At 43.4% G+C, this 52338-nt stretch carries 44 protein-coding genes, 1 tRNA gene and 1 pseudogene; 27 read left to right on the top strand and 19 right to left on the bottom strand.

The genetic code is table 11. The annotated features are described in order from the left end of the window. Together FOR85_RS01790 and FOR85_RS01785 are read left to right on the top strand one after the other, a co-directional pair. Positions 1 to 1891 (top strand): transferrin-binding protein-like solute binding protein (locus tag FOR85_RS01790; protein WP_190295472.1); only part of this gene is annotated, 1891 nt, incomplete at its 5' end. Positions 1892 to 2034: 143 nt separating this feature from the next. Next, on the top strand, positions 2035 to 3588 hold the full coding sequence (locus tag FOR85_RS01785; protein WP_144296457.1) for a porin family protein: 1554 nt from the start codon (positions 2035 to 2037) through the stop codon (positions 3586 to 3588). 94 nt (positions 3589 to 3682) lie between these two features. Here FOR85_RS01785 and putP read toward each other — a convergent pair whose 3' ends face one another. Continuing rightward, positions 3683 to 5182, bottom strand: coding sequence for a sodium/proline symporter PutP (putP, locus tag FOR85_RS01780; RefSeq protein WP_144296456.1), 1500 nt, complete (start codon positions 5180 to 5182; stop codon positions 3683 to 3685). A gap of 519 nt (positions 5183 to 5701) precedes the next feature. Beyond that, positions 5702 to 6574: a LysR family transcriptional regulator gene (locus FOR85_RS01775; RefSeq protein ID WP_144296455.1), complete on the bottom strand. Its 873-nt coding sequence runs from the start codon at positions 6572 to 6574 to the stop codon at positions 5702 to 5704. A 380-nt stretch (positions 6575 to 6954) separates the two neighbouring features. On the opposite strand from FOR85_RS01775, the gene leuC reads away from it, so the two are divergent. The 6 genes from leuC to FOR85_RS01745 all read left to right on the top strand — a co-directional run bounded on the left by leuC (position 6955) and on the right by FOR85_RS01745 (position 13297). Then, a complete protein-coding gene (gene leuC / locus FOR85_RS01770; RefSeq protein WP_144296454.1) occupies positions 6955 to 8373 on the top strand; it encodes a 3-isopropylmalate dehydratase large subunit in 1419 nt (472 codons plus the stop codon). Between the two features lie 25 nt (positions 8374 to 8398). Continuing rightward, complete coding sequence (locus FOR85_RS01765) at positions 8399 to 8863, top strand: hypothetical protein (protein WP_144296453.1); 465 nt, start codon at positions 8399 to 8401, stop codon at positions 8861 to 8863. Between the two features lie 47 nt (positions 8864 to 8910). Continuing rightward, a complete protein-coding gene (gene leuD / locus FOR85_RS01760; protein ID WP_144296452.1) occupies positions 8911 to 9561 on the top strand; it encodes a 3-isopropylmalate dehydratase small subunit in 651 nt (216 codons plus the stop codon). Between the two features lie 157 nt (positions 9562 to 9718). Then, positions 9719 to 10477: a hypothetical protein gene (locus tag FOR85_RS01755; RefSeq protein ID WP_144296451.1), complete on the top strand. Its 759-nt coding sequence runs from the start codon at positions 9719 to 9721 to the stop codon at positions 10475 to 10477. Between the two features lie 156 nt (positions 10478 to 10633). Beyond that, positions 10634 to 11737, top strand: coding sequence for a 3-isopropylmalate dehydrogenase (gene leuB / locus FOR85_RS01750; protein ID WP_144296450.1), 1104 nt, complete (start codon positions 10634 to 10636; stop codon positions 11735 to 11737). 294 nt (positions 11738 to 12031) lie between these two features. Continuing rightward, the gene (locus FOR85_RS01745; protein ID WP_144296449.1) at positions 12032 to 13297 is read left to right on the top strand and encodes a L,D-transpeptidase family protein; all 1266 of its coding nucleotides are present in this window, start codon (positions 12032 to 12034) and stop codon (positions 13295 to 13297) included. A gap of 230 nt (positions 13298 to 13527) precedes the next feature. Here the strand turns inward: FOR85_RS01745 and infA are convergent, their stop codons facing one another. The 7 genes from infA to dinB form a co-directional block, all read right to left on the bottom strand. Next, entirely contained in the window at positions 13528 to 13749 is a 222-nt protein-coding gene (infA, locus tag FOR85_RS01740; protein ID WP_021814850.1) for a translation initiation factor IF-1, read from the bottom strand. Between the two features lie 143 nt (positions 13750 to 13892). Next, positions 13893 to 14765 carry a tRNA pseudouridine(38-40) synthase TruA gene (truA, locus tag FOR85_RS01735; RefSeq protein ID WP_223808462.1) on the bottom strand — a complete coding sequence of 291 codons (873 nt, stop codon included), beginning with the start codon at positions 14763 to 14765 and terminating at the stop codon, positions 13893 to 13895. Between the two features lie 37 nt (positions 14766 to 14802). Beyond that, positions 14803 to 15888: an asparaginase gene (locus tag FOR85_RS01730; RefSeq protein WP_144296448.1), complete on the bottom strand. Its 1086-nt coding sequence runs from the start codon at positions 15886 to 15888 to the stop codon at positions 14803 to 14805. Between the two features lie 160 nt (positions 15889 to 16048). Beyond that, entirely contained in the window at positions 16049 to 17713 is a 1665-nt protein-coding gene (locus tag FOR85_RS01725; protein WP_144296447.1) for a FimV/HubP family polar landmark protein, read from the bottom strand. A gap of 57 nt (positions 17714 to 17770) precedes the next feature. Beyond that, the gene (locus FOR85_RS01720; protein WP_144296446.1) at positions 17771 to 19585 is read right to left on the bottom strand and encodes a FimV family protein; all 1815 of its coding nucleotides are present in this window, start codon (positions 19583 to 19585) and stop codon (positions 17771 to 17773) included. Between the two features lie 118 nt (positions 19586 to 19703). Beyond that, complete coding sequence (gene queA / locus FOR85_RS01715) at positions 19704 to 20867, bottom strand: tRNA preQ1(34) S-adenosylmethionine ribosyltransferase-isomerase QueA (protein ID WP_144296462.1); 1164 nt, start codon at positions 20865 to 20867, stop codon at positions 19704 to 19706. A gap of 267 nt (positions 20868 to 21134) precedes the next feature. Continuing rightward, a complete protein-coding gene (dinB, locus tag FOR85_RS01710) occupies positions 21135 to 22220 on the bottom strand; it encodes a DNA polymerase IV (RefSeq protein ID WP_144296445.1) in 1086 nt (361 codons plus the stop codon). A 359-nt stretch (positions 22221 to 22579) separates the two neighbouring features. Here dinB and FOR85_RS01705 point away from each other — a divergent pair, with 359 nt between their 5' ends. Further along, positions 22580 to 22825 carry a hypothetical protein gene (locus FOR85_RS01705; protein WP_144296444.1) on the top strand — a complete coding sequence of 82 codons (246 nt, stop codon included), beginning with the start codon at positions 22580 to 22582 and terminating at the stop codon, positions 22823 to 22825. Between the two features lie 83 nt (positions 22826 to 22908). Here FOR85_RS01705 and maiA read toward each other — a convergent pair whose 3' ends face one another. Further along, complete coding sequence (maiA, locus tag FOR85_RS01700) at positions 22909 to 23550, bottom strand: maleylacetoacetate isomerase (RefSeq protein ID WP_223808463.1); 642 nt, start codon at positions 23548 to 23550, stop codon at positions 22909 to 22911. A gap of 87 nt (positions 23551 to 23637) precedes the next feature. On the opposite strand from maiA, the gene FOR85_RS01695 reads away from it, so the two are divergent. Then, positions 23638 to 24507 carry an IclR family transcriptional regulator gene (locus tag FOR85_RS01695; RefSeq protein WP_144296442.1) on the top strand — a complete coding sequence of 290 codons (870 nt, stop codon included), beginning with the start codon at positions 23638 to 23640 and terminating at the stop codon, positions 24505 to 24507. Between the two features lie 67 nt (positions 24508 to 24574). On the opposite strand, the gene FOR85_RS01690 is transcribed toward FOR85_RS01695, so the two are convergent. From FOR85_RS01690 to FOR85_RS01675, 4 genes are all read right to left on the bottom strand, one after another. After that, entirely contained in the window at positions 24575 to 25150 is a 576-nt protein-coding gene (locus FOR85_RS01690) for a VOC family protein (protein WP_068405592.1), read from the bottom strand. Between the two features lie 134 nt (positions 25151 to 25284). Beyond that, positions 25285 to 26586: a fumarylacetoacetase gene (gene fahA, locus FOR85_RS01685; protein WP_144296441.1), complete on the bottom strand. Its 1302-nt coding sequence runs from the start codon at positions 26584 to 26586 to the stop codon at positions 25285 to 25287. 201 nt (positions 26587 to 26787) lie between these two features. After that, positions 26788 to 27984, bottom strand: coding sequence for an amino acid aminotransferase (locus FOR85_RS01680; protein WP_144296440.1), 1197 nt, complete (start codon positions 27982 to 27984; stop codon positions 26788 to 26790). 177 nt (positions 27985 to 28161) lie between these two features. Beyond that, positions 28162 to 29091 carry a LysR family transcriptional regulator gene (locus tag FOR85_RS01675; RefSeq protein ID WP_144296439.1) on the bottom strand — a complete coding sequence of 310 codons (930 nt, stop codon included), beginning with the start codon at positions 29089 to 29091 and terminating at the stop codon, positions 28162 to 28164. 154 nt (positions 29092 to 29245) lie between these two features. Here FOR85_RS01675 and hppD point away from each other — a divergent pair, with 154 nt between their 5' ends. The 5 genes from hppD (at position 29246) to FOR85_RS01650 (ending at position 34342) form a co-directional block, all read left to right on the top strand. Beyond that, positions 29246 to 30358: a 4-hydroxyphenylpyruvate dioxygenase gene (hppD, locus tag FOR85_RS01670; RefSeq protein WP_144296438.1), complete on the top strand. Its 1113-nt coding sequence runs from the start codon at positions 29246 to 29248 to the stop codon at positions 30356 to 30358. Positions 30359 to 30522: 164 nt separating this feature from the next. Next, positions 30523 to 31467, top strand: coding sequence for a phenylalanine 4-monooxygenase (gene phhA / locus FOR85_RS01665; RefSeq protein WP_144296437.1), 945 nt, complete (start codon positions 30523 to 30525; stop codon positions 31465 to 31467). Positions 31468 to 31602: 135 nt separating this feature from the next. Then, positions 31603 to 31947, top strand: coding sequence for a 4a-hydroxytetrahydrobiopterin dehydratase (locus FOR85_RS01660; protein WP_144296436.1), 345 nt, complete (start codon positions 31603 to 31605; stop codon positions 31945 to 31947). Positions 31948 to 32040: 93 nt separating this feature from the next. Continuing rightward, complete coding sequence (nhaC, locus tag FOR85_RS01655; protein ID WP_068405572.1) at positions 32041 to 33465, top strand: Na+/H+ antiporter NhaC; 1425 nt, start codon at positions 32041 to 32043, stop codon at positions 33463 to 33465. 178 nt (positions 33466 to 33643) lie between these two features. Then, a complete protein-coding gene (locus FOR85_RS01650; protein WP_144296435.1) occupies positions 33644 to 34342 on the top strand; it encodes a hypothetical protein in 699 nt (232 codons plus the stop codon). Between the two features lie 147 nt (positions 34343 to 34489). Here the strand turns inward: FOR85_RS01650 and FOR85_RS01645 are convergent. Together FOR85_RS01645 and FOR85_RS01640 are read right to left on the bottom strand one after the other, a co-directional pair. Continuing rightward, positions 34490 to 34576, bottom strand: a tRNA-Leu gene (locus tag FOR85_RS01645). A 137-nt stretch (positions 34577 to 34713) separates the two neighbouring features. Then, positions 34714 to 35487, bottom strand: a complete 774-nt coding sequence (locus FOR85_RS01640) for a ferredoxin--NADP reductase (protein WP_144296434.1) — start codon at positions 35485 to 35487, stop codon at positions 34714 to 34716. 445 nt (positions 35488 to 35932) lie between these two features. Between FOR85_RS01640 and FOR85_RS01635 the strand changes: the two genes are divergently transcribed. The 8 genes from FOR85_RS01635 to gspK all read left to right on the top strand — a co-directional run bounded on the left by FOR85_RS01635 (position 35933) and on the right by gspK (position 44011). Next, positions 35933 to 36808, top strand: coding sequence for a tRNA (N6-threonylcarbamoyladenosine(37)-N6)-methyltransferase TrmO (locus FOR85_RS01635; protein ID WP_068405557.1), 876 nt, complete (start codon positions 35933 to 35935; stop codon positions 36806 to 36808). Positions 36809 to 36878: 70 nt separating this feature from the next. Then, positions 36879 to 38666 (top strand): GspE/PulE family protein, encoded by a 1788-nt coding sequence (locus FOR85_RS01630; RefSeq protein WP_144296433.1) that lies wholly within the window; start codon positions 36879 to 36881, stop codon positions 38664 to 38666. 193 nt (positions 38667 to 38859) lie between these two features. Then, positions 38860 to 39648, top strand: coding sequence for a TatD family hydrolase (locus tag FOR85_RS01625; RefSeq protein WP_144296432.1), 789 nt, complete (start codon positions 38860 to 38862; stop codon positions 39646 to 39648). Between the two features lie 232 nt (positions 39649 to 39880). Beyond that, positions 39881 to 40564 carry a TetR/AcrR family transcriptional regulator gene (locus FOR85_RS01620; protein ID WP_068405549.1) on the top strand — a complete coding sequence of 228 codons (684 nt, stop codon included), beginning with the start codon at positions 39881 to 39883 and terminating at the stop codon, positions 40562 to 40564. Positions 40565 to 40766: 202 nt separating this feature from the next. Beyond that, complete coding sequence (locus tag FOR85_RS01615; RefSeq protein ID WP_144296431.1) at positions 40767 to 41474, top strand: prepilin-type N-terminal cleavage/methylation domain-containing protein; 708 nt, start codon at positions 40767 to 40769, stop codon at positions 41472 to 41474. A 3-nt stretch (positions 41475 to 41477) separates the two neighbouring features. Beyond that, entirely contained in the window at positions 41478 to 41957 is a 480-nt protein-coding gene (gene gspI, locus FOR85_RS01610; RefSeq protein WP_144296430.1) for a type II secretion system minor pseudopilin GspI, read from the top strand. Next, positions 41954 to 42883, top strand: a complete 930-nt coding sequence (locus tag FOR85_RS01605) for a prepilin-type N-terminal cleavage/methylation domain-containing protein (RefSeq protein WP_144296429.1) — start codon at positions 41954 to 41956, stop codon at positions 42881 to 42883. The genes gspI and FOR85_RS01605 overlap by 4 nt, the downstream gene beginning before the upstream one ends. A 33-nt stretch (positions 42884 to 42916) precedes the next feature. Continuing rightward, positions 42917 to 44011: a type II secretion system minor pseudopilin GspK gene (gspK, locus tag FOR85_RS01600; protein ID WP_223808461.1), complete on the top strand. Its 1095-nt coding sequence runs from the start codon at positions 42917 to 42919 to the stop codon at positions 44009 to 44011. A 47-nt stretch (positions 44012 to 44058) separates the two neighbouring features. Here the strand turns inward: gspK and FOR85_RS01595 are convergent, their stop codons facing one another. The 3 genes from FOR85_RS01595 to ychF all read right to left on the bottom strand — a co-directional run bounded on the left by FOR85_RS01595 (position 44059) and on the right by ychF (position 47649). Then, entirely contained in the window at positions 44059 to 44739 is a 681-nt protein-coding gene (locus tag FOR85_RS01595) for a TetR family transcriptional regulator (protein WP_068405534.1), read from the bottom strand. Between the two features lie 161 nt (positions 44740 to 44900). Next, a complete protein-coding gene (locus FOR85_RS01590) occupies positions 44901 to 46373 on the bottom strand; it encodes a deoxyguanosinetriphosphate triphosphohydrolase (protein WP_144296460.1) in 1473 nt (490 codons plus the stop codon). 184 nt (positions 46374 to 46557) lie between these two features. Then, positions 46558 to 47649 carry a redox-regulated ATPase YchF gene (gene ychF / locus FOR85_RS01585; RefSeq protein ID WP_144296428.1) on the bottom strand — a complete coding sequence of 364 codons (1092 nt, stop codon included), beginning with the start codon at positions 47647 to 47649 and terminating at the stop codon, positions 46558 to 46560. A gap of 346 nt (positions 47650 to 47995) precedes the next feature. Here ychF and FOR85_RS01580 point away from each other — a divergent pair, with 346 nt between their 5' ends. From FOR85_RS01580 to FOR85_RS01565, 4 genes and pseudogenes are all read left to right on the top strand, one after another. Then, a complete protein-coding gene (locus FOR85_RS01580; RefSeq protein ID WP_223808460.1) occupies positions 47996 to 50179 on the top strand; it encodes a UvrD-helicase domain-containing protein in 2184 nt (727 codons plus the stop codon). 232 nt (positions 50180 to 50411) lie between these two features. Further along, the gene (locus FOR85_RS01575; RefSeq protein ID WP_144296427.1) at positions 50412 to 51659 is read left to right on the top strand and encodes an FAD-binding oxidoreductase; all 1248 of its coding nucleotides are present in this window, start codon (positions 50412 to 50414) and stop codon (positions 51657 to 51659) included. Between the two features lie 101 nt (positions 51660 to 51760). After that, positions 51761 to 52099 (top strand): RidA family protein, encoded by a 339-nt coding sequence (locus tag FOR85_RS01570; protein WP_068405525.1) that lies wholly within the window; start codon positions 51761 to 51763, stop codon positions 52097 to 52099. Positions 52100 to 52207: 108 nt separating this feature from the next. Continuing rightward, a pseudogene (locus tag FOR85_RS01565) lies at positions 52208 to 52338 on the top strand (IS3 family transposase); the annotation flags it as partial.

Genomic DNA, 52338 nt, shown 5'->3' with positions numbered 1-52338 from the left:
GGATACTGGCGGTGACACAGGTGGCGATACTGGCGGTGACACAGGTGGCGATACTGGCGGTGACACAGGTGGCGATACTGGCGGTGACACAGGTGGCGATACAGGTGGCGATACAGGCGGTGATACTGGCGGTGATACAGGTGGTGACACAGGTGGCGATACAGGTGGCGATACTGGCGGTGACACAGGTGCAATATACGAGTCTGATATCGAAACAAAGCAATCAGGTGTGCAGCATTTATCTGTTGATGCAAGTGCATTGGAGATGGGCGTCAAAACAACCACAACTCGTGAATTTGATATCCGTAGCACCTCAGATGTCGATGCTCGTGCTGATTTGGCGCTTACAGGTGTTCTCCCAGGGCCTATAACCATTCAGGTATCAGGTGACAATGATGCTGAAACGGAAAATGGCTTCAAAGCTTATGAAGGTACTGGAAACGTAACTGGTGAAGGTGATTTGGCTTACATTGCAACCTATAAAGACTTTGGTGCTAACGGTGAGATGCGCATTGCACATATAGATGGCACAGCAGCCAATGGCGCTGTACCTGTAGATGGTGTAGCTGTAGTGGGTAATAAGACAGCGACGCTACCGACAGAAGGTACGTTTGAGTATGCTGGTGATGCCACCAATCGTAAAGTAGGTGTAGACAATGCGATTGAATATGGCAGTTCTGAGTTCACGGCTGACTTCGTCAATAGTAAAGTTGAAGGTAAGCTTAACTTTATTAAAGCTGGTGAAATTGGGCTATCGGCAGATATTAACGGCAATAAGTTCTCTGGTGCGGCAGCTGATGAGAGTGGCTACAATACCGAAGGCGCATTCTACGGTAAAGATGCTAACTTCATTGGTGGTATCTATGAAGGTAATGGCTCACAAGGTACCTTTGGTGCAGAGAAGGATGGTACAGCAGCTAATCCAGTTGAGCCAACTGAGCCACTTCCAGAAGTGCCTACTAACCCAGATGTAGCAGCAGATGCTGAACTTACTGGCTTCCAAAGCAACACGCTCAGTAGTAAAAAGTTCGTAAGTGTTACGAAAGATGCGATTGGTTATGCAGAGATACGTGATGATAAGTCTGACTTTACAAAGACTGTGACTGTAGATGGTTCTAAAGTTCCTGTAGACAACCGTGCTGGTGATAACTTTACTAATTATGACAGCTTCTTAGCTCGTGCTGATATGACTAAGCCTGAATCTGTAAAACAGAAGGTTCTTGTTAATATAAGTGGAACTGACGATTCAGATTATGGTAATGGATTTAATCTGCATACTGAAAACACAAAAGTTCAAGGTCCTTCAGAATTAGATCTAAACTATTCATCTGTTTATAAAAACTTTGATTCACAAATGCAAATTGGACATGTATATGGAGATCCAAAGTTAGTTGCAAAAGACTTAGCACGTGTATCTACTGTTTATGTACAAGGCAATGGTACTAGTCTTGACGACATGCAGTATATGAAAGACTTGGCACAGTACAACATTGATAACAACATCAATGATGGTATGGTAGCCTATGCTGGTGTTGCTACCTATATGGAGAACCTGCATCTAAAAGAAGGCGCTCGCGGTGGTCCGGTAGTTGATGGTACCTCTAAGTTCGATGTTGATTTTGTGAACAGCAAGCTTGAAGGAACATTAACGTTTGCAGATGGTGACTATAAATATATGCCAGCTAATAAACAAATCAGTATTAATGCAGATATTGATGGTAATACCTTTGCTGGCAATGTAAATAATATCGATACTGCCGGTGGATTCTACGGCGAGGATGCCAACTTCTTAGGCGGTGTCTATCAACAAGCATTAGAAAAAGGCGGTAAAGGTGCACAACCAGGAGAAGGTACAACCTTCCAAGGTACCTTTGGTGCCGAAAAGCAATAAATTAATCAGATAAATACATAATCTTAAATAAAAAAGCGCCTTAGGGCGCTTTTTTTCTCGCTTAAACGATTAAAATGCCTTAGGATAATTGAGGTTGAAAAAATGTTTAGGAAATTAGTGATCGTACTTAGGTAAGGATACCCATGAATAATCAATATATGCGCAAACCTATCACCGCTTCTATTTTGCTATCAATGATGGCGTTTTCTCTACCATCACTGGCTGCGCCAGATGATTTACCAGACATAGAGCCCGAGCTTAGCCAAGCTGATGAACTCTTAAAACGTGAAAGTCAAACTACTGTAGCAGACCCTACTGCGCCTTCCACTACTGTCACTGACACAGAAGCACAACGCGCCATCAAAAGTCGTCAACAACTCGCTGCAGCAACTGCTTATAATTTAGAAGCGTTAAAAGCCAATCCAGCCGCGTTTAGCAAGTTCTTAAATGATGCTTTAGCTGCGCAAGATATGGTGACAGTTAAACAGATATTGCCGCACTATAAAGCGTTGGAAACCAATGATCCTATGCTCATTAAGTTTGCTGACGCCTTAATATATCGCAGTGAAGCTAAAAACAAACAAGCCATTGAAATCTATCGTGAGATGTTAGCAGCAGATCCAGATTTCCATCCCGTACGTTTAAATATGGCAATTGCCATGCAAGCAGATAAGCAGTATGCCGCTGCAAAAGAGCAATTTCTAAAACTTCAGTCGGTTGATTTACCAGCCCCTGTCATGGCGAGAGTTCAAAACTCGTTAGCTCAAATTAATAGTTCAGAGAAATGGCAGTTTAATGCCTCTGCCAGCTATGTGAGAGATAGTAATATTAATGATGCACCCTCTAAATCTATCCAATCTAACTTAGGACGCTCGATAGAGCAAAAGTCAGCCAATGGTGTTCAGGTATCAGGCAGCGCAAACAAACGCTTTAATTTACCAGAAAACTTTTATGCAACTGTGGGCGGCAATGCCTCCTTAAAAGCCTTCTGGGACGAAACTGATTATAACGACTATTTATTTACCGCTTCTGCTGGGGTCGGTTATGACGATGCCAAAAACGATATATCACTCACGCCGTTTGTCACTAAGCGATATTACGATGAAGATCCCTATAGCTTACGTAAAGGCGTGACCGTGAGTGGCTCGCGTTGGGTTAAACCGAAGCTCAAGCTATCTGCAACAGGTATCTTATCCAATGAAACCTTTGAAGACGATGACAATAAGAACCGTGAAACAGATGGTCGATTTCTTGGCCTAAATGCGTTTTATATTAAAGACGCAAAAGAATACTTTTATGGCGGTTTAGGTAATTATCAAAATGATGTGCCTAAATCAAGCATTATCAGTTACGACCGTAACTCAATTAATGGTGGCTGGGGGCGTGAGTGGAAACGCGGTATCTCAACCCTCGCGTCAGTAGGTTACGGCATTAAAAAGTATGGGGATCCTGCTGATGCCTATCCAGCAGGTAGTGGTGCTTGGAAAGGCTATTATAATGCAGTAGGCGGAGAGCCTGGCTCAAGAAGAAAAGACAAAACCACCTCGCTAGGTCTGCAAGTATGGAAGCGCGATTTTACCGTACTTGGCTTAACACCAAGACTGGTATTTGATTATGAGACCACATCTAGTAACTTCGCTTATTATGATGATCGTGATGAAAAGTCAGCAACGGTACTACTAACCAAAACTTTTTAATAATATATAAAACGTTGATACTAAAAGACCTCGCTACGATTAGCGAGGTCTTTTTATTAACAGCATTATTAACAGAACCGTAAACAATAATTACTTATTTATCTAAGTTCATTTCCATCTCTTTATACTTAGCAGATACTGACGGTCTTGGACCACCAGTCATGATACTGACAGCAAAGATGGCGATGGTACTCAAGATAAAGCCTGGAACGATAGCGTATAACCAACTGTTTAGTGCCACTCCATTCATCTCGAACGGGCCATAGACCCACAGGATAACGGTCAATGCACCAACCACCATACCGGCGACCGCGCCATTGCGGTTCATGCCGCGCCATGTCAGACTGAAAATAACCAAAGGTCCAAATGCCGCACCAAACCCTGCCCAAGCATTAGAAACTAAGTTCAATACCGAGCTTTCTGGATTAGACGCCAGCAAAATAGCGACAACGGCCACCACAATCACTGAGATACGGCCGACCAATACTTGACGCGCTTCTGGAGCGTCTCTATCAAAGAAAAGCTTATATACGTCTTTGGTCAATGAGCTTGATACCACGAGTAGTTGTGATGATATGGTACTCATAATTGCGGCTAAAATGGCCGCTAATAAGAAACCTGAAACAAGGGGGTGGAACAAAAATTGCGTGAATACCAAAAAGATGGTTTCAGGGTCATCTAGCGTCATTGCCGTTTTTTGTACGTAGGCGCGGCCCGCGATACCCGTAACACAAGCACCGATCAGGCTGATAATCATCCAGCTCATACCGATATTACGTGCTGTTGGCACATCTTTCACTGAACGAATCGCCATAAAACGTACGATAATATGCGGCTGACCAAAATAACCAAGGCCCCAAGCGAGTAAGGAGATAATACCTAAAGCTGTCATGCCACTCGTGATATCGAGCATGCTTGGATCGATGGCTCTGATAGCATTGGTCGTTGCGCTTACGCCACCAAGGTCAGTCAAAGCAACGATAGGGACAATCACCATGGCAAAGAGCATGATAATACCTTGCACAAAGTCGGTCATTGATACGGCTAGGAAACCACCAAATAGCGTGTAAGCGACGACGACGCCAGCGGTCACCCACAGACCTGTACTGTAAGAAAGGTTGAGCGAGCTTTCAAAGAGCTTACCGCCACCGACCAAGCTTGCGGCGGTATAGACGGTAAAGAATAAGATAATAACCACGGCTGAGATAACCCGCAGTAAATGTGATTTGTCCTCAAAGCGGTTGGCAAAATAATCAGGTAAAGTGATGGCGTTGTCAGCGACTTCGGTATAAACGCGAAGCCGCGGTGCCACGATGATATAGTTTAAAAAAGCACCCAAGGTCAAACCAATGGCAATCCAAGCGCTGACCACACCGTCAGCGTACATCGCACCGGGCAACCCAAGGAGTAACCAACCTGACATATCTGATGCGCCTGCTGATAAAGCGGTCACGGCAGGGCCTAGGCTACGACCACCGAGCATATAGCCTTCAGTATCATTGGCTTGCTTAAAATAAGCATACACGCCAATCCCAATCATCACTAAGAAATAGGCGCCAAGTGATATCAGCACGCCACTAGAAACTCCGTTCATATAAACTGTCCTTAACCAACATAGTTGGCTGTCATTATTTTTAACGAGAAAAATTGAGTCTTATAAGACGCTGCTTAAAAACCATATCTCAATGTATCTCAAGATAAAAAATCTAAAGACGAAAAAAGCCATTAAGTAGGACATAATGGCTTTTATTCGAAATCTGCTGTTAGTTTTATATGATTGGTGTGGTTATGGGTTGATACCTACAAAGTCGTGATGAAATGCAAACGGCAAACTTGTAACGCAATCTTATCTTCTCACTCGCTCGCATCAAATCATCATTTATAAACATCAGCCGCTTATATAACCAATCATTTAAAACCACCAAACCTACTGCTTACTATCATATATTACTAGAAGTCTTCAATATATGATTATCAGTGAGTTTCAGGTAAAATTATGTTATCTAAACAACGTCAGACGTATTATAACGTATGAGTCGCACAAATGCGAACGCGCCTATTTATCAAATAAATATCTTGATTAGCGAATAATATATAATCGCTTGCCAAAGCTTTAGTCAATTGGCGCAAGCAAATCTAGTAAAGCCGTTACGCTACTAGATTGGGTGAGTTTTGGATTAATGACCACGCCCAAATAACGCTGTAATTCGATATTATCGGCCATATCGATACGTTCCAAATCCTGACTGACCATAGTTTGCGGCAATACTGACCAACCAAGTCCGACAGAAACCAGCATGCGGATTGATTCTAAAGGATTAGTGCTCATAGTGGCATAAGGTTTTAAATTATGCTTGGCAAATTCCGCTAACGTAATCTGGCTGGTAAAAGTATTGGCAGACGGTAAGATAGCAGGGTAGCGCGCCAATTGCTCGAGCGTCACATTGGACTTGGTCGCCAAAGGCGATAACGTACCGGTCATAAAGTAAAGAGGATCTGACCACAAGGTATGATAGGTTAAGCGTTTATCATAGACGGGCGGCAAGGTTAAAAATGCGAGTGACAAATCGCCATCGAGCACGGCTTTATGAGCCGTTTCTGAATCGACAAAATGCACTTCTAACTGCACGGCAGGATAGGCTTGGATAAAATGCTTGAGCACAGGGGCTAGATGGTGCAAGCCAATATGGTGGCTGGTGCCGATAACGAGTTTGCCCGAGACAATATGCTGCGAATGCTGGAGATTGATTTTAAAGTTTTCATAATCTTCAAGCCAGCGTTTGGCATGAGGCAACATCTCACTTGCCGCTTGCGTCGGGACAATACCGCGCCCGACGGTATCAAATAGGGTGATGTTAAATTCGTCTTCTAAGTTTTTAATACGTTTACTGACCGCAGGCTGAGTGATAAACAGCTTTTCTGCGGCACCTGAAATACTGCCTGTTTGCATAACCGTGACAAATGTCGTCAAATTTGTGGTATTCACACCGATGTCCTTAGCTAGTAGCGAGCTATAATTAAAAGTTGGGTGGCCTAATCAAAATGAATTAGAAATAAAAGTTTGTGAGTATGTAAAAATCATCAATTATTATTATAGGATTAGCCTGCTATAATCACAAGACATCAAGACGTATTGTGACATATTTATTCTGTTAAGCGCATTTTTGACGGCGTATTACTTGTTTTACCAGGCGTTTAGCATCATAAATAGTCATTATTATAAAATATTTGCTTTTATAAAATCTCTGGTTAATTAAATATTAGATGTAAACAGCAACTTAAAGTGCGCCAGCAAATAGATTAAGTCATACTTTCATTAATAAAGTAATAAGCCATTTAGTCATTAGTAAATAAAAGGATAGCAACATGGCCGGTCAAACGTTATATGACAAACTTTGGAATGCTCACGAAGTCACCAAGCGCGACGATGGTTCGAGCCTAATTTATATCGACCGCCATTTGCTGCACGAAGTGACAAGTCCGCAAGCCTTTGAAGGTTTAGAGCTTGCCAATCGGGAGCCGTGGCGTCTGTCGGCTAATATCGCAAGCCCCGACCACAACGTGCCAACAGTGACCAAAGAGCGCTTAGAGGGTGTGTTTGGTATTAAAGACAAAGTATCGCGTCTGCAAGTGCTGACCTTGGATGAAAACTGTAGCAAGTTTGATATTGCTGAATTTACCATTAATGATGCGCGTCAAGGTATCTTGCACGTAGTCGGTCCTGAGCAAGGCTTGGTCTTGCCTGGTATGACGGTGGTTTGCGGTGATTCGCATACCGCTACCCATGGCGCTCTTGGCTGTTTAGCGCATGGTATCGGAACCTCAGAAGTTGAGCATGTACTAGCCACTCAGTGTTTGATTCAAAAGAAATCAAAAAACATGCAAATCCGAGTCTCCGGTAAGCTTGGCGCTGGCGTGACCTCAAAAGATGTGGTACTTGCTATCATTGCCAAAATTGGCACCGCAGGCGGGACAGGGTACGCCATTGAGTTTGCAGGGCAAGTATTTGAAGACATGAGCATGGAAGGTCGTATGACCGTCTGTAATATGGCGATTGAAGCGGGTGCACGCGTCGGCATGGTTGCTGTCGATGATACGACGATTGAGTATGTCAAAGGTCGTCCTTATGCGCCAACCGAGGAGCAGTGGGAGCAAGCCGAAGCTTATTGGCGCACCCTGTATTCAGATAATGATGCGGTATTTGATAGCGTGATTGAGTTGGATGGTAGTGAGATAGCGCCGCAGGTTTCTTGGGGCACCTCACCTGAGATGGTTGTAGATATTACCCAGTCGGTGCCAACGCCTGACCAAGCGGCTGATGAAGCGCAAGAAGAAGGCTGGTTACGCGCTTATACTTATATGGGTTTAGACGCTGGGCAAAAAATTACTGATATTCAGCTTGATCGTATTTTTATTGGTTCATGTACCAACTCACGTATCGAAGATTTACGGGATGCTGCAGCAGTGATTAAAGGCCGTAAGGTTTCTGATAATATTAAAGAAGCGATCGTGGTAGCAGGTTCTGGGCAAGTGAAATTGCAGGCAGAAGCAGAAGGCTTGGATACTTTGTTCACGGATGCAGGTTTTGAATGGCGTGAGCCGGGCTGTTCGATGTGTTTGGCCATGAATGCCGATAAGCTAGAGCCAGGGGAGCATTGTGCCTCAACCTCTAACCGTAACTTTGAGGGTCGTCAGGGCAATGGCGGTCGTACGCATTTGGTCAGCCCAGCAATGGCAGCAGCAGCAGCATTGGCCGGTCACTTTGTCGATGTGCGTACGTTTTAACTTTGCATTTCTATAGAGCATAAAAATGAAAATGCTGTTTGTTTTATTTTGCTTATTGGGTAGCTCTCAGCTAGCGATGGCTCGTGATTACTGTAATGGAAGATTTGCTTATTGTGTCGATGTGCCAAATCAATTGACATGGTTGCCTGAGGCAGATAATGGTGATGGTCGTCATTTTAAGTTACCCAATTCTAATGCCACTATTTTGGTCTTTGGGAGTAATACACCAATTGTCTTCTTTTATACAGATAGTGATTATCTAAAAGAGAAGCAGCATAGATATAAAACAGGCACGACAGTTACTTACGAGCTGTTAAAAGATAAAACCTATACAGTAAGCGGCTATAGAAAAGACGGTCAAGTTTTTTATCATGTTATTAAAGTTAAGGATGGTCAGGAAGCAGTATTACATCTGAACTATCCTGAGAGCGAAAAAACTAAAATGACAAGTATTGTTAAACAAATGGCACGCTCTTTTAAGATTCATTAGACCGTCAAAAAAATTTACGTTAGTAATCGATATTTTAAGGAAATCTTATGCAAGCTTATAACACTCAAACGGGTATCGTTTGCCCATTAGATCGCGCAAACGTCGATACCGACCAAATTATCGCCAAACAATTTTTAAAATCCATTAAACGTACCGGTTTTGGCGTCAATCTATTTGACGACTGGCGTTATCTTGACGAAGGCTATCCGGGTCAAGACAGTAGCACTCGCGTGATTAATCCAGATTTCGTTCTAAATCAGCCGCGTTATCAAGGCGCTACCATATTGCTGGCACGCAGAAACTTTGGCTGTGGCTCAAGCCGTGAGCATGCGCCTTGGGCACTTTCAGAATATGGCTTTCGTACGATTATTGCACCAAGTTTTGCCGATATTTTTTATAATAACTGTTTTAAAAACGGCATGCTCCCAATCGTTTTAGATGAAGCCATCGTCGATACTTTGATGAAAGCGACGCTCGCCAATGAAGGCTATGAATTAACTGCCGATCTTGAGCGCCAAGTGGTCATCACCCCAACCGGAGAAGAGTACGCTTTTGAGGTCGATGAGTTTCGTAAGCATTGTTTGCTCAATGGTCTTGATGATATCGGACTGACTTTGCAACAAAGCGATGCCATCAAAGAATATGAGCATAAGATGATGCAAAAAACACCTTGGATATTCAATGAGGTTAGAGCTTAGTCTTTGATAAAAACGCTTCATTCAAACATCTTAATCAATATAAAAAAGAGCTCAGCGCTAATACAGCGTTGAGTTATGGGCATTAAGTGGCTAAAATGAATGGCAATCTATTTTTTACCTTATTGTATTTTCTTCCTTATAAATAGTAGACGCCATTATGAATAAAACACGTTTTGCTGTATGGACAGGCACGGCTCTTGCCGCAAGCTTATTATTATCTGGCTGTCAATTGTTGACGGGCTATCAGCAGATAGACTCGGCAGAGAATGCTAAAGCGTGGACAGGCAAAATAAAACCCATCGCTGGTGAAGTAAATATCGCTTGCGTGGGAACATATCATTGTGAAATAGCGCGCATTGATCAGACACGCATTATAAACAGTGAGACTCATGAGCCGATCAATCCCACTATGCTAGTCAAGACACAAGAGGCAAATGGCAAAAGTCGTGCCGGCAATAAGCAGGTCTCCGCGCCCGTTGCGATGGATATGACGCCGCTGAGCCATAAAAACGCCATTAAAATTGTCCCCTTATCCGCGTCTGCTATGCCTGGGCTTACCAATTATTATGCGCGAGTCACACCTGCGAAGCGCGAAGTACAGATTAATTTTTATCCAGAAAATAATTTGGGCTACGTTGAGCGTTTTGCGATGATTCACGACTTTATGGAAGAAGGTACGTATCAGCTGCGTGCTTACCAAAAAAAATCTGGCGCAAATTCAGGTAGCTTGTTAGAAACGGCTTCTCCAGAGCCATTATGTGTCGATCTTTATCAAGGCAACAGCGTAAAGCGCCGTTTTTGTAAAGAGATGGGGGCTGAGCACCAAGGAGAGTTTGTGGAAACGCGTGTGGTTAAGGTTGCGCCTGCTCAAACGCCATCAGCAGCGAAAAATAAAGTGAAAACCAAAGCAGGCTAGATAAAATTGAATAGAAAACGGTACTAACTATCGACGATAGACTCTGACTTCTTGCGCAGCGCATTGCCCAAGAAGTCGTTTTTTAACAGGCTATATAAGCCTGCTAGCAATACCATAAACAACAACTTACTTCCCCATTTACCCACAAGGATTAGTATGGCAACGATTTTAACATTAGCAGGCGATGGCATCGGCCCTGAAATCATGACTCAAGCCATTGATGTGCTAAATGCTGTCAATGATAAGTTCGCTTTAGGTTTGACCCTAGAATCTGGATTAATTGGCGGTGTGGCGGTTGATGCAACGGGTGAACCGTTACCAGAAGAAACGCTCCAACGTGCGCGCGCAGCAGATGCCGTGTTATTGGGTGCGGTTGGTGGTCCTAAGTGGGATGGTATCGAACGTAGCAAACGTCCTGAACGTGGTCTGCTGAAAATTCGTAGCGAGCTTGGTTTGTTTGCCAATCTGCGTGTGGCTAAACTCTATCCGCAGCTTGCTAATGCTTCAAGCATCAAGCCTGAAATTATCTCAGGTTTGGACTTGTTAATCGTTCGTGAATTGACTGGCGGTATTTATTTTGGCGAGCCGCGCGGTATTCGTACCCTAGAAAATGGCGAGCAGCAAGGCTATAACACCATGGTTTATAGCACCAGTGAAATTCAACGTATCGGTAAAGTTGCTTTTGAGTTGGCAAAAACCCGCGCACAAGCAGCCGGTACGCCCGCCAAGGTTTGTTCAATCGATAAAGCCAATGTTTTAGAAGTCACCGAGCTGTGGAAACAGACGATGATTGAGATGCAGCAAGCGGATTATAATGACGTAGCGTTATCGCATATGTATGCGGACAATGCTTGTATGCAGCTGATCAAAGACCCTAAGCAGTTTGATGTCATGGTCACGGGCAACATGTTTGGTGATATTTTATCTGATGAAGCGGCGATGCTGACCGGCTCTATCGGCATGCTACCATCGGCGAGTCTAGATGAGGCGGGCAAAGGGATGTATGAGCCATGTCATGGTTCTGCGCCTGATATCGCTGGGCAAGATAAAGCCAATCCATTGGCGACTATTTTGTCTGTCGCTATGATGCTGCGTTATACCTTTAAACAAGAGGAAGCCGCACAAGCGATCGAGCAAGCAGTCAGTGATGTGCTTGATGATGGTCTGCGTACGCTTGATATTTTAGACAGCAATGAAGCTGGACTCAAGCAAGTGGGCTGTCAAGAGATGGGGCAAGCGGTATTGGCTAAACTGGTATAAGTCAGCTAATCTAATGTAGACCATTTTAAGGTAGTTTTTACAGTTTAATCTCGTTCATTTTATACCCATAAGTTGCTGAGCAATTTATGGGTTTTTTCTGTTATATGGTATTGAGTCATGCCTTATTGTAAACGGATCAGTGTGTTTGTTCACCCTATTAACAAATGCACAGTAGGAAGAGTCAGTTATTAACATAAAGCTGTTAGGGAATAGTGGCAAGACTATGGCAATATATTTCTATAATAAATTTTTCGATATTTTTTGATATATGGTAATTATTTAGGGAGTTTTTTTATGTCTCAATTACTTAAGGTTAGCAGCCTTGTTATAGCGATGGGTACAGCGTCCGCATTATTAGTAGGTTGTAGTAGCAATGCTAATAATAGCGCACAAACGGCTAATGAGAGTAAGTCGTCTAATAGTGGTATGACAGACACTACAACAGATAATAATAACAATGCAGGAACCGAAGCAAAGATGAGTACTAGTAGCAACCAATCTACTAGTAACCAAACTAATAGCAACAGTATCGATGCTGATACGATGGACAGCACGATGGCTGATAGTAACGATATTAGTCCAGTAACCAACGGTGTTAGTCAGCAAATAGATGGTAATAGCAAAGCCGCAAATTCGCTAAATGAATTACTAACCAAAATTGAATACAGTACAGAAAATCTATCAGAAACTGCTAAAAAGGTAAATGAAGCAACATGGAAAGCTGATACCAAAATTGATCGTAATGTTGGTACCAAATTACAAGCGCTACTGAACTGGAATCATAGTGGTGTGGGAGCAGTGGATGGCTATTGGGGCAAAAACACGCGTAAAGCCATGCAAGCTTTTCAAAAGGCTCAAGGATTACCAGTAACTGAAGCGGTCAATGAAGAGACGTGGCAAGCATTGACTAAGAACTCTACGCTTACTTCACAGCCTGTATTGGTCAGTTATCAGCTGACAGATGCTGATGTGAATGTCAAAACTACCCAAATTCCTGCTAGTGCTGAAGCCAAAGCCAAGCTAGATGGTATGTATTATGAAAGCGTCCTTGAAGCCTTGGGCGAAAAATTTCATATCAGTCGTGATTATCTCAAATCGCTTAACCCAAATGCCAGCTTTAAAAGTGGCGAAACCATCATTGTCTATAACCCAGGAAACCCTAATACAACACCAGTGAGCCGAGTGGTCGCTGATAAAGACACGCAAACCCTATATGCATACGATGACAGTGACAATCTGGTTGCCAGCTATCCAACCACAGTAGGTAGCACAGCAACACCTTCGCCAACGGGTACGCATAAAGTCAAAGTCAAAATTCACGAGCCAAATTACACCTATACTAGCGATAATGGCAAAAAATCTATTATCCCGCCAGGCCCTAACAATCCCGTTGGTGTGGTATGGATTGGCCTTAGCAAACCATCGTATGGCATTCATGGATCACCCGATCCTGAACGTATCAGCCGTCAAGCATCAGCTGGCTGTATCCGCCTGACCAACTGGGATGCTTTAGCGCTGCTAGGTGTGATTCAAGATGGTGCTACGGTCGAGTTTAAATAAGAAGTTGTTATGTATAGAGTAATAGGGCTTTAAATCTCAAAGCTTGAAATGAAGACAAAAAAATACCGCTACAATAGCGGTATTTTTTATGGTAAAAGCAAAAAACTGATATTAGAACACTAAAATTCGCTAGGTAATAATGAGTAGGTTAGCAATATCATTATTATTATCAGTTAAACCACTCAAACATTGATATCAATGCAGTTATAACCACTTTAGGTAATAAAAATTTAGTTTTTACCACGGTAAGTAATGCGACCTTTTGATAGGTCGTAAGGCGTCATCTCAACCTTAACTTTATCGCCAGTTAAAATGCGAATATAGTGTTTACGCATCTTACCTGAAATGTGCGCAATGATTTCGTGTCCGTTTTCTAGGCGAACTTTAAATAACGTATTTGGAAGGGTGTCGATGACTTCGCCTTCAAATTCAATAATATCGTCTTTTGCCATAATTTTTTATCTATCAATCAATTAAAAAATAAGACCATATTATACGCAAGTTAGCGGATTAAAGCAATACAGAACCTGATTTTTACTTGACAGCTTGTAAGTGATATGTATGTCTGTTTGTATTAACGATGTTCGCTCATTATTTAATCAGGCAGGTTAAGCCAAACAGGCGTCAAAGGCGCGTGTGGCAATAACTGTTGAAAGCGTTCAGGATAGTAGGCATTGATAAAATACAGGCCATCACCAGAAGCGGTCGGCGGAGCAATGGTACGGTCTTTTTTAGCTAAAATATCTAAAAAGGCGGCTGGCGGCAACTCATGTCGGCCGATAGCGTAGAGTGTGCCCATCAGATTGCGTACCATATGATGTAAAAACCCATCCGCTTGGATATCAAAAACGATAAACTGCCCATGCGCAAATAGTCTGGCGTGACTCACATGGCGAATAGGCTGATTAGATTGACAAGCGGCCGCACGATAGCTACTAAAATCATGAGTACCGGCAATATCAGCCGCTGCCAATTGCATCGCCGCTAAATCCAGTGGCTCATAAATGTGAGTCACTTGATGATTTAAAATAGCAGGGCGCTGGGCTTGATTGAGGGTGATATAGCGATAACGGCGGGCAATAGCGCCAAAGCGCGCATGAAAGTCAGCGGGCATCGGTTGAACCCAACGTAGAGCAATATCATCCGGTAATAAGCTATTGATGCCGCGTAGCCAGTTATGGGTAGGACGATAAGCATGAGTGACAAAATGCGCAATCATGTTGCTGGCATGGACGCTTGAATCCGTACGCCCCGCTGCTACCACTTCTACTGGCTCATTGGCGACCTTACTGATAGCGGTTTCTAACGCTTCTTGGACGCCAAGCACTTCTCGTTGTCGTTGCCAACCATGATAATTTGTACCTAAAAACTCGATGGCAATGGCTAAGGTATAAGTTGCTCGGTTTTCAGTTGCGGTTTGAGTTTTAATGTTGTCATTTTTGATGTTTTCGATCTCAGGTATTGTCATGTTAAAGCTTATAGAGTGATAAACAGTGAATAGTTATTTAGCGCTTCTTGATAGTAGTACCGGCCTGATTGACATTATTTAACCAACGTTGACGCCGTCTGGCCGGAGTATCATAACGCAGCAATAGCCATAGCAAGCGCGCATAAATTGCGGGAATGGTTAAGCGGCCACCGGCAATCACGTGATAATCGTATTGCCAACTGCCCGCCGCATAAGTGTCACTAACGCCGCCAAACGGGCATTGACTGGCACATATCACCATGTGACCTTTTTCATAAGCCAGTTGCAATGTTTCTGCTAAAGCTGGCGAGTAAGGTACATTACCAGCGCCAAAACCTAATAAAATAATGCCACAAGGCGGCTGTGATAATAAGGCACGCAACTGATTGTTTAAAACGTCCGTATCATTTGGCAAACAATATAAAGCGTGAACGCGTGCTTGCTCCGCCCGAGCTTCGATAGTGCTGAGCAGTGCTTGCTGATCATCTAGCCAATGCTGGCGGAAGGTATCTGATAAGCTTTTGATATAACTATTGGCCGGATATGCCGCTCGTGAGTGACCGGTAAACGCCATAAAGTCATGGCTATGAATTTTTTGCACGGTTTGCGCCGGCCATGATTCGCCACTAAAGCTAATCTTCACGCCTGACTCACCAGCTGCCGCCAGTTTTAATGCGTCGGTGAGGTTGTCCCAAGCGTCGCTATGGGCGTCAATCGTATAAGCATCCAGCACCTCACTATCGAGTAAGGGGCGCATGCTACCTGTAACGACAACACAAACATCGCTGCCAGCAAAAGCTTCAGCCAAAAAAGCCCCTAAGTAACTCAAGGTGTCTGTACCGGTAATTAAAACAAAGCGTTTATGGCCTTGTGCATAAGCCGATAATAACAGCCGATAAAAATGAATAAAATCGTGAGGGGTAAGTTGGCTGCTGTCCTTAATCAGACCGTTATTTAACCAAGATACGGGCGCTAGGTGCGTAGCTGCATTGTGTTCAGCCAATAATTGTTGCAGCGTTGGCAAAAAAACGTCTGCTGATAATGGCGCTAATGGACGTCCATAACTGCCAAAAGTGCCGCCAGCATAAATGAGTTGAATAGGGGTAGAAAGTGTTTTTATCATAGCGGAAGAGGGCATAGTAGGGGTACAATCAAGGAGTGGTGGAAAAGGCGATGATACGAGTAATTTAGCACGTTAAATAGTAGAAAAGCTAACTGCAAAAAAAATCAGCAAGTATTCTTATGCTAATAGAATACTTGCTGATAGAAGAAAATGCTACTTTTTATGCCGTGCGATCTAGTAGTGCTTGCGCTTGGCTCTGCTGCTCGCTATTACCTTGGTTAATGACCTCAGTCAGTAAACGTTTGGCGCTATCATATTCGCCCAATTGCACATACTGACTGGCTAAGTCTAAGGTGACTTGATTGCTATCTAAGGTTTTAACAAAATCAAAGTCCGCGGCAAAACGTGATGAAAAGTCCTCTGTGGTTTCAACTTCAGTCTCAATAGTAACGTTATCTAGCATATTAGTGCTATTGACATCACTACTGACATCATAATCGTTTTTAACCTCGACTGGCGTCGTCGCTGTTGGAGCGCTTGCTAAAGAGTCAAAGTCAAAACTATCATCGATCAAAGTATTGTCATCGAATCTGCCAGTAGTTGGCGCGTTACTAGAAGCTACTGTTTCGTTCGTTTGATTGTCTGTCGTATCCACATCTGCGAAACTAAGCTCATCGATGCTATTGCTTTCCAAAACATGGTTATTCTCTGATGGATGGTCTTCAAGAACAAAGTTGTCAAATTCAAGATCATTCAAGCTATCATCAATAACGGTTGAAGTTTCATTTGATAACGTTTCTGTTTCAACAGGTGTGTCGTTATTATCATCTATACTATAGAGAGATAAAGTAAGATCATCTTCTAATGAGCTGACGTCTGTCATAGGCTCATCATTAAGATTCACATTAGTTTCGCTCGTATCTAGCTCTAAGTCTGCTAAATCTAAGACAAAATCTTCATCATCTAATGTTATTTCATCATCAGCGTTGTTTAAATCATTTTTAGACAAAGACGCATTGGTTTCTGACGCAGTATTATCCTGTTCTGCTAAGTCGAAGTCAAAATCCAGCTCACTATCGCTATTGTTGTCATTTGCGCCGCTGACCGTCGACGTTGATAAGCTTTCCTCATCGGCAATATCTAGCTCAATGACAGGTGCGGCACTAGTAGCAGCTGGCTCATCAATATCTTGTTCTAAGTCATCTAAACTTAGGTCAAAATCTTGCGCGCTATTATCAAAATCATTAGAATTTACTAATGCGCTGTCTGAGCTAGCGGTTAAATCGTTTTTATATTCTTGACGATTAGCTGCTTGTTCATTAAGACTAGGATCGATGATTGGATCAGTATTCTCGATTTTGTTCGCGGGTAAATCAAAATCGATACTTTCAAAGCCAGCGTCTTGATTATTATCAGCAGGCAAGGCACGTTCAGCCGCTTGGTTTTGTTCTTCAGTCAGCAATGCTTTTAAGTCATCAGCCTGAGCGATGCTTTTGGCATCACCATGCGTTTTAATGGAATCATAGACTTTATTAAAGTTATCAGACTCGTCTATTGTTGCGTATACTGCTAGAAGCTTTAGAGTTAGCTGGCTATCATTTGGCTTTTCAGCGAGACCACGATTGAGAGTTTCAATGGCTTTATCATAGCGCTGTTGCTCCATAAAACGCTGTGCTATCTCAATATGATCAAATCGCTTATCACTATTGACATTAGCTTGAGTATTAGTACCTTTAACGGCAGTATGTTTCGGTAAAGTTGCAGCTTTATCTGCTTTGATACTTTGCTGTGCTGGTGGTTTTTGCGCTTTGTTCTTGCGCATTACCAAGACTGCTATTAGTACAATACATACCAATCCAGCGATAATATATAGCATATTGTCCATAGTTACTCCTATACCTACGATCATGGTTGCAGCATACGGCACTGATCGGCTAGGTAATTATTGATTGCGTAATTTTTCGAGACGAGCTTGTAGCTCCGCCAGTTTTTGGTTTTGTAATTGCAGTTTTTTAGTATAACTGCCAAGTGTAGCGTTGGTCTTTGATAAACGTTGTGCTTGGTCTGCGGTACTTTGTCTTGATGACTTAAGAATATCTAATACGTCTGTACTAAGGCCATTGCCCGTTGCCATACCTGCCTTAGCCTTAGTGCCATCGGCGCTACCGTCGTGACCAGGAGCGAGCACAGAAAACTGGGCGGTTGGTAGCTTCTGCGTTTTCTTTATAGCGGGCGTCTCATTGCGTTTTGCTGCTTGAGCTTTCTCAGTTTGTGCTTTGGATGCAGCTTTCGAAATAGTATCCTTTTTGATGACAGGCGTATTTGCTTTTCTACTATGCTTTCTTTGTTCGCTGATGGCTGTCTGTATCTTTTTTTGCGACGGCACGACATCGTATTTAGGTAGGCTTAACTGCGCATCGGCCTTGAGCCGATTGGCATTTTTATTAATAAAAGCTTTCGGATTTTGCGCTTGAATCTCACTCATCACGGTTTGAACGTCAAGATTGTTTTTTTCTGCGATTTGCTGGGCAATAACCCATAAGTTATCGTTGCGTTGTACCGTATAGGTAATCTTGGAGTTATTATCATTATTCGCTGCGGTATTTACTAAGCCTAAAGAGCCCGTTTTTATAGAAGGCTCAGTTGTCAGGATATTAGGTTTTGATGCGATTTGGTTTGTGGAAGCATTACTGTAAGAAACGTCCCTAGACGGTGCTTTATTTAAAAGAGTAGTCGTAGTCATTATATTATCAGTATTGTTTTTATCGGTTGCTACATTGCTATAAGGCGTGGCTGTAGTAGGTGCAGTGACCATGACGGCATTATTACTAATATCGTTGTTTTTATTATTCTTAAGCTGTATTTGACGAGTAATTTTTACATTTAGAATATCAAATATTTGCTCATTCATTGGCGCAGTTTTATGGTTGTCTAAAGCACCAGTTGGGTTTGGCGTGGTGTTTGTCTGCATAGCTATATTTTTGTTTGTAAGCGCTTTATTTATATCGGCATGATTATTCAAACGATTGACAGGAGAAGTCGTTGCGTTATTTTGCGTCATCGTTCTGACTGGCGATAAACTGGTTGCTGTAAGCGCCTGACTATTGCTAACTTGAGATGCCGAGGCTTGGCTGCTCGGTAGTTGAATGCTAGGGACAGAGGTTTCTATAGCTCTTGGCTTTGAAGCCAGCAATTGAGTGGGTGGAGTCTTAGAGACGGGTAATAATGGAGGCGGATTGCCTTTTCTCACTGTTAATGGTTGCGCGTTAGTAGGAGAAACAGTCGGTAGATTAAGTTTGCTTGCTGCTGTCACACTATTTTTTGAAGGATTGATGGACAAGCTGCCATCGAGCGGCATAAGCAATGTTTTAGGGATAACGCTACGCTGCGCACCATCATTAATGGTTAGCACTATATCGGCAAAAGGTTTAGAGACAGGTTTTGTGGTCGTAATAAAGACCTGCCCACTGGTAGCTGAAGTAGGCTGAAAACGAACCGTCATTGAATCTGTTGGAGTCAAACCCATTTGCTGATAAAGGGTAGGGTCAGCTAAACTCGCGGAGAAATCAGGGGTTTGAATGTCATTAACAACAATACTGGCTGATAAAGGTTCATGCTGAGCTGAGGTAATGACAGTCTTACCCATGGTAGCCGCTTGGGCGTTAGATATAAGGGCGGCATAACTGATTGAATAAAGCAGCGCCATTGATACTGAGCGATGTATCGTAGTCAGGCGATGAGGTAAATGACAAGACATATGCAGCCCTTTAAAAATAAGTATTAACTATGTTGTTATAACAAAATAGCGTTTAGTTTACCAGTTTATTTCGCCGCCGTTATAAACAATATATTTATTGTTTGTTTAGTGTTTGCGCTTACGCTTTTATTTTTTTATCAAGTAACATGGCGTCGCCGTAGCTAAAAAATCGATAGTAGTTATTAATGGCATGTTGGTAAGCTTGTTCAATCGGGGCTTTACCTGCAAATGCAGACACTAACATGAGTAACGTAGACTTTGGCAAATGAAAATTCGTAAGCAGTTTATCTATCACACCAAATCTGAACCCAGGATAAATAAAGATATCAGTATCGCCCGCCCAGCTAGAAAGCGCTTGTCCATTAACCGCTGTTTTTTGATAAGCGGTCTCAAGGACGCGCGTCACTGTCGTGCCTATTGCAATCACCTGTTTGCCATTAGCATGGGTTTGGTTGATGAGGTCGGCAGTAACTTGAGGCAGATGAGCGTATTCGCTATGCATGGTGTGATTGAGTAAGTTGTCGGTTTTGACTGGCGCAAACGTACCAGCCCCTACATGCAAGGTAACAAAAGCAGTATGAATGCCTTTAGCAGCCAGCTTATCTAGGACGAATTTATCAAAATGCAAGCTGGCCGTCGGTGCAGCAACGCTGGCAAGTTTGGCTGGATCATGAAAAACGGTCTGATAACGGGTATTGTCAGTCGCATCGGCGTGGCGCTCAAAGTAGGGCGGAATAGGCAGCTCACCATAACGCTCTAAATCTGGCAAAATCGGCGCTTCAAAAGCTAAGATAAATAAGTTTTCTTGACGACCTATGACCACAGCCTGCATATGACCATCAGCAATCTCTAGCCGTTGCCCAAGCTTAGGTGCTTTACTGGCTTTAACATGACAAAGGGCGATATGCTCTTGGTCAATGCTTTTGCCATCTGTCGTTTCTAGCTGTAAGACTGTGCTATCTAAATCTGAAATGTTAACCAAACGCTCAATCAGCACTTCGATCTTACCGCCCGTGTCTTTTTGCCCGAACAAGCGCGCTTTCATGACTTTGGTGTCGTTAAAGACAATTAGGTCGCCCGCATTTAGCAGATCGGGCAGCTCAGAGAATTGTTTGTCTATAATCTGGCTGTCGCTATCTTTCTGCTGATTGGTGGCTAAATATAGTAATTTTGACGCCGAACGCTGCGCTAAAGGATAACGGGCAATTAAGCTGTCCGGCAGTTCATAATCATAATCATCAACACTTAGATATTCTAAAGTTTCAGCATTTTTATCTAGCATCTTATTAGTGTTTTTAACGCTGCTTTTGTCAAGATCTTTTTCAGCAGTATCGGTGCAAGTCGTATCTAAGTTTACAGGTTGAGAATCAGTCATAGTCAGTCTTTCAGTAGATGGAGATTTTGACGTAATTGTAGCAGAAATGCAGATATGAAAGAACGTTTTCCTCAGCTGCTACCGTTCATATTAAAGCTGAAAATAAATTAAATAGCCTAAGCAGTAATTATTAAATACTTAAAATTTATCTTTATCTCTGCAAGTAAAGTGCCATTATTCAAACAAATCTAACTGTGGCAAAATTTGGGTAGCAGGCATCAATGAAGAAAACGTCACCCCGACAAGCCTAATAGGTAGTAAGCGCGGAATATCTGAAAACAACTTATCAAGCCAGTAATGGGCAGATTCGGCACTATCAAAAGCGGTAGATAAGGTATGTGAGCGCGTAACCTGAGTAAAGTCAGCATATTTTATTTTAAGGGTAATGGTATAGGCGATGAGCTGTTTTTTGCGTAACTGATTAAAGGCGTCGGTATTTTGCTCATAGATTTGTCTGCGTAGCTCGTCATCGTGATTCAAATTATCCCTAAAAGTCGTCTCAGAGCCAACCGACTTGTGCGTACGCTGTGATTTAACGGGGCGTTCGTCACGGCCATGAGCGATGTCGTGATAAAACTGACCGCGCTTGCCAAATTCATTGACCAATAGTGCCGCGGGCGTGCGTCGTAGATCAGCGCCATTACTGATACCCATCGCATGCAAGCGCCGAGCAGTCGCTTTACCAATACCGTGAAAACGCTCAATGGGCAACGCGCTAATAAAGGCGTCGGCCTCCGCTGGCGTGATAACTGCCGTACCATTAGGTTTGTTAATATCAGAGGCAATCTTGGCGAGCATTTTATTAAATGACACGCCTGCAGATGCATTAAGCCCCGTCTGCACTAAAATCTGTGCCCGTAGCCAATTTGCCATTAGCGTGGCTGAGCCGTGATGTACGTTCAATCCTGTCACATCAAGATAGGCCTCATCTAACGATAATGGCTCAACTTGCGGCGTTAAACGGTGCATAATACGGCGAATATCTTGACTGACCGCGCGGTAGACATCAAAACGCGGCTGCACAAATATGACATCTGGGCAACGTTTACGCGCCTCATAACACGACATGGCGGAGCGTACACCAAACTGACGCACCTCATAGCTTGCCGCCGCAACCACGCCGCGACCATTTGGATCTCCGCCAACGACTAAGGGCTTGCCGCGTAGTTCAGGAAAGTCGCGTTGTTCCACACTGGCATAAAAAGCATCCATATCGATATGAATAATTTTACGAGGGGTAGGTTGAATAAGAGCGGTCATAACCACTATTTTACCTGATTTTATTATAGGTTTTAGCCTCTATTGCTAATAGAAATTATAAAAGACTGAGCTTAATTTTGGGCTCATTATTTTACTTATCCTTGCATAAGGCGCATCTTGTAAAAATTACAAATTTATACCGCTTGTCCTTAAATACCTACCGTCTGTCGGGAGTATTGTTTTTTTATGTTACAGTTTTGCTACTAAAGTTTTACACTAGAGTTTCTAACAAAATAATGAGTTGTTAATTAATTTAACGACATATGTTGTATTGTTTTTAATAAAATAGGAAGTTGTTAGAGCTCGCGTCATTCTTATGGATTAAGTAATGCTAAAGCAGGATAGCTGAGGGGCTTGGTATGAATAATGAGCTAAAAGGGAGCGATTTAACCCGCGCGCTACTTAAACGAGGTTATAAGCGCGTATGGTGTACGGTCGATGATGAAAGTGATGAGCAGGCGATAAAGGATCAATGTGGTAATGATTTTACCGCCTATATTGTGTCATTTAAAAATGGCTGCTTTTATTGTAGTGGCGGCATGTCATGGCTATGTGCGGTACCTATTAAGATAGTGGCGGTCACGCAAAAAGAGATGAAGATTTGAGCAGCGAAATAAATAGAAAGCTATCCCTATTTAATAACCTCTAAATTAAGGGCAGTCCTTTTTTAGAGGCTGTTTCTCTAAGGCTAAGCGTTTGATGCATCAGGTTGCTGCATAGGGTCGGCGTCAGCAAAGGCTTTTAGCGTACGGCAATGGGCGTCGATTTGGACAATATTTGGATAAGGATTTAAGTCCACTTCAAAACGCCGCGCCGAAGAAACTTGCGGGATTAAATAACAATCTGCAAAGCTCGGGCTGTCGCCGTAGCAAAATTTCCCGCGAGTTTTGTCAGCGACCAAGCGTTTTTCTAACGCAGCAAAACCCTCACTTATCCAGCGATTACACCATTTTATGACCTCAGCCTCTACCGACAGCTCATTGCGTAAATATTGTAAAACACGGCGGTTATTAAGCGGATGAATATCACAACCAATCATTGCGCTTAACGCCCGTACTTGCATGCGCCCCGCAGCGTCTTTAGGCAATAATGGATTTTTAGGATAAACCTCTTCCAACCACTCTAAAATAGCGGGACTTTGAAATAACAGTAAATCATCGGCTTGTAAAACAGGCACCAACCCTTGAGGATTAAGTGCTAAAAATTCGCTTTTTAATTGTTCATCTTGTGCCAAATTAACCGCAATATAGTCATAATCTAAGCCTTTTAGGTTCATCGCGATACGCGTACGGTAAGACGTACTGCTGCGAAAATAGCCATAAAGTGTCATCATTATTTATTCCTTTTATTATGTTGTCTTGTTGGTTATATAAATGGGTATAATTATTGATAAAGTAAATAATTAATTGAGCAAAACATGCCCGTATCTGAAAACCTGACAGACAATCCTACTAGCAATAAAAACCAAGGTGGCGTGCAGTCACTTGAAATTGGATTGTCAGTATTAGACGTTCTAATCAATCACAACGAACCTATGATGCTAAAAGACATCGCTCAAGCTGTACAGATGCATCCGGCAAAGTGTCATCGCTACTTGGTCAGTCTTATTCGTAAAAATTATGCACGTAAGCTCAGTGATGGGCGTTATGGGCTTGGCGCTCGAGGAAATTCGCTTGGGCATGCGGACTTCAATCAACACAACCTATTAGAGCGCCTGACGCATGTGGCAACAGAGATTAAAGACACGGTAAACTGTGCGGTTCAAATTGCCAAATGGTTTAGCGAAGGTCCGATTATCATTCAATCGGTTGAGCCAGACAGCCCGATTAGTATCATCACTCGTATTGGCTCGCGTATGCCATTGACGACATCAGCGACAGGGCAGCTGTTTGCCAGTTATCAGCCAGAAACGATTATTAAGCCATTGGTTATCGCTGAATGGCAGACAAATGATAAAGACACTATCGTAGAGCAATGGCAGAATTTTAACCAGTTGCGCGCCAACATTCGTACCCAAGGCTATGCTACGGTCACTGGCGATATGTTAATGGGGATTAATGCCATTACCATTCCAGTGCTTGTGCCGCAACTAGAAATCAAAACCTCGACCACTAATCAGCCGCTTAGCAATAATCAGCTAACGGCTAATGACAAACCATCTGCTGAAAGCTTGCCATTAGAATATGCTATTACTATCATTGGTACCACCGAGCAGTTACCAATGAATGAGCAACATAACGTGGTTGAGCAAATACTAGCCATTGCACGACGCTATCAAATAGCCTAGTCAAAACTTGCTATTTAACTTAACTACTGAATAAAGTAAGTTTTAACTATTGCATAAATTGACGCTGTTACTCACCAACGGGCGCCACTTCTCTTGCTTCAGCGAGTTCTTCTGCATGTAAAAACTGCGTATGAACGGGCGCACGTTTGGTGCGCGACCATTCATCTAGCATCTCGTGTTTCATCTCTTCTGTAATCATCGAGACTTTTTCTTCTGAGGTACTATCATCGTAGGTAAGTTCCATACGATGGCCATTAGGATCAAAGAAATAGATAGAATGAAAAATACCGTGATTGGTCACGCCGACTACGTCGATGCCATTTTCTTCTAAATGCTTTTTTGCAGCCATTAAGGCATCCCGGTCTTTTACCTTCATGGCTAAGTGTTGCACCCAGTTTGGTGTATTGGGGTCAAAGCCCATTTCAGGCTGATTGGGTACTTCAAAAAACGCCAAGACATTGCCATTACCGGCATCTAAAAATACATGCATATAAGGGTCAAAGGCTTTGGTCGAGGGGACATGGTCCTCAGCGAATGCTAAGATAAAATCCATATTGAGATATTTTTTATACCATTCAACGGTTTCTTTAGCATCCTTGCAGCGATAGGCCACGTGATGGATTTTTTCAATTTTAAAACTCATATCAAACTCCTTTTGATAAAGCGTCCAACTTAATTGGCTGCCAGCACTTCGCTAAACTAAGTGGTGATAATTGTCTAACAGCCTAAGTAATTTTTTTACGCTTGTCTGATTTGTAATTACTTTATGAAATAGGCCTATTTGTCAAAATCAAAGCTAAGCGCAGGCAGTACTTTGCCGCGTACTTCACCAAAGCCAACACGAATGCCGTCTTTTTCGCTATAGCCTTTCATAATCACAGTATCGCCATCTTCGATAAAGCTGCGCGTTTCGCCGCCTTTTAAAGTGACGGGTTTGGTGGCATTCCAAGCAATCTCTAACATTGAGCCATAAGAGTCTGGCGTCGGTCCCGAAATCGTCCCTGAGCCCATCATGTCGCCGACTTCTACTTTACAACCAGTGATGGTGTGGTGGGTGAGCTGCTGCGCCATTGACCAATACATATATTTAAAGTTGGTCTCACAAACTACCGTTGCTTCATCGCTATTCTCAGGCAACAGCTCGACTGATAAATTGATATCAAAGCTATTGTTACTGTCTTTTTCATTGAGATAAGCCAGTGGTTTTGGTTCTTGCGTTGGGCATGCAGTCTTAAAAGGTGCTAACGCATCCATGGTCACAATCCAAGGAGATACCTCAGAGGCAAAGGTCTTGGCATTAAAGGGGCCTAAAGGTACGTATTCCCATTTTTGAATGTCGCGAGCTGACCAATCGTTGAGCAAAACCATGCCAAAGATATGATCCGCGGCTGCATCGACTGCGATCGGTTGACCGATATCATTGCCGCGACCAACGACAAAAGCGGTTTCAAGCTCAAAATCTAGACGCTTACAAGGCGAGAAAATAGGACGTTCATCAGCATTGGGCTTTAGCTGACCTGATGGGCGTATCACATCGGTGCCACTAACGATGACGGTGCTAGCGCGGCCATTATAACCGACGGGCATTTCAGTCCAGTTAGCTAGTAGAGCGTTTTTTGGGTCACGGAACATGGTACCGACATTGGTAGCGTGCTCTTTAGAGGAGTAAAAATCGGTAAAACCTGGTACGTGAACAGGCAGATGCATGGTGACGTCTGCTTGCTTAAACAGCGCTTTTGCCTGCAAGTCTTTGTTGTCGCGCAGTGTGTCAATATCAGCAGACAATAAGGTTTGAATGGTGCTGCGCGCCTTGGTCCAATTATCGCGACCAGAATCAATAAAGGCGTTTAGGGTTGGCTGATCAAAATAGGGGCCGCCAGTCAAACTTAATAATCCTTCTGCTTCGAGTATTGATAAGTCTAAAACGTGCTCGCCAATAGCAACACCTGCGCGACGATTGTTATTACCAGTAACGTCTTTAGCATCACTAAAAATACCATAAGGCAGGTTATGAATAGAGAAGTCAGAATCGGCGGCAATATCGATAAATGAGGTGAGGTTTTTGTCAATCGTTGACATGAGGTGCTCCTTGCTAAAGCGTGTATTGAATTACGTTATAATTAACTATTTACGTATAATGTAATTTATAGCCAAATAGATTGCAAGGTTTTTTGTGCAGTGTTTTTTATACAGTTTTTTAGAAAGTGGCAGACATAAAAAAAGGCTGAGTCATAACTCAACCTTTTTAATCACATGTTTTTTTTAAATTACGCTAGAGAGTTAGTCTTTTAAAACGTCAGCCATGGCATTGGCAACATAATCGATATTACTGCTGTTTAAGCCCGCCACACACATACGTGAGTTTGAAACCATGTAGATACCATATTTGCTTTGGAGTTTTTCAACTTGTTCAGGCGTCAGACCGGTAAAGCTAAACATGCCGTTTTGCTCAGTTAAATAATCGAAGTCACGGCCGGGGACTTTTTCTTCTAAGACCGATTTGAGCTTTAAGCGCATGGCTTTGATACGGTCACGCATGGCATAAACTTCGCCAACCCATTGCTCATGTAGCGCTTCGTCGTTCATGACGATATCGACCACGCGGCCGCCATGTGATGGTGGGCTTGAGTAGATGCGACGCACGGTTGCATTTAGCTGACCAAAGACGCGCTCCGCTTCGTCAGTGCTTGGGCACACGACCGACAGACCGCCGACACGCTCACCGTATAGCGATAAGTTTTTAGAAAATGAGTTACTGACAAATACGGGTAGACCCATCTCGACTGCTTTACGAATCGCGTAAGCGTCGCTGTCCATGTCTTTACCAAAGCCTTGGTAGGCGATGTCCATAAATGGAATCAATTCACGCGCTTTAATAACAGTTAGCGCGGTATCCCACTGTTCACGAGTCAAATCCATACCGGTTGGGTTATGGCAGCAAGGGTGCAGCAAGACAACATCATTTTTGTTCAAAGTTTCAAAAAATGCAATCATTTCATCAAACTTAACACTGCTGGTTGCTTTGTCGTAGTACGGATATTTACCGACCTCGACGTCAGAGCCTTCAAAGATTGCAATGTGATTGCCCCACGTTGGGTCGCTGACGTAGCATTTGGATTGTGGGAACCATTCATGGATAAATTCTGCGCCGACTTTTAATGCGCCAGAACCACCGATAGTGGCGATGGTTGCTACCAAACCGTCTTGTAAGATTTGCGCGTCTTTACCAAACAGCAATTCCTGACAGCCTTTACGGTGCCCTGGCAAACCAGCCATTGGCAAGTAAGGACGAGGCGAGATAGGGTCAGCAATGCGCTGCTCAGCCGTTTTGACACATTCAAGGACAGGCAATTTGCCATCCTCATCATAATAAACGCCCACACCCAAATTTACTTTATCTGGATTGGTGTCAGCGGCAAATTTGTCCATCAATCCTAAAATCGGGTCACCGGCATAATAATCGATACGTTCAAACATTTTATTTCCTTACAAGGGAGATGAGTTAAGGCGTTAAAAAGCATAAACCAGTTTGGCGATTAACTCAATGTTAGATTCAGCGATACTGATTAATTAACGCATTTTTTTGTTTATTAGCAAGTTTTTGGACAGATTTTAGCCTTTGCCAAACTGAAATAATAAGTGCTTTGATTGCCATTAAAACCGCTGTAAATCGTCAAAGTGGCTGGCAAAGTAAGTTTGCAAAAATTGCTTAAAAGCAATACTGGCGGGCGATAAAGCGCGTGACGAGCGTTGATAAATAAAGAATCGGCGCATTTTAACCGGCTGTGCCAACGGGCGCATCTGCAAACCATTGGCGCTTACCCAATCTATCACCTCTGGCATATAAGGCAAGCACAAGGTAATGCCAAAACCTTGGCGGGTCATCTCAAGGGCGGTGGACATAAAGTTGACTTTATAGCGCGCCTGCTGAATATGGCTGGCGATTTCCTCATCAAGCTCAGCGGTGACTTGCTCGATAAATGGCCCTTGCAAGGTAATAAGCGGCGTGTCTACTAAATCCTGCCAAATGACTTCTGATTTTTGCGCCAGCGCATGGTTATCTGGCATTACCACACAAAACGGCAGCTGATATAATAAATCGGCGCTGATGTCATCGTCAGGCTCCGTAAAGCCACGCTCAGTACCGACGCCCAAATCTACCTCGATGTTTTGAATATGTTCTAAAACATTTTCTGCTGAGCAATCAAGTAAAGACACGCTGATATCTGGATATGCTTTAGCAAATTGAGCAATAACGGCTGGCATGGAGGAGGCAGCAAATTGCGACACCGCAAGTCTGACTTGTCCTTGCGCCAAACTTGTCAAGCTACTGGCTTCATTTTCAAATAGCTGCATCTCATTTAAAATACGTCGCGCTTGCGGTAATAAATGATGACCAACGACGGATAATGACAGCTGGCGGGTGGTGCGGTCAAATAGCACGATACCAAGGCTGGATTCTAATTCTTTAATCAAACCACTGACGGCAGATTGGGTCAAATGCATCTGCTCGCTAGCGCGGGTAAAACTGCCATTGTCGGCGACGCTGATAAAAGCGCTCAATTGGCGAATACTGATATTCATAAGTAAACCTGATAAATAAATCGAAAAATACGATTAGTCTTATAAATCAAGCTAATCTAATATAAATCACTCGTCAATAGGAATGTTTGATGAAACTTATTTTTTGCTAATTTTTAGTGATGTATACCACCAATTGAAATTAAGGATGATGACAATGTCAGAGTTAAAGGCAGATTTATTTGATAACCCAATGGGCTTGCAAGGATTTGATTTCGTTGAGTTTGTCTCACCTGAGCCTGAGCTTGTCGAAACGCTATTTCGCAACCTTGGCTTTACTCATATTGCCAATCACCGCTCAAAAGATGTGGCCTTGTTTCGCCAAGGCGATATCAACCTTATTTTAAACCGTGAGCCAAAAAGCCATGGCAGCTATTTCTTAGGTGAGCATGGCGCGGGCGCTTGTAGCATGGGCTTTCGAGTAAAAAATGCGCAGCAAGCGTATGAGCTTGCTATCGAAAACGGTGCTGAACCAGTAGACGTGCCTACAGGGGTGATGGAGCTGCGCCTACCAGCGATTAAAGGTATCGGCGGCTCACTTATTTATCTCATTGACCGCTTTAGCGATGGCAATTCTATCTATGATATCGATTTTGAATACCTACCGAGCGTCGACAAGCATCCAAAAGGCTTTGGCTTCAAGGTTATCGATCATTTAACTCATAATGTCTACCGTGGTCGCATGGCATATTGGGCCGACTTCTACGAGCGTATCTTTAACTTCCGCGAAATCCGTTATTTTGATATCACCGGTGAGTATACGGGTCTGACCAGTAAAGCGATGACCGCGCCTGACGGCAAAATTCGTATTCCATTAAACGAAGAATCAAAGCAGGGCGGTGGGCAAATTGAAGAGTACTTGATGCAATTTAATGGCGAAGGTATCCAGCATATCGCGCTATTGAGTGATGACTTATTGTCTAGCATCGACAAATTAAGAGACATGGGTATCCCGCTGATGACAGCGCCAAATGATACCTATTACCAAATGCTGGATGAGCGCTTACCAAACCACGGCGAGAATGTCGCTGAACTACAAATGCGCGGCATCTTGTTAGACGGTACCACAGAAGGCGGTACGCCACGCTTATTGCTACAGATTTTCTCTGAAACCATCCTTGGTAGCCCCGTATTTTTCGAATTTATCCAGCGTAAAGGCGATTATGAAGAAGGCTTTGGTGAAGGTAACTTTAAAGCCTTGTTTGAATCCATCGAGCGTGACCAAGTCCGACGCGGCGCGATTGGTCAGCCAGAAACTGAAACGCCATAGTTTTAGCTTAATCGTTTATAAGTATAATAAATGGGCAGGGCAAAAGGAATTTGTCTTGTCCTTAATCAGCAAAGTACTGCTTGCGATGGTAAATCCAAAATACTTAAATTGAGGATTTATTGACGACAAGCGACTGTACTAACGCTAATAAAAGGAACACAGGCATGGAACGCCTACAAGCTAACAATACTATTCAAAAATCCCACAGTGCCAAGAGTGTGTCTTCTAATGCTCTCGGCGCTGATGATGCTAGCCATAGCGATTCAACCGCTGAGAAGCAACCTTACCTCTCGCATCAGCCAGACAGTCAGGGTCATATCCACTATAGTGACGATGAAAATGCCATGTGGCAGGCGCTGCTTACACGTCAAGCTAAGCAAATACCCAATCGAGCTTGCTCAGCCTATCTAGAAGGCTTAGAAAAGCTAAATCTGCCATCGACGCATATCCCGCAATTAAATGACATTGACCAAATCCTGCAAGCCACCACCGGCTGGCAAACCGCTGCCGTTCCTGCACTTATCAGCTTTGGTAAGTTTTTTAAGCTCTTAGCAAATAAACGCTTTCCGGTAGCGACCTTTATCCGCCGCTTTGAAGACATGGATTATATCGAAGAGCCAGATGTCTTTCATGAAATCGTTGGCCATTGTCCGCTGCTGACCCATCCTGCTTTTGCCGCTTTTAATGAGACCTATGGCAAGCTGGGTCTTGATGCCAGTAAAGAAGAAAGGTGGTTTTTGGCACGGCTTTATTGGTTTACCATCGAGTTTGGCTTGGTAGGTAGTCACCCTGACAATCGCCGTATCTATGGCGGCGGTATCTTGAGCTCCCCTTCTGAAACGGTTTATGCGCTTAATGGTAGCGATACATTGCAACAATCCAACCATCACCATCAGCAGCAACCTCAAAATCAGCCAGAACACCGCGCATTTGATTTGCTTGATGTTCTGCGTACGCCTTATCGCATTGACCATATTCAGCCGATTTATTATGTCATTGATGATTTAGATGCGCTGTTCGATATCGTCGATAGCGACATCATGGGCAAGGTCAAACAAGCAATGGCACTTGGCTTGTTTGAACCAACTTATGCACCAAAAAACTCTTAATACATTAAAAAATTTAGCATCGTTAAAATAACGATGTGGTAAAAGTGATGCTGTAAAAACAGTATTAACACGGACGTAACTGTATTAAACCTAACGTTATTAAAAAAATAACAGTTAACTTAAAAGGACATTATCATGACGACATTATCACAAGCCAGCTGTGAAGCGTGCCGTATCGGCGCTCCAACCGTCGACGACACAGAAGCACGCGAGCTATTACAACAAATTCCTGACTGGTCGCTCATCGAAGTCGACGGCATTAAGCAATTACAGCGTCAGTATAAATTCAAAAATTTTGTCACAGCGATGGCATTTGCCAATGAGCTTGCCGACATTGCGGAAGCAGAAGGGCATCATCCAGGTATTTTGGTAGAGTGGGGCAAGGTCACCGTCACTTGGTGGTCACATAGCATTAAAGGTCTGCATCACAATGATTTTATCATGGCAGCCAAGACCGATAGCCTACTGGGTAAGTCATGAGACTGGCAATAATCTTTGCAACTAATTAAACTTGTCCCACCCAAAACCAACCCTAACGCCAGAGTATATATGATGGCCCCATAAGGATGTGTTATGCCTCCACAAGTACTTACCGAGCTATCTCCCAAGGTAGCTTTTATTATTGCCAGCGTTGTCATCGCGATTATGGGTGTGACCATGATCGGCTTTGGCTGGGTACCGCATCTGTCATTGATGCTTGCAATCGTTGTTTTATTAGGCCTTGGTATGTATAAAGGTCTAAGCTTTGAGAAGATGCAGGGGCAGATGTCATCGGGTGTTGTCAGTGGTATTGGTGCTATTTATTTACTATTTTTTATTGGTTTGCTGGTCGCCGCGCTGATGATGTCAGGTGCTATTCCTACCATTATGTATTATGGTTTTGATCTCATCTCACCGCAGTATTATTATATTTCGGCTTTTGTTTTGACCTCAATTATTGGTGTCGCTCTAGGCAGTAGTTTGACCACAGCCGCGACACTTGGTGTGGCCTTTATTGGTATGAGTAATGCCTTTGATGCCAACGTTGCTATTGCTGCTGGTGCTGTGGTTTCAGGTGCTTTTTTTGCCGATAAAATGTCGCCGTTGTCAGATACTTGTACGCTTGCCTCTTCTGTCGTCGGCATTGATTTGTTTGAGCATATCCGTAATATGATGTATACCACGGTACCGGCGTGGCTCATTACAGCTGGGCTATTTTGGTATTTCTCTGGCCAGACGGGTACGGGTGATTTAGGTCAAGTGACCTTACTGCAATCACAATTGGTCGATAGCGGCTTAGTCCATGGTTATGCCGTATTACCATTTGTCGTGCTAGTGGTATTAGCACTATGCCGAGTCAATGCCATTTATACCATCATTTGTACAATCGCGACCGCTTTAGTGCTTACTTATCTGCACAGCACGCCAAGTATTGGGCAGCTCGGCGGTTATCTATTTGCTGGTTATACGCCCGCCGAAAATTTAGAGCTGGGTGAAGTGGCGGGTATGATCTCACGTGGCGGTATGCAAAGTATGTTCTTTACTCAGACTATCGTGATATTGGCGTTAAGTTTGGGCGGTTTATTACGTGCTTTGGGTATCTTACCAGCGTTATTGTTAGGTATTCGTAATATGCTGACAAGCTCAGGACGTGCTATCTTTGCCGCCGCAATGGCGGCTTTAAGCATCAACGTGCTGATCGGTGAGCAATATTTGAGTATCTTATTATCAGGAACTGCGTTTCGTCCGACCTTTGAGCGTTTGAATTTACACCCCAAAAACCTATCGCGTACCATCGAAGACGCGGGCACGGTTATCAATCCATTAGTACCGTGGAGCGTGTGCGGGGTATTTATCAGCCAAGCGTTAGGTGTTCCGGTACTTGAATATTTGCCTTATGCCTTTTTCTGTTATTTATCGCTGCTGCTTACGATACTGTTTGGCTTCACAGGTATCACCATCAGTTGTAAAGATGGCTCTAGCATTCGTAAGCAACCAAAAGTACAAATGGCAAATTAGCGAACATTCATTTTTAAAATAAACTGAGATAGTATTGGTTGCATAAAAACCACTCTAAGTAACTTAGAGTGGTTTTTATGGTTAATTTGAACGCCTAAACCATATATCTAAAAGTGGCTGAATAAGAGATAATAGAGAACATAGATTTTCGCTTACCTCAATAAAAAGGCAGTCCTGCATGACCCATAATAATCCATATAACCTGATACCCTTGCAACCTACGGGCAGAAATGAGACCAATACCGCCAATACCTATTCACCTGAAGATATGATTGCCATTTACGAGCAGCAGTTTCTGACCGAAGTGCCAGAAGACAAGCTCACAGAGTTCTTACCTTTTTTAAAAGCGTTTTATGATATCGACGACCATACCTTAGATGTCAGTGCGGTGATTTTTGATGCGATTGCGGACGCTTGTATTATTTATAATCACAAAGTCAAAGTTGGGCGTTACGAAATATTAGAAGGCTTGGTAAAAGAAGAGATTGCAGAAGATATAAGTGATGCAGAAGGCGCTGAAGAGAAACAAGTACAAGCCTATACCCTAGAGTGTAAGCGTACTTTTTTTATCAATGAGGTGGAAATACCTTATCATTTTAATTTGTTTATCCATGGCGATAATTATTCTACCTTGACGAGAAGAGAGAGCGTGTTAGAAAAAATGTATTGGTTTGTCAGTGATAGCTTTGATGAGCAGTTATTGGATAATCCTGAAGATACTGAGAGCTTGGCGTCTATTAATAAGCAACTGGCAAGTTTGGGTATTCGAGAAATGGATCTGACTACTATTCATCAGCTAGTCGATTATTTAGAAGGTAACATCATAGATGATGACATGGCAGATGCGGTCAATAAGCTGCTAGATGAAGCCGAGTAGCATTGAATACACTATTCACTGTTATTCACTGTTAAAAAAGACCACGCTAAGCCAATTTAGCGTGGTCTTTTTTTGATAGGACAGCCAATTTTAAACAGCAAGCAATAAAAAACCCTCGTAATCGATAGATTGCGAGGGTTTCGTATATGGTACCAGTGGTCGGACTCGAACCGACACGCTTTTAAAGGCAACGGATTTTGAATCCGTCATGTCTACCAATTCCATCACACTGGCATGTTAGGAGATAAAGTCTTTACTGCTAGACTATATCGAATTGGGCTACAAGGTTAACTCTGTATAGGCTGCGTATTATAGCAGGCTATTTTTAGCCGTCAAGAATTATTTATTATATTTAAGATAAAAATTCATTTTTAACCAACGAAGGCACGTTCAACGGCATAATCCGCTTGTACGCCCATACGTGGAGAGACGGTGAGACCGAAGTCGTCTAAAATTGTAGAGATATCCGCATTAAATGGCATACTACCGCAGATAAGTACTCGGTCATCGTCTTTATTCATTGGCGGTAGACCGATATCTTCAAAGAATTTACCTGATTTCATCAGATCAGTGATACGGCCGGTATTTCTAAACTCTTCGCGCGTGACGGTCGGGTAGTAGATAAACTTCTCACGGAACTCTTCACCAAAGATTTCATCGTTTGGCAGCTCTTCTTCAAACATTTCGCGATAAGCCAAATCCTTGACCTGACGTACGCCGTGTACCAAAATGATTTTGTCAAAACGCTCATAGACTTCAGGGTCGCGTGATAACGCTAAAAATGGCGCAAGTCCTGTACCGGTTGAGAGCATATATAAGTGCTTACCCGGCAACAAATCATCTAAGACCAACGTGCCAGTCGGTTTTTTACTGACCAGTAACTCATCGCCCACTTTGATATGCTGCAAGCGCGAGGTTAGCGGACCGTCTTGAACTTTAATAGAGAAAAATTCCAAATGCTCTTCGTAGTTGGGGCTGGCAATCGAGTAAGCGCGCAATAGCGGTCTACCATCGACAACGATACCAATCATCGCAAACTCGCCATTACGGAAGCGTAAGCCATCGTCGCGCGTGGTTTTGATGCTAAATAGAGAGTCATTCCAGTGATGAACCTCAGTGACCGTTTCGGTGCGGAGTTTTGACATAAAGCCCTCGTTAGTAAGTGGTAATGTGTATTCGCCCATTAAAAATGGTGGTAAACAAAAATTTTTAAGGTAATAAAAAGTGTGAATAAGATTAAGCGCTTATCAATTATCAGTTCAGGCTAATTAAGCAAATGACATGCTAAGCAAATGACACGGATAAAAAACCGTTATTTTAACATTATTATCAGGTTTTATAAGGCGTCAGATTGTAGCAAACAACGGCGCTGCCGGTAAAAGTAAACTTTGCTGCTTGTACTTTTAGACGTGTGCGTTATGAATGCAAGCCATTCTCAATAAATTTCTCGCTCATCATAACAAACTTTAAAATAAAAATCCGCCTAGCTGCCTGTCTGTACCATGATAAAATGGAATATCGTTAGCGAGTAATTTTCTATCATTGCCGCATGCCATGTATTATCAGCTATTTACTTTTGGAACTTGATTTATGACTTGTCAGACTTCCGCCGCTATTAACTATCATATATCGCCCATTATCGGTTACCACCGTGCGCCGCTGTCACAAAAGTTTGGCGCACCGAGGCAGCCAAATTTGGTGGCTATGACTAGTGTGATTGAAATGCTCGCGCCGTATGACACGCCAGCGGCATTTGTCGGACTGGAGGATTTTAGTCATATTTGGATCAGTTGGCAGTTTCATCATAACTATTTATATAAAGACAAGTTAGATAAAGACAAGCATTCACTCAATAATAAGCAGCAAGACAAAAATGATAGTAATTTTCGCCCGCAAGTGCGTCCGCCGCGTTTGGGTGGCAATCAAAAAATAGGCGTATTTGCCAGTCGCAGTATGTATCGACCATCCGCGCTTGGACTGTCTGTGGTAAAGCTTGAGCGCATTGAGATGGTAGAAGGTCGAGTGTTACTTATTATCAGCGGTGCTGATATGATAGATGGGACGCCCATCATCGATATCAAGCCTTATGTGGCTTATAGTGATGCCTTGCCTGAAGCAAAAAGCGGTTTTGCGCCTTCGGCGCCGCATTTGTTGGACGTGACGATTACCGAATCGGCTTATGAGCAATTTGGACAAATTATCGCCAATCAAAGTGCAGATAATGCAGCGGAAGAAAATGCGCAAAATAAGCACTCATCCGTTAAAGCAGTCATTGATAAAACTCAAAAGCAGTTAGTAATATCTGATTTTGATACTATCAAAGCTTTGATAGCGCAAGACCCGCGCCCTGCTTATCGACGTACAGAGACAGAGTCGTCATTTGTTATGCGCTATAAATCGGTTGATGTCAGTTTTAAATTGCTAGAATCAGGTGAATTGCAGATAATGAATATTGTCACAGTATAATGAAAGTAAACATCGCTGCCGACTAAATGCTCTAAATCTCATAAGAATAAACCTTTAAAAGAAGACAACCATGCCTGTTCAAAAATATTCGATAGTGATTGATTTGCGTTGGTGCCTAGATGAATTATTGGCAGATAGGGTGATTGATCAGCGCGGTTATAATCTTGTCATTACCAGTCGCCGTAACAAGGCGCAGCATCCGCTGATTACGATTAGCGAGTTTGGGCTGCCAAATGGTCACGCGCTTAATAATAATTCTGAGAATAAATTGACGCTAGCATGGCTTAATCAATGGTTGGCTGCCAAAGCAGATATGCCGCTGGTGCGTATTGATCCGTTAAAGGTCGATGTACCGGCGGTAACGCAGCTGATGTCGTTTGAATATGCGCGCTCGCAGCACATTTTACCGATTGAAGTGACGCTTGATGAAGTGGTTATTGGTACTGACCAGCCATTTTATACCGATTGGCATGGCAATATCGAAAAGCTCATTAAATCAAAAAGCTATCGTACGGTCTTTATCAATCCTGAACAAATCAATCGCTATCGGCAAGAGTTTTATCAAGTCACGCAAGCGATTGCGGGCGCGAACTCCCTACATAAGCGTGCGGCAGCGGACGTCACCAACGTTGAAGCGTTGTTACAGCTCGGCGATAACACCAATCCCGATGCCAATGATCAACATATCGTCAAAGTGGTCGATTGGCTATTGCAATATGCCTTTGAGCAGCGCGCAAGCGACATTCATCTAGAGCCGCGCCGCGAAACGGGCAAGGTGCGCTTTCGTATCGATGGGGTGCTGCATAGTGTCTATGAGATGCCGCTTGCCATCATAGTGGCAGTCACTGCACGTATTAAAATTTTGGGACGGCTCAATGTGGCAGAAAAGCGTAAGCCGCAAGATGGACGCCTAAAAACCCGTACGCCCAAAGGCTTAGAAACTGAGCTGCGTCTGTCTACCATGCCGACTGCCTTTGGTGAAAAGCTTGTCATGCGGGTATTTGACCCAGAAGTACTGGTGCGCTCGTTTGCCCAACTTGGCCTGTCGGGTAAGCAGCTTGAAACGTGGCACGAGCTGACCGCGCATCCAAATGGGATTATCTTGGTGACGGGTCCGACGGGTTCTGGTAAAACCACCACCTTATATAGTACGCTCAAGCAGCTCGCCACCGAGCAGGTCAATGTCTGTACCATTGAAGATCCGATTGAAATGATTGAGCCGGCCTTTAATCAAATGCAGGTCAATCCAGGGGTTGATTTGCATTTTGCCGACGGTATTCGTTCTTTGATGCGTCAAGACCCAGACATTATTATGGTCGGTGAGATTCGCGATGCCGAAACCGCCAATATGGCCGTGCAAGCGTCTTTGACGGGGCATTTAGTGCTATCAACGTTGCATACCAATGACGCACCAAGCTCTATTACTCGTCTGCATGATTTGGGTATTCAGCCGTTCTTAACCTCAGCAACGATATTGGGCGTCATGGCACAGCGATTATTACGGACGTTATGCCCGCATTGTAAGCAAGCGCTTGATGTGACGCCAGATAGCGAGATAGCCATTCAATGGCAAGAGCTGGTGCAGCCTTGGCGCGCGCCTGTACCAACACAAGTTTATAAGGCGCAGGGCTGTGAGCACTGTCGCCATACGGGTTATCAAGGCCGCGTTGGTCTGTACGAGATTATGCCGTTATCCAATGAGCTAAAAAAACTGGTCGCCGCCGATGCCAATTTGGATACGTTGAAGCAGCAAGCGTACCGCGAAGGTGTGCAGCCGCTACGTTTATCGGGAGCAAAGCGTATTAGCGAAGGGTTAACAACCATAGAAGAGGTGATGCGTGTGGTGCCGCTGCATTAAAGGATGTCTCTAAAATACACCTCATTCAAAAAAACCATTCTTTAAAAAAATGCTCTGATAAAAAGCCTTTGTATAGACGTTTGTTAAACACGACTTGAAAAGCCAGCTTATCAGAGCAATTAATACTATTACTATTACCAAATCCATATTTTAAGATAATTTTATTTATTGATTCTTATTAACGAGATTGTTTATGTTTACAGATACGCATTGCCATCTAAACCGTTTGGATTTAACCAAGTATGATGGTCAATTGTCCGGCGCGATTGCGGCGATGAAAGAGGCGAATGTTAATCGTGCGATGGCGATTATGTGTGATTTTGCTGAATACGATGAGATTGCCAATATCGTCAGCACTTATAATGACGAGACGCTAAATCTTGGTATGAGCGTCGGTATTCATCCTTGTGAAGATATCGGCGTATTGCAGTCAGCGACAGTTGGGCGCTTGATAGAAACGGCTGATGCTGAGCACGTGTGGGCGATAGGGGAGACGGGGCTGGACTATTACTGGTCGACGGAAAATAAAAAAGAGCAACAAGCTAGCCTTGCGCGTCATATCTATGCCAGCCAACAGCTAAAGAAACCGCTTGTCGTGCATATGCGTGACGCCAAAGAAGATACGCTTGATATCCTAAAAGCAGAAGGCGCTGAACACGGTATTATCCATTGCTTTACTGAAGACTGGGAAACCGCAAAACGCGCATTAGACTTAGGGTTTTATATCTCCTTCTCAGGTATCGTCAGTTTTAAAAGTGCGCAAATGATTCAAGATGCCGCAAAAAATATGCCCAAAGACAGAATACTTATCGAAACCGATAGCCCGTATTTAGCACCCGTGCCTAAACGTGGCAGGCCCAATGAGCCGGCATACGTGCCATACGTGGCAAGCTATCTTGCCGAGATGTATGGCTGTAGTGGCGAGGAAGTCGGCGCATTGACTGCAAAAAACTTTGAAAATTTACTGGCACAGTATCACTAAAATGGTTATGCTATGACCAATCAGTCATTTATAGGCTTGTCTTGTAGTTCTGTGTTGAATGTGTTTTTGATGCTTAACTTAACCCTATGATTATCAATGACTATTTAGCAAACATAAGCATATTGCCTTTGATGGTATTGGCGTAGCCGTTATAAAATTTATAAGCGTGCTGCCAGTACACTGACAAAAGGGACGGTGGTATGCATGATATTGTCAGTTTTTAGGAGAAATTATGAGTCGTCAGCACCAGTTCAAGGCCCGAGAAGAAAATATCTTAGCGATGGCAGAGCAATTGTTACTTGAGTCAGGCGATGGTGATATCACTTTGGACAGTTTGGCAGACCAGCTTGATTTGGCTAAAGGCACCTTATATAAGCATTTCTCCAGTAAAGATGAGCTCTACCTGCGTATTATTATCCGTTACGAAGAGCAATTGTTTGAGATTAACCGTATTGATGACTGTCCGTCGGCAGGCGTCGCGCGGATGATTTTTCAGCAACTATTTAATCCGCAAAAAGCCATGCTCCTTAACCAAATCGAAGAGCGTTTGGCGGCATCGGTGACGGGTCTGAACCGCCTGTTCGGTGAGCTTTACGATATTCGTCGTCAGCGCATGAAGCGTTTGATTGATATTATCAGTGCGTATCTTCAAGAGCAGCATAGTAGTCTAAGTACGCGCGATTATTTGTCCTCGATTTGGGCGATGGGTCAGGGCGGTGCAGGATTATTAAACTCAAGCTTTTATCAGCGCTACTTAGGTCGCCGTGATACCTTGCGTTATGCTTTTGTGCAGCAAATGCTTGAGTTGCCAAGCCATTATCCAGCGGCCGATGATGAAGTCATGGATGAAGATATGCAAGAATTGGTAGAGCAAATCGATACTGAATCAGAAGAGCACCGTAATACCAATTACTAGCTTTTTATTCTATTTTAAACGCAGTCAGCTATTATTTTATAACGGTCCGTGTTGCTATCTTCTGTATGGCAACACGTTAAATTATCTTTTAATACGTGTACGAAGTCATAGTTTTTGTAACTCGTCATGTCTTTCGTCGTTTGTATACCATTCAATATAGCGTTATTTTTAATAAGGTGACGCCATTCTAGATGACTTCTGTATGTCAAAACCGACTTCCTCTATATCTTCAATCACAGTCTCTCACGCGCACATCCGTATCGGGCAAGCGGGCTTTACCCTTGTAGAAATAGTAGTGGTGGTCGTTATTCTATCTATCTTTGCTGGCATGATGAGCTTGTCGGTCGGTAGTAGTGAGTCACGCAAAAACCGCGCCTTTTATGAGCATTTAACAGATTCTCTGAGCTACGTACGGCTTTTATCGGCTGAGCGTATGGCGCCCATGGGTCTAAGCTTACAAGCCGATAAACAAGGTCAAATGACGCCGGTCATTGTCACGCTATCAAACCCGTATATTGCCTATCAAACTCAGGCTGCCACTTCTTCTGTTGGAGACAGTACGCCTAAGAACGCCATGGAGTTGTCGGCAGATTTGACGAGTATGTCAGGTGCTGCTTCAGATAAAGTGCCCACACCAAGCTGGGAGATTGAGCCAGAAGTTAGTCTGCCTGAATTGCCTGCTGGCATGAGTTTAAGCGTGCAAAGCCTAGATGCAGGGAGGCAAACAACCGCAGGCCAAACACAAGCACTGCAGCCATGGTTTACCGACCAAAACGTACCGCAAGTACTATGGTTTGGCACAGGTCAGGCCACGCCGGTGACGATTGAGGTGCGTCATAATTCGCGTTTGGTGGGTGAGGTGATTACGATTATGCCCGATGGTAGTGTCTCGATAGGACAAGGGCTGTAGCTGATGATTAACAAAGATAAAGCCAAATCGACCTACACAAATCCAAAGCCTGTTATATCAAGGCATGAGCAAGGATTTACCCTGATTGAAGTCATGGTTGCTTTAGCGATTCTAGCCGTCGTTGCCGTTGCCGCGAGCCGTGCGAGTAGTGCGTATTTAAGCTCAGTTGATGTTTTACGTACTCGCACGCTAGCGCAGTTTGTCGCACAAAACGCGGCAGCGGACTTGCATATTCAAGATACGTGGCTGACGGCTAACAAAACACAAACCATCAATGCCCAAGGTCGTGATTGGCAAGTGACAATGACTGCCACCGATGCCATCACACCTGCATTAAAGCAAGTAAATATCGCTGTTGCGCCCATTATAGACGGACAAACACGCAGCGCAGTGACGGATATCAACGTGATGTTAAGTAACGCTGAGCAGGAGGTTGGTAGTTTGGATTTGAGCGGTCTAACGCCAGATAGAGGCAATCCATGAAATCAAATCATGGATTTACTTTGCTTGAGCTGATGGTGGCGATGGCGATATTTGCCATGTTAGCAGTGGCAGGCTGGCAAGTATTTGATGGTGTTAACCGTGCGCGTGAACGGGCGCAGTTTCATGCGGATAATTTAGCGGTTTTGCAATATGCCTATTTGCAATTACAGCAAGATATGAACCAAATGATTCCTTATCAGGCAGTGGATACGCAGGGTGCTAATTCTTTAATTAATAACGCCTCTTCCAATAACGCCTCAACCAATAATACCGCAAATAACAATGGTAGTAATAACAACGCCAGCAATAGCAATCAAGAAAACGCACCAGCGCCCGAACCTTTTATGACTCTAGACGGCGCACGTATCAGCTTTGTGCGTTTTGCCGACCCTGACCCACGTTATCAAAGCAGCGCGAGTTTGCAGCATATCGAATACATTTTTGCTGATGAGGGCTTAATTCGTCGTCAATATACCAGTCTTGGCAGTGACAGCATCAGCTTAGATAGTGTATTGCTTAAAGGCGTCACGGCTGGGCGCTGGCAAGCTTATTTACCTGAATTAAGCACCAAATTTCCCAATAAAGACAATCGTAATAACTTCAGCAATAACGCACCATCAGGGCAGACGGCGAATTCAGCCAATAAAACGTCTGAGACTATACTGTTACCAAAAGGGATTGCGCTTAACTTTACGTATCAGGATATGCCGATCACTTGGCAATGGGCACTGACGCCGCAGCCAATACCAAATGTCAGTACAAATACCAGTCATAAAAATACGCCTAACAATCCTAATGGCGATAGTAGTAACAATAACAATAACGGCAACAGTAATGGCGGCACCAATAACGATAACGTAGCCAATGGCAATGTAGAAAATAATAACTCAGGCAGCAATAATGACAATGCTCCATTTGGTCAATGACAGAAATTATTTATGCCAACTAGGTTACCAACGATGCCTATAACCTCTATGAAAGCCGATTCGCAACGTGGCGTCGCGCTGCTGACTATTTTATTATTGGTGGTTAGTATTACTGTGGTTGCAGGGGCAATGCTTGCTAGCCAAAAGATTGCCATTCGGCGTAGCGGCTTATTGTTTGACCAAAACCAACTCTTACAAGATATTAATGCAGGTCAGCAATTGGCGGTTACCTTGATTCGTGCTGATGCCAAATTAAATGATACTGATAGCGCGCAGGATATTTGGGCGCAGCCAATACCGCCTTACACCCTAGGCGGACATAGTATCGACATCGAATTACGCGATGAGGGCAGTCGTTTTAATATTAATAATTTATATCATAATGGCGCTGTCGATACTGCTGCCTTGGCCGTTTTTCAAAGGCTGCTTACACAGCTAAATTTAGAGCCTGATACCGCCGTTGCGATACTTGATTATCAAGATGCCGACAGCGAGGTCTACCAAGATGGCGGTGATGAAAATGTGGTATATGCTCAGCAGTCCAATCGCGGAGCGGATACAGCTTTACCCAACCAAGCATTGCTTAGTATCGATCAATTAGCAGAGGTGAAGGGCGTTGATGCGCAAGTATTAGCGACACTGCGTCCCTATATCACGGCGGTGCCATATTATTTACCCATTAATATTAATACCGCCAGTCCCGTTTTGTTTGCTGCCTTGGTAGAAGGTGCGAGCAGCCAGCAAATGCAAAGTATCGTTGAGTTGCGAGCAAAACAAGCCTTTAGCTCTGTCGATGATGTTTGGCAACTGCCCGTATTAAGTAGTGTAAAAGAAGAGGAGCGCAAAGCCTTGACGCCATTACTAGCGGTTGATAGCCAAGCCTTTATGGCACTTATTACCGCCTCTGATAATGCGACGGTTGGTCAAGCAAGACAACGCTTTGCGACCGTTATTATTAGCAAAACGGCCGCTGATGGCGACGCAGCAAATAGCAGCGATAATAATGGTAATAAAAACAGCAGTGATGCTAACAACGCTAATGGCAATGCTAATAACGCTGATAAAAAAAAGCCCAAAGAGGTGCGTGTGCTAACGCAGCGACTTTGGGCGTTTAGGCCAATTTTCTAATGGTTATAGATAATTAGTAATAAATAGCATGCAAAAACTAAGTCTAATTAATCATTTAAACGGGTTTCTTCGGTAGATTTCCAGTTATAGGCACCATAAAACAGCATTTGTGCTTGGCGCGTGCAATTATGCAGCATCAGCTGTTTTTTCTTTTCAACCTCAGCCAAGTCGACCTCATCATCATGATCTTCCGTATAGGTTAGCTCGAGCCAGTCAATAATCCAAGAAAAAAACATATTGACCCCAGCTTCCGCCAACAGTCTACGATCATAAGTATTGATGTGGGTAAATGCCGGCTGTAGCGCTAAGTCTTCTGCTAGGTTTTGGCCGTGTTTTTTAATCAGCTCATTGATGGCTTTGCGTACCGCCTCTGAGCCGCCATAGCGTTCACTGACTAAGAACTGCCAGTAGCAAGGCTGCTCGCTGACCATATATAAAAACATTTGGATGCTTTTTGCGATTTGACGCTCAAAACTGCGTTTGCGCCCAATTTGCAAGTTTTCACTTAACGTTGCCATCGTACCGCCCAACTCTTCGATGACTAAGGCGCGACCAAGCGATTCCATGTCATCAAAATGGCGATAAAAGGCGGTCGGCACCACGCCAACCTCACGCGTGACTTGCCTGAGACTGATTGAGCTAAAAGACTGTCCTGTCATACACAAATCGAGCACCGCATTAAAAAAAGCGTGCCGTGTTTGAAGTTTCTTTTGTTCGCGACTACTCATAATATTTCAAAATTACCTGATAGATGTCTATCATACTCATTTCATTGCGAAAATACGAATAAAATAGAGGATTATCGTTAATGGTTTGCTTAAATTTTGGTTTGGCTCGGTTTTAAATTGTCTCTAAACTTCTTTTTAAACGAGCTGCTTAAACATGTTGTTTAAACAATGGTGCCCCAATGTCCTTGTAGCTCTTGCGCCAGTCGATAGGCTTCATGGTCATTCATACCGGTTATAAAGTCTAAAACATTAAGCATATTATCATAGGTATTATCTGCTAGAGTCCGGCGGTGTTCATCGAGATGCGGCTGGAGTAATTTTAGCAAACGCTGCTGCTCAAAGGATATTTGGCTTATCGGCGCATTGGTTTCATTTGCCTCATTTGTCTGTTTTATCCAGGCGAGTGGCATAAAAGCATCGAGCAGGCGCTGCAAGCATTGATTGGCCATCAGCTCCATGCGTACCTTACTTGGGTGATTAAATATCTTTTCGCGTGCCAATTGCTTAGCTTGGTTAATGCCACTTTGTACGCTCGGCTCACAGTGCGCAAACAAGCTGCCTGGTAGCATCCCCGCCAACATAGTATCACTATTGGCTACAAAGGCATCGGTGACGGCATTGACCAAACGCATCATTGCCCGTGCCCGCAGCGATGCCAAACGCTGTCTGACTGACACTTGAGTGGGTAGAATAAGCGTATCAGGGCGCTCACCAATCAGCTCATAAAAAATCGCCGCAACCTCTGCATAGCTTAGCATATTCAAATTGATGCCATCCTCCAAATCTATCAGCGCATAGCAAATATCGTCTGCCGCTTCTAATAAATAGGCTAGCGGATGACGAGCAAAGCCATCGTGCTGCTTTGAATATGGCAAGCCTAACGTTTCTGCCAACTGCTCTAACTGCGCTGCCTCACTATAAAAGCAGCCAAATTTTTGCATGTTAGTGGTGTGATTGCCTTGGTAAATGCGGTTATTTTGATCAATAGAGCTGTCTTGATAAACGGGATTGCTATGGGTCGCAAGCCAAGGGTATTTCATAAACGCGCCTAAAGTAGCGCAAGTTAATCGCATACCGCCTAAATCAGGGTGGTGCTCATTTCGGGTTAATATACGAAATCCTTGTGCATTGCCTTCATAAGCCAGTAAATCTAATTGCTCGTTATTATTCAGATTTTGCAAGATTTGCTTACGGTCAGGATGCATAAACCAGTCACGAATGGCGTACTCTCCCGCATGACCAAACGGTGGGTTGCCAATATCATGGGCAAGGCAAGCTGCTTGGACAATGACACCGACATCAGCGGGCGCGACACCGTTCGGTAAGCCGCCGCCCAACTTATCATGCAGCTTCTCTGCCGCCATGATACCCAAAGAGCGACCAATACAAGAAACTTCGAGCGAGTGTGTTAAGCGCGTATGAATACCGAGCTGATTGGTCAGTGGATGAACTTGGGTTTTTTGGTTCAGCTGACGAAAGGAGTGTGAAAATACCAGTCTGTCGTAATCTTTATGAAAGGAGGAGCGTGCGCTGTCCTCGGCAGGAGCTTTTTTATGACTGCCTAAACGCTGCGCACTAAATAGTTTTGCCCAATGGTCACTAGAATTCGTGGTTTGATTAACAGAAACAGTCATCATTTATCGTCCGTTATTTATATCATTCTATTTTATTTTTGCTTTTAGAGAATTTAATTACTTTAACGTTATTCCCTTTATTATAATAAAAAAAGCCAGCGTTGAAGCTGGCTTTTGGTTGTTCTCTACTAAGACTGTGTAAACACGCAATCCGCTTGTACTTGTAAATATTAAACGTTGAACGTTAAACGTTAAAGCGGAAATGCATCACATCGCCATCTTGCACGATGTAGGTTTTGCCTTCTAAACGTGATTTGCCAGCAGCAGCTGCACCTTTTTCGCCGCTATACTCGACAAAGTCGTCATACGCAATGACTTCAGCGCGGATAAAACCCCGTTCAAAGTCGGTATGAATCACACCAGCAGCTTCAGGGGCTGTGGCACCAACAGCGACTGTCCAAGCGCGGACTTCTTTGACGCCAGCCGTAAAATACGTTTGCATATCAAGCAAATCATAACCGCCGCGAATCACTTGATCAAGACCAGCCTCTTCCATATCCATTTCAGCTAGGAAGTCTTTCTTGTCATCTTCATCAAGCTGAGCAATTTCAGATTCGATTTGATTGCATAGGGCAATGACAATAGAATCTTCGCCAGTGGCATAGTTGCGCACCGCATCTAGATATGGGTTATTTTCAAAGCCATCTTCGCTCACGTTGGCGATATACATGGTTGGCTTTAAGGTAATCAGACCATAACTTCTGATCAGTTTTTGCTCGTCTTTGTCTAGGTTAGCACCGCGGGCGGCTTTACCTTCTGCTAATAATGGCTCGATTTTTTTGAACACATCAAGCATAGCCGTCGCGTCTTTATCGCCACCTTTGGCTTTTTTGCTTAAGTTGGTAATAGCGCGCTCAACGGCCTCTAAATCGGCCAATGCCAATTCGGTATTGATGGTTTCGATGTCGTCGATAGGGCTGACGCGGCCGTCAACGTGGACGACGTTGTCATCATCAAAGCAGCGTACCACGTGGGCAATCGCATCGGTCTCGCGGATATTAGCTAAAAACTGGTTGCCCATACCTTCACCTTTTGAGGCGCCAGCAACCAAACCTGCGATGTCGACAAATTCCATCGTTGTCGGTAATATGCGCTCGGGCTTGACGATATCAGCCAATTTTTTTAGGCGTGGATCTGGCACAGGTACGATACCGGTATTGGGATCTTTGGTGCAAAAAGGGAAGTTTTCAGCGGCGATACCCGCTTTGGTCAAGGCATTAAACAGGGTGGATTTACCCACGTTTGGTAGACCGACGATGCCGCAATTAAAACCCATAACATGCTCTCAATATATTAATAAAATCAGGCAATAACAGACTTGGTATGTAGTCAGTATAAAGCTTGGTAAAATAGGAACTCAAAATTGGGCATATTGTAGCAAATTTCAGCCAAAATGGGTGAGGTTGTTGTGCTTGCTATTTTAATTTTTACGCTCAATCACAATACTTAGTAACCTGTTTAATACCAACCTTTAATATCATCGTTTCATATGAGTGTTCGTTATCAATGACCTTCAGCGCCCTGTCTATTATGATAAGCTACTACCTATAAATGATGATGCATGCTGCTGCGCTATCATCAATAGCCAGCACGATAAACCACACCAAAGGCAATTGTTAATAATGACCACCATTTTTGCTACCCACCATTATAATTATCCGCAAAATTTCGTTGACATGAAACCCAAGCTGACGCGGCTTGAGCAGGCGATTAAAAAGCTCGAGGCCAACTTGATAAATGCGGATGCTGAAATATTAGAGCAACGGCTTGCCAGTCATTTAGGGTTACAAGTGGATTACGCTCGTGAGCTGAACCCTAACCAGTTGTTGGCTGCCACGACTATTGAGGGCAAAGTATTGGTCATCGCCGGTGCAGGCTCTGGTAAAACTAAAACCTTGACTTATAGAACCAGCTATTTGATAGAAAATGGCGTCGCGCCAAAAGAGATTTTGCTATTAACCTTTACTCGCAAGGCGGCCAATGAAATTAAAAGTCGCGCTAGAACTTTGCTGGCAAGCCGTCTAGATGATAGTCACATAAATGGTAAGGCGCTAAATGATATCACTAGCGGCACTTTTCACTCATTTTGCAATATGTTATTGCGCCAATATTCTGGGCTACTTGGTATCAATCCGCGCTTTACGATTCTAGATACCGGCGATAGTGAAGATGCCATCGATTTAATTAATAAAGAAAAAAAGTATCCGACCAAAATAACCAATCAGGCGTTTCCGCGCAAAAAAACCTTGCAAAATATCTTTTCAACCTCTAGAAATCGGCGCATTCATATTCGCGACTTAATCGAGAATAGTTATCCTGATATCGCCGTGCATATTCCAGTTATTGAGCAATTGGCGGTCGACTTTCATGAATATAAGCGCGCCAATCATTTATATGATTTTGATGACATCATCAGCCAAGTGGTGCGCCATCTAAAGCACAATGATACCTTTCGTCAGCTGCTACAACAGCACTATCGTTATGTCATGGTCGATGAATATCAAGACACCAATATTCCGCAAAAAGAGCTGATAGATTTGATTTGTGCGCCGGCGTCGGTATCGCTGATGGTCGTTGGTGATGACAACCAAAGCATCTATGCTTTTCGCGGTGCCAATTATGAAAATATCTTACTATTTGGCGAAAGCTACCCCGAAGCAAAACTGATTAAATTAGAGCAAAATTATCGCAGTACGCCAGCGGTGCTGGATTATATCAATGCTTTATCGGCGCAAATTACGTTGGGCTATCAAAAGCAATTGTACTCGGGCGCATCTATAGAAGGCATCAAGCCAATATTTCGCCGTTTAAGTGATGAAACAAAAGAGGCTAAATATATTGCAGATAAAATCATCGAATTAAAACCAGATTATGATTATCAGGACTTTGCTGTCTTGTGCCGCACATCTTTTCAATCCAACTACGTTCAGCTTGAATTTATGGAACGCAATATACCCTTTATCGTCGTGGGCGGCATTCGCTTTATTGAGCGGCGTCATATCAAGGACGTTTTAGCCTTTGTCAAAATACTTTATAACCCAAATGACACCATTGCATGGCACCGTATTTTAACCTTGTTTAAAGGAGTAGGAGCAGTGACGGCGACGCGCTTAACCCAAGCGATTAATGCCGATAACAATGTTAATAATAATGTTAACAACAACACTTTCGAGCCGCTATTAGCACCATCATTTGCAAAGAAAAGCCCACAGCTTAAATCATTGCATACGACTTTAACCAAAGCCAGTCAGGCAGAGTCAGTGGAAATAGTAATTGAGCGAATTTTAGCGTTTTATATTCCTGTATTAAAAACGATTGAAGAGAATTGGCGCGAGCGTAGTGAAGATTTTCGTGTGCTTAAAAACCTAGCAACAGAGTACGACAGCCTCGATAAATTCTTAGAAAATCTTGCCCTCGATCCGCCCAATGATTCAGTTGCTACCGCAGGCGAGCCTGAAAAAGACGAAAATAGTAATGATAAAGTTACCATTTCTACCATTCATAGTGCCAAAGGGCTTGAATGGCCAGTGGTATTTGTCAACTCTCTCGTCGATGGTATGACGCCGCACTATCGCTCGCTCAGTGATTTTGAAGAGTTAGAGGAGGAGCGTAAGCTGTTTTATGTTGCTTGTAGCCGTGCTAAGAGCAGATTATTTTTAACTGCGCCCGAGTATTTCTCAAGCTATTCGGGTTACTTTGATAAGCCGTCACGGTTCATCGCTGAGCTACCTGCCGATAAGTTGACGGTTGAGACTGGCAAGAAGCTTTTAGAAACACTAGCAAGTGAGGATCCAATTTGGTGGTGATTGGTTTATTCCTTGCATTTTGATTAGCCAAAATAGGTCTAATTTCTTAATAATTTCTACATTATTCCTGTCAGAAATAGCTTTCAATTAAAAGCATAACCAAAAGTATGGAATAGAAAAAATGTTTCTATGATAAGGGTTTAATCTGGTGCGCAATGCGTTACTATTACTCCCTTATCTGTTATTTCTCAACTTTGATATTCTGTATTAAAATCTTAAAAAAGGACGTGTTATGCGCTACGAAGTGATCGTTATCGGTGCAGGTATGGTCGGCACCTCAGCTGCTTGGCATTTACAAAAAAATAAGGCTGAAGTTTTACTATTGGACAAAAAACTACCGGGCTCTGAGACTTCATATGGCAATGCTGGTTTGATTCAGCGCGAGGCGATTCATACCCATCCGTTTCCACGCCAGCTGACTGAAATGATACGCGTATTGCCAAATCAAGGCACTGATATTCGCTATCGAATCCCAGCGATTTTGCGCTATCATCAAGCGTTATTGCAGTATTGGAAATACTCGACGCCAGCTTCAATTAAAAAAATCGAAGCGGAGTGGCAGACACTGATTGAACATTGCACCAGTGAACACCAAACCATGATTGAAGCGTCTGGCGCTGAATATTTGATTAGCCGCAAAGGCTGGTTGCAGTTGCATCGCTCTGAAGAGACGTTTAAAGCAGCTATTGATGCTGCAATCAAAGACCGTGATCAGGGCGTTGAGCACAATGTCTTGACGCTTGACGAATTAAAAGCGATGGAACCAAGCGCCAATTTTGATGAGTTCGTTGGCGCGATTCATTGGCTAAACTCTTGGCAAGTGTCAAACCCGAGCTTATTGGTGAAATCATACGCAAAAAACTTTCAAGAAATGGGTGGTACCATCAAAGAAAGCGGTGTCAATGAAATCGTCCAAGAAGCAGATGGCTGGAAAGTTGTTACCGACACTGACACTTTTTATAGTGATAAATTAGTCATTGCTGCTGGGCCTTGGTCTAACGATTTAATCAAACCGCTTGGTTATGATTTGCCGCTGTTCCCAATGCGTGGCTATCATCAGCATTTTAAAGTCACGGAAAAAAACACCATCAACCATAGTATGTTTGATATGGATAAGGGTTTTGTGATGGGTCCGATGCAGCAAGGTATCCGCATCACCACTGGTGCTGAGATGACCACCATGAATGCGCCAAAGAATTTTAGCCAATTAAATACCGTATTAAAACTCGCGCGCAAAATTCTGCCGCTAGAAGATGCCGTCGAGAGTGAAGCTTGGGCGGGCTCACGTCCTTGCATGCCGGATATGAAGCCAGTCATCGGTCCTGCGCCGCAGCACGACAAATTATGGTTTGCCTTTGGTCATAGCCATCAGGGTTTTACCTTAGGACCCATGACTGGTCGTCTGGTAGAGGAGATGATTCATGACAAGCCATTATTGGTTGATATTAAACCCTTTAGCGCTGAACGTTTTTCTCGCTAACTCCTAGCTAAGCACTGTTTAAAAAAATCTGAACTGTTTATATATTTGACAGTTCAGGTATTTGAAAGAACTGAAACATTAAAAATTAAGGATAATAATTCATGCAAAAGCTGCATAGTAACCAACGTATGAGTCAGATTGTGATTCATAACCAAACCATTTATCTGTCCGGTCAAGTGGGTAATAGCGAAGAGGATATCAAAGCCCAAACCTTGACATGCTTAGAGAAAGTCGAAAAACTGCTGCAAGAAGTTGGTAGTGACAAATCAAAGCTGCTATCCGCAACCGTCTGGCTAAAAAGTATGTCAGACTTTGCCGCAATGAATGAGGTGTGGGATAAATGGTTTGAAGGCGTCCAGCCACCAGCGCGTGCATGCGGTGAATCAGCATTGGCTCGTCCTGAGTTATTGGTCGAGATTACCGTTATCGCTGCTGAATAATTGCTTATTTTACTTGTTTAGGTTGAAAGCCAGATAAAATAAAAGGGTGTGATTGCTATGAACCGCCCCGAGATTGTCGGAGACTCAACTTTCTGAGAGAATACGACAATGAAAACACGAAACTATACCCCTGAAATGAAAGAGCGCGCCGTCCGTATGCTAATTGAAGCTAAAGACGACTACCCATCCACCTGGTCAGCCATCAAAGCCATAGCGCCAAAGATAGGTTGCACGCCTGA

Source organism: Psychrobacter sp. YGAH215 (assembly GCF_007280595.1).
Classification (GTDB): Bacteria; Pseudomonadota; Gammaproteobacteria; order Pseudomonadales; family Moraxellaceae; genus Psychrobacter; species Psychrobacter faecalis.
Note: the sequence above shows the minus strand (reverse complement) of the source record. Positions and strands in the feature narration are given on the sequence as shown.

Coding starts and splice junctions, on each gene's coding strand:
- FOR85_RS01785 (WP_144296457.1), top strand. CDS start 2,035: ATGAATAATCAATATATGCGCAAACCTATCACCGCTTCTATTTTGCTA.
- putP (WP_144296456.1), bottom strand. CDS start 5,182: ATGAACGGAGTTTCTAGTGGCGTGCTGATATCACTTGGCGCCTATTTC.
- leuC (WP_144296454.1), top strand. CDS start 6,955: ATGGCCGGTCAAACGTTATATGACAAACTTTGGAATGCTCACGAAGTC.
- FOR85_RS01765 (WP_144296453.1), top strand. CDS start 8,399: ATGAAAATGCTGTTTGTTTTATTTTGCTTATTGGGTAGCTCTCAGCTA.
- leuD (WP_144296452.1), top strand. CDS start 8,911: ATGCAAGCTTATAACACTCAAACGGGTATCGTTTGCCCATTAGATCGC.
- FOR85_RS01755 (WP_144296451.1), top strand. CDS start 9,719: ATGAATAAAACACGTTTTGCTGTATGGACAGGCACGGCTCTTGCCGCA.
- leuB (WP_144296450.1), top strand. CDS start 10,634: ATGGCAACGATTTTAACATTAGCAGGCGATGGCATCGGCCCTGAAATC.
- FOR85_RS01745 (WP_144296449.1), top strand. CDS start 12,032: ATGTCTCAATTACTTAAGGTTAGCAGCCTTGTTATAGCGATGGGTACA.
- infA (WP_021814850.1), bottom strand. CDS start 13,749: ATGGCAAAAGACGATATTATTGAATTTGAAGGCGAAGTCATCGACACC.
- truA (WP_223808462.1), bottom strand. CDS start 14,765: ATGACAATACCTGAGATCGAAAACATCAAAAATGACAACATTAAAACT.
- FOR85_RS01730 (WP_144296448.1), bottom strand. CDS start 15,888: ATGATAAAAACACTTTCTACCCCTATTCAACTCATTTATGCTGGCGGC.
- FOR85_RS01725 (WP_144296447.1), bottom strand. CDS start 17,713: ATGGACAATATGCTATATATTATCGCTGGATTGGTATGTATTGTACTA.
- FOR85_RS01720 (WP_144296446.1), bottom strand. CDS start 19,585: ATGTCTTGTCATTTACCTCATCGCCTGACTACGATACATCGCTCAGTA.
- queA (WP_144296462.1), bottom strand. CDS start 20,867: ATGCTAGATAAAAATGCTGAAACTTTAGAATATCTAAGTGTTGATGAT.
- dinB (WP_144296445.1), bottom strand. CDS start 22,220: ATGACCGCTCTTATTCAACCTACCCCTCGTAAAATTATTCATATCGAT.
- FOR85_RS01705 (WP_144296444.1), top strand. CDS start 22,580: ATGAATAATGAGCTAAAAGGGAGCGATTTAACCCGCGCGCTACTTAAA.
- maiA (WP_223808463.1), bottom strand. CDS start 23,550: ATGACACTTTATGGCTATTTTCGCAGCAGTACGTCTTACCGTACGCGT.
- FOR85_RS01695 (WP_144296442.1), top strand. CDS start 23,638: ATGCCCGTATCTGAAAACCTGACAGACAATCCTACTAGCAATAAAAAC.
- FOR85_RS01690 (WP_068405592.1), bottom strand. CDS start 25,150: ATGAGTTTTAAAATTGAAAAAATCCATCACGTGGCCTATCGCTGCAAG.
- fahA (WP_144296441.1), bottom strand. CDS start 26,586: ATGTCAACGATTGACAAAAACCTCACCTCATTTATCGATATTGCCGCC.
- FOR85_RS01680 (WP_144296440.1), bottom strand. CDS start 27,984: ATGTTTGAACGTATCGATTATTATGCCGGTGACCCGATTTTAGGATTG.
- FOR85_RS01675 (WP_144296439.1), bottom strand. CDS start 29,091: ATGAATATCAGTATTCGCCAATTGAGCGCTTTTATCAGCGTCGCCGAC.
- hppD (WP_144296438.1), top strand. CDS start 29,246: ATGTCAGAGTTAAAGGCAGATTTATTTGATAACCCAATGGGCTTGCAA.
- phhA (WP_144296437.1), top strand. CDS start 30,523: ATGGAACGCCTACAAGCTAACAATACTATTCAAAAATCCCACAGTGCC.
- FOR85_RS01660 (WP_144296436.1), top strand. CDS start 31,603: ATGACGACATTATCACAAGCCAGCTGTGAAGCGTGCCGTATCGGCGCT.
- nhaC (WP_068405572.1), top strand. CDS start 32,041: ATGCCTCCACAAGTACTTACCGAGCTATCTCCCAAGGTAGCTTTTATT.
- FOR85_RS01650 (WP_144296435.1), top strand. CDS start 33,644: ATGACCCATAATAATCCATATAACCTGATACCCTTGCAACCTACGGGC.
- FOR85_RS01640 (WP_144296434.1), bottom strand. CDS start 35,487: ATGTCAAAACTCCGCACCGAAACGGTCACTGAGGTTCATCACTGGAAT.
- FOR85_RS01635 (WP_068405557.1), top strand. CDS start 35,933: ATGACTTGTCAGACTTCCGCCGCTATTAACTATCATATATCGCCCATT.
- FOR85_RS01630 (WP_144296433.1), top strand. CDS start 36,879: ATGCCTGTTCAAAAATATTCGATAGTGATTGATTTGCGTTGGTGCCTA.
- FOR85_RS01625 (WP_144296432.1), top strand. CDS start 38,860: ATGTTTACAGATACGCATTGCCATCTAAACCGTTTGGATTTAACCAAG.
- FOR85_RS01620 (WP_068405549.1), top strand. CDS start 39,881: ATGAGTCGTCAGCACCAGTTCAAGGCCCGAGAAGAAAATATCTTAGCG.
- FOR85_RS01615 (WP_144296431.1), top strand. CDS start 40,767: ATGTCAAAACCGACTTCCTCTATATCTTCAATCACAGTCTCTCACGCG.
- gspI (WP_144296430.1), top strand. CDS start 41,478: ATGATTAACAAAGATAAAGCCAAATCGACCTACACAAATCCAAAGCCT.
- FOR85_RS01605 (WP_144296429.1), top strand. CDS start 41,954: ATGAAATCAAATCATGGATTTACTTTGCTTGAGCTGATGGTGGCGATG.
- gspK (WP_223808461.1), top strand. CDS start 42,917: ATGCCTATAACCTCTATGAAAGCCGATTCGCAACGTGGCGTCGCGCTG.
- FOR85_RS01595 (WP_068405534.1), bottom strand. CDS start 44,739: ATGAGTAGTCGCGAACAAAAGAAACTTCAAACACGGCACGCTTTTTTT.
- FOR85_RS01590 (WP_144296460.1), bottom strand. CDS start 46,373: ATGACTGTTTCTGTTAATCAAACCACGAATTCTAGTGACCATTGGGCA.
- ychF (WP_144296428.1), bottom strand. CDS start 47,649: ATGGGTTTTAATTGCGGCATCGTCGGTCTACCAAACGTGGGTAAATCC.
- FOR85_RS01580 (WP_223808460.1), top strand. CDS start 47,996: ATGACCACCATTTTTGCTACCCACCATTATAATTATCCGCAAAATTTC.
- FOR85_RS01575 (WP_144296427.1), top strand. CDS start 50,412: ATGCGCTACGAAGTGATCGTTATCGGTGCAGGTATGGTCGGCACCTCA.
- FOR85_RS01570 (WP_068405525.1), top strand. CDS start 51,761: ATGCAAAAGCTGCATAGTAACCAACGTATGAGTCAGATTGTGATTCAT.